General features: G+C 71.2%; 49 protein-coding genes. 16 read left to right on the top strand and 33 right to left on the bottom strand.

Annotation, left to right across the window (positions count from 1 at the left end; translation table 11 throughout):
• Positions 1 to 97 precede the first annotated feature (97 nt).
• The 7 genes from ACFWY9_RS21040 to ACFWY9_RS21070 form a co-directional block, all read right to left on the bottom strand.
• The gene (locus ACFWY9_RS21040; RefSeq protein ID WP_378339648.1) at positions 98 to 751 is read right to left on the bottom strand and encodes an N-acetylmuramoyl-L-alanine amidase; all 654 of its coding nucleotides are present in this window, start codon (positions 749 to 751) and stop codon (positions 98 to 100) included.
• A gap of 48 nt (positions 752 to 799) precedes the next feature.
• Positions 800 to 1,369: a Uma2 family endonuclease gene (locus tag ACFWY9_RS21045; protein WP_378339650.1), complete on the bottom strand. Its 570-nt coding sequence runs from the start codon at positions 1,367 to 1,369 to the stop codon at positions 800 to 802.
• 123 nt (positions 1,370 to 1,492) lie between these two features.
• Positions 1,493 to 2,284, bottom strand: coding sequence for a tryptophan synthase subunit alpha (gene trpA / locus ACFWY9_RS21050; RefSeq protein ID WP_378339652.1), 792 nt, complete (start codon positions 2,282 to 2,284; stop codon positions 1,493 to 1,495).
• Complete coding sequence (gene trpB / locus ACFWY9_RS21055) at positions 2,281 to 3,513, bottom strand: tryptophan synthase subunit beta (protein WP_378339712.1); 1,233 nt, start codon at positions 3,511 to 3,513, stop codon at positions 2,281 to 2,283. Before trpB ends, trpA begins: the two co-directional genes overlap by 4 nt.
• Positions 3,492 to 4,301, bottom strand: coding sequence for an indole-3-glycerol phosphate synthase TrpC (trpC, locus tag ACFWY9_RS21060; RefSeq protein WP_378331240.1), 810 nt, complete (start codon positions 4,299 to 4,301; stop codon positions 3,492 to 3,494). The genes trpB and trpC overlap by 22 nt, the downstream gene beginning before the upstream one ends.
• Before the next feature lie 150 nt (positions 4,302 to 4,451).
• The gene (locus ACFWY9_RS21065; protein ID WP_378331241.1) at positions 4,452 to 4,958 is read right to left on the bottom strand and encodes a Trp biosynthesis-associated membrane protein; all 507 of its coding nucleotides are present in this window, start codon (positions 4,956 to 4,958) and stop codon (positions 4,452 to 4,454) included.
• A 124-nt stretch (positions 4,959 to 5,082) separates the two neighbouring features.
• Positions 5,083 to 6,633: an anthranilate synthase component I gene (locus tag ACFWY9_RS21070; RefSeq protein ID WP_378331242.1), complete on the bottom strand. Its 1,551-nt coding sequence runs from the start codon at positions 6,631 to 6,633 to the stop codon at positions 5,083 to 5,085.
• A gap of 95 nt (positions 6,634 to 6,728) precedes the next feature.
• On the opposite strand from ACFWY9_RS21070, the gene ACFWY9_RS21075 reads away from it, so the two are divergent.
• A complete protein-coding gene (locus ACFWY9_RS21075) occupies positions 6,729 to 7,355 on the top strand; it encodes a TetR family transcriptional regulator (RefSeq protein ID WP_378339654.1) in 627 nt (208 codons plus the stop codon).
• Here the strand turns inward: ACFWY9_RS21075 and ACFWY9_RS21080 are convergent.
• The 4 genes from ACFWY9_RS21080 to hisF form a co-directional block, all read right to left on the bottom strand.
• Positions 7,352 to 8,437 carry a DUF3592 domain-containing protein gene (locus tag ACFWY9_RS21080; protein WP_378339655.1) on the bottom strand — a complete coding sequence of 362 codons (1,086 nt, stop codon included), beginning with the start codon at positions 8,435 to 8,437 and terminating at the stop codon, positions 7,352 to 7,354. The genes ACFWY9_RS21075 and ACFWY9_RS21080 overlap by 4 nt on opposite strands.
• Positions 8,438 to 8,534: 97 nt before the next feature.
• Entirely contained in the window at positions 8,535 to 8,885 is a 351-nt protein-coding gene (gene hisI / locus ACFWY9_RS21085; RefSeq protein WP_378339657.1) for a phosphoribosyl-AMP cyclohydrolase, read from the bottom strand.
• A complete protein-coding gene (locus ACFWY9_RS21090) occupies positions 8,882 to 9,265 on the bottom strand; it encodes a hypothetical protein (RefSeq protein ID WP_378331246.1) in 384 nt (127 codons plus the stop codon). The genes hisI and ACFWY9_RS21090 overlap by 4 nt, the downstream gene beginning before the upstream one ends.
• The gene (gene hisF, locus ACFWY9_RS21095; protein ID WP_378331247.1) at positions 9,262 to 10,035 is read right to left on the bottom strand and encodes an imidazole glycerol phosphate synthase subunit HisF; all 774 of its coding nucleotides are present in this window, start codon (positions 10,033 to 10,035) and stop codon (positions 9,262 to 9,264) included. Before hisF ends, ACFWY9_RS21090 begins: the two co-directional genes overlap by 4 nt.
• Positions 10,036 to 10,124: 89 nt before the next feature.
• Here hisF and ACFWY9_RS21100 point away from each other — a divergent pair, with 89 nt between their 5' ends.
• Together ACFWY9_RS21100 and ACFWY9_RS21105 are read left to right on the top strand one after the other, a co-directional pair.
• Positions 10,125 to 10,652, top strand: coding sequence for an RNA polymerase sigma factor (locus ACFWY9_RS21100; protein ID WP_378331248.1), 528 nt, complete (start codon positions 10,125 to 10,127; stop codon positions 10,650 to 10,652).
• Complete coding sequence (locus tag ACFWY9_RS21105) at positions 10,649 to 11,662, top strand: hypothetical protein (RefSeq protein ID WP_378339659.1); 1,014 nt, start codon at positions 10,649 to 10,651, stop codon at positions 11,660 to 11,662. Before ACFWY9_RS21100 ends, ACFWY9_RS21105 begins: the two co-directional genes overlap by 4 nt.
• A gap of 15 nt (positions 11,663 to 11,677) precedes the next feature.
• Here the strand turns inward: ACFWY9_RS21105 and ACFWY9_RS21110 are convergent, their stop codons facing one another.
• Entirely contained in the window at positions 11,678 to 12,628 is a 951-nt protein-coding gene (locus tag ACFWY9_RS21110; RefSeq protein ID WP_378339660.1) for a hypothetical protein, read from the bottom strand.
• Between the two features lie 231 nt (positions 12,629 to 12,859).
• Positions 12,860 to 14,416, bottom strand: coding sequence for a family 20 glycosylhydrolase (locus ACFWY9_RS21115; RefSeq protein ID WP_378339662.1), 1,557 nt, complete (start codon positions 14,414 to 14,416; stop codon positions 12,860 to 12,862).
• 146 nt (positions 14,417 to 14,562) lie between these two features.
• On the opposite strand from ACFWY9_RS21115, the gene ACFWY9_RS21120 reads away from it, so the two are divergent.
• Entirely contained in the window at positions 14,563 to 14,958 is a 396-nt protein-coding gene (locus ACFWY9_RS21120; RefSeq protein WP_378331379.1) for a PPOX class F420-dependent oxidoreductase, read from the top strand.
• 8 nt (positions 14,959 to 14,966) lie between these two features.
• On the opposite strand, the gene priA is transcribed toward ACFWY9_RS21120, so the two are convergent.
• Together priA and hisH are read right to left on the bottom strand one after the other, a co-directional pair.
• Entirely contained in the window at positions 14,967 to 15,704 is a 738-nt protein-coding gene (gene priA, locus ACFWY9_RS21125; protein WP_378331378.1) for a bifunctional 1-(5-phosphoribosyl)-5-((5-phosphoribosylamino)methylideneamino)imidazole-4-carboxamide isomerase/phosphoribosylanthranilate isomerase PriA, read from the bottom strand.
• 52 nt (positions 15,705 to 15,756) lie between these two features.
• On the bottom strand, positions 15,757 to 16,386 hold the full coding sequence (gene hisH, locus ACFWY9_RS21130; RefSeq protein ID WP_378331377.1) for an imidazole glycerol phosphate synthase subunit HisH: 630 nt from the start codon (positions 16,384 to 16,386) through the stop codon (positions 15,757 to 15,759).
• 139 nt (positions 16,387 to 16,525) lie between these two features.
• Between hisH and ACFWY9_RS21135 the strand changes: the two genes are divergently transcribed.
• The 3 genes from ACFWY9_RS21135 to ACFWY9_RS21145 are packed head-to-tail and all read left to right on the top strand — an operon-like array spanning position 16,526 to position 18,698.
• Positions 16,526 to 16,714, top strand: a complete 189-nt coding sequence (locus ACFWY9_RS21135; protein ID WP_378331376.1) for a hypothetical protein — start codon at positions 16,526 to 16,528, stop codon at positions 16,712 to 16,714.
• 48 nt (positions 16,715 to 16,762) lie between these two features.
• Complete coding sequence (locus ACFWY9_RS21140; protein ID WP_378331375.1) at positions 16,763 to 17,935, top strand: acyl-CoA dehydrogenase family protein; 1,173 nt, start codon at positions 16,763 to 16,765, stop codon at positions 17,933 to 17,935.
• A gap of 37 nt (positions 17,936 to 17,972) precedes the next feature.
• The gene (locus ACFWY9_RS21145; protein WP_378339664.1) at positions 17,973 to 18,698 is read left to right on the top strand and encodes an NIPSNAP family protein; all 726 of its coding nucleotides are present in this window, start codon (positions 17,973 to 17,975) and stop codon (positions 18,696 to 18,698) included.
• Between the two features lie 12 nt (positions 18,699 to 18,710).
• On the opposite strand, the gene ACFWY9_RS21150 is transcribed toward ACFWY9_RS21145, so the two are convergent.
• Genes ACFWY9_RS21150 through ACFWY9_RS21160 form a run of 3 tightly spaced genes read right to left on the bottom strand, consistent with a single transcriptional unit; the run spans position 18,711 to position 20,838 of the window.
• Positions 18,711 to 19,172, bottom strand: coding sequence for a GNAT family N-acetyltransferase (locus ACFWY9_RS21150; protein ID WP_378339666.1), 462 nt, complete (start codon positions 19,170 to 19,172; stop codon positions 18,711 to 18,713).
• 55 nt (positions 19,173 to 19,227) lie between these two features.
• Positions 19,228 to 20,124 carry a transketolase family protein gene (locus ACFWY9_RS21155; protein ID WP_378331372.1) on the bottom strand — a complete coding sequence of 299 codons (897 nt, stop codon included), beginning with the start codon at positions 20,122 to 20,124 and terminating at the stop codon, positions 19,228 to 19,230.
• 3 nt (positions 20,125 to 20,127) lie between these two features.
• Complete coding sequence (locus ACFWY9_RS21160; RefSeq protein ID WP_378331371.1) at positions 20,128 to 20,838, bottom strand: transketolase; 711 nt, start codon at positions 20,836 to 20,838, stop codon at positions 20,128 to 20,130.
• Positions 20,839 to 20,891: 53 nt separating this feature from the next.
• Here ACFWY9_RS21160 and soxR point away from each other — a divergent pair, with 53 nt between their 5' ends.
• The 3 genes from soxR (at position 20,892) to ACFWY9_RS21175 (ending at position 23,446) form a co-directional block, all read left to right on the top strand.
• The gene (soxR, locus tag ACFWY9_RS21165; RefSeq protein ID WP_378331370.1) at positions 20,892 to 21,353 is read left to right on the top strand and encodes a redox-sensitive transcriptional activator SoxR; all 462 of its coding nucleotides are present in this window, start codon (positions 20,892 to 20,894) and stop codon (positions 21,351 to 21,353) included.
• 45 nt (positions 21,354 to 21,398) lie between these two features.
• Complete coding sequence (locus ACFWY9_RS21170; protein WP_378339667.1) at positions 21,399 to 21,953, top strand: RNA 2'-phosphotransferase; 555 nt, start codon at positions 21,399 to 21,401, stop codon at positions 21,951 to 21,953.
• Between the two features lie 80 nt (positions 21,954 to 22,033).
• A complete protein-coding gene (locus tag ACFWY9_RS21175; RefSeq protein WP_378331368.1) occupies positions 22,034 to 23,446 on the top strand; it encodes a S1C family serine protease in 1,413 nt (470 codons plus the stop codon).
• 144 nt (positions 23,447 to 23,590) lie between these two features.
• Here ACFWY9_RS21175 and ACFWY9_RS21180 read toward each other — a convergent pair whose 3' ends face one another.
• Entirely contained in the window at positions 23,591 to 24,154 is a 564-nt protein-coding gene (locus ACFWY9_RS21180) for a TetR/AcrR family transcriptional regulator (protein WP_378331367.1), read from the bottom strand.
• A 193-nt stretch (positions 24,155 to 24,347) separates the two neighbouring features.
• On the opposite strand from ACFWY9_RS21180, the gene ACFWY9_RS21185 reads away from it, so the two are divergent.
• Together ACFWY9_RS21185 and ACFWY9_RS21190 are read left to right on the top strand one after the other, a co-directional pair.
• The gene (locus ACFWY9_RS21185) at positions 24,348 to 26,549 is read left to right on the top strand and encodes an MMPL family transporter (protein WP_378339669.1); all 2,202 of its coding nucleotides are present in this window, start codon (positions 24,348 to 24,350) and stop codon (positions 26,547 to 26,549) included.
• Positions 26,550 to 26,581: 32 nt separating this feature from the next.
• Positions 26,582 to 27,286: a hypothetical protein gene (locus ACFWY9_RS21190; protein ID WP_378339670.1), complete on the top strand. Its 705-nt coding sequence runs from the start codon at positions 26,582 to 26,584 to the stop codon at positions 27,284 to 27,286.
• 6 nt (positions 27,287 to 27,292) lie between these two features.
• On the opposite strand, the gene ACFWY9_RS21195 is transcribed toward ACFWY9_RS21190, so the two are convergent.
• Genes ACFWY9_RS21195 through hisD form a run of 5 tightly spaced genes read right to left on the bottom strand, consistent with a single transcriptional unit; the run spans position 27,293 to position 31,817 of the window.
• Complete coding sequence (locus ACFWY9_RS21195) at positions 27,293 to 28,642, bottom strand: cryptochrome/photolyase family protein (RefSeq protein WP_378339672.1); 1,350 nt, start codon at positions 28,640 to 28,642, stop codon at positions 27,293 to 27,295.
• A gap of 4 nt (positions 28,643 to 28,646) precedes the next feature.
• Positions 28,647 to 28,805, bottom strand: a complete 159-nt coding sequence (locus ACFWY9_RS21200) for a hypothetical protein (RefSeq protein ID WP_378339674.1) — start codon at positions 28,803 to 28,805, stop codon at positions 28,647 to 28,649.
• Positions 28,802 to 29,401, bottom strand: coding sequence for an imidazoleglycerol-phosphate dehydratase HisB (gene hisB, locus ACFWY9_RS21205; protein ID WP_378339675.1), 600 nt, complete (start codon positions 29,399 to 29,401; stop codon positions 28,802 to 28,804). Before hisB ends, ACFWY9_RS21200 begins: the two co-directional genes overlap by 4 nt.
• The gene (locus ACFWY9_RS21210) at positions 29,398 to 30,498 is read right to left on the bottom strand and encodes a histidinol-phosphate transaminase (RefSeq protein WP_378339677.1); all 1,101 of its coding nucleotides are present in this window, start codon (positions 30,496 to 30,498) and stop codon (positions 29,398 to 29,400) included. Before ACFWY9_RS21210 ends, hisB begins: the two co-directional genes overlap by 4 nt.
• Positions 30,495 to 31,817 (bottom strand): histidinol dehydrogenase, encoded by a 1,323-nt coding sequence (hisD, locus tag ACFWY9_RS21215; RefSeq protein ID WP_378339679.1) that lies wholly within the window; start codon positions 31,815 to 31,817, stop codon positions 30,495 to 30,497. Before hisD ends, ACFWY9_RS21210 begins: the two co-directional genes overlap by 4 nt.
• Before the next feature lie 85 nt (positions 31,818 to 31,902).
• On the opposite strand from hisD, the gene ACFWY9_RS21220 reads away from it, so the two are divergent.
• Positions 31,903 to 32,697, top strand: coding sequence for a carbon-nitrogen hydrolase family protein (locus ACFWY9_RS21220; RefSeq protein WP_378339681.1), 795 nt, complete (start codon positions 31,903 to 31,905; stop codon positions 32,695 to 32,697).
• Positions 32,698 to 32,769: 72 nt separating this feature from the next.
• Here ACFWY9_RS21220 and ACFWY9_RS21225 read toward each other — a convergent pair whose 3' ends face one another.
• From ACFWY9_RS21225 to eccB, 3 genes are read right to left on the bottom strand one after another with little or no spacing between them, the layout of a single operon-like run.
• A complete protein-coding gene (locus ACFWY9_RS21225; RefSeq protein WP_378331357.1) occupies positions 32,770 to 33,408 on the bottom strand; it encodes a response regulator in 639 nt (212 codons plus the stop codon).
• 5 nt (positions 33,409 to 33,413) lie between these two features.
• The gene (locus ACFWY9_RS21230; protein WP_378331356.1) at positions 33,414 to 34,121 is read right to left on the bottom strand and encodes a response regulator; all 708 of its coding nucleotides are present in this window, start codon (positions 34,119 to 34,121) and stop codon (positions 33,414 to 33,416) included.
• 13 nt (positions 34,122 to 34,134) lie between these two features.
• Positions 34,135 to 35,556, bottom strand: a complete 1,422-nt coding sequence (gene eccB / locus ACFWY9_RS21235; protein WP_378339714.1) for a type VII secretion protein EccB — start codon at positions 35,554 to 35,556, stop codon at positions 34,135 to 34,137.
• 158 nt (positions 35,557 to 35,714) lie between these two features.
• Here eccB and ACFWY9_RS21240 point away from each other — a divergent pair, with 158 nt between their 5' ends.
• The gene (locus ACFWY9_RS21240; protein ID WP_378339682.1) at positions 35,715 to 36,845 is read left to right on the top strand and encodes a type VII secretion protein EccE; all 1,131 of its coding nucleotides are present in this window, start codon (positions 35,715 to 35,717) and stop codon (positions 36,843 to 36,845) included.
• 86 nt (positions 36,846 to 36,931) lie between these two features.
• Here the strand turns inward: ACFWY9_RS21240 and eccD are convergent, their stop codons facing one another.
• The 6 genes from eccD to ACFWY9_RS21270 form a co-directional block, all read right to left on the bottom strand.
• Positions 36,932 to 38,305: a type VII secretion integral membrane protein EccD gene (gene eccD, locus ACFWY9_RS21245; protein WP_378339684.1), complete on the bottom strand. Its 1,374-nt coding sequence runs from the start codon at positions 38,303 to 38,305 to the stop codon at positions 36,932 to 36,934.
• 145 nt (positions 38,306 to 38,450) lie between these two features.
• The gene (locus ACFWY9_RS21250) at positions 38,451 to 38,774 is read right to left on the bottom strand and encodes a YbaB/EbfC family nucleoid-associated protein (protein WP_378330814.1); all 324 of its coding nucleotides are present in this window, start codon (positions 38,772 to 38,774) and stop codon (positions 38,451 to 38,453) included.
• Positions 38,771 to 39,256, bottom strand: coding sequence for a hypothetical protein (locus ACFWY9_RS21255; protein WP_378339716.1), 486 nt, complete (start codon positions 39,254 to 39,256; stop codon positions 38,771 to 38,773). Before ACFWY9_RS21255 ends, ACFWY9_RS21250 begins: the two co-directional genes overlap by 4 nt.
• Positions 39,253 to 40,620: a WXG100 family type VII secretion target gene (locus tag ACFWY9_RS21260; RefSeq protein WP_378339686.1), complete on the bottom strand. Its 1,368-nt coding sequence runs from the start codon at positions 40,618 to 40,620 to the stop codon at positions 39,253 to 39,255. Before ACFWY9_RS21260 ends, ACFWY9_RS21255 begins: the two co-directional genes overlap by 4 nt.
• Positions 40,621 to 40,622: 2 nt before the next feature.
• Entirely contained in the window at positions 40,623 to 41,687 is a 1,065-nt protein-coding gene (locus ACFWY9_RS21265; RefSeq protein WP_378339688.1) for a hypothetical protein, read from the bottom strand.
• A gap of 34 nt (positions 41,688 to 41,721) precedes the next feature.
• A complete protein-coding gene (locus ACFWY9_RS21270) occupies positions 41,722 to 42,501 on the bottom strand; it encodes a WXG100 family type VII secretion target (protein WP_378339689.1) in 780 nt (259 codons plus the stop codon).
• 149 nt (positions 42,502 to 42,650) lie between these two features.
• Here ACFWY9_RS21270 and eccCa point away from each other — a divergent pair, with 149 nt between their 5' ends.
• Together eccCa and ACFWY9_RS21280 are read left to right on the top strand one after the other, a co-directional pair.
• Positions 42,651 to 46,604, top strand: a complete 3,954-nt coding sequence (gene eccCa, locus ACFWY9_RS21275; protein WP_378339691.1) for a type VII secretion protein EccCa — start codon at positions 42,651 to 42,653, stop codon at positions 46,602 to 46,604.
• 248 nt (positions 46,605 to 46,852) lie between these two features.
• Complete coding sequence (locus ACFWY9_RS21280) at positions 46,853 to 47,557, top strand: S1 family peptidase (protein WP_378330809.1); 705 nt, start codon at positions 46,853 to 46,855, stop codon at positions 47,555 to 47,557.
• The last annotated feature ends 144 nt before the right edge of the window (positions 47,558 to 47,701 follow it).

Below are 47,701 nucleotides of genomic sequence, written 5' to 3' on the forward strand. Positions count from 1 at the left end.
GCGGGGGGGCGGCTAACCCCCCCCCGCGGGGGCGTGGCCCCCCCTCTTGTCGGGGCTATTTCCCCCCCCCGTCTTCTCTCTACACCCCCCCTTCTGCTCACGCGGCGAGGGCGGCGGCGACTTCCTTGCGCAGCTGCGGGAGTTTGGCGTAGAGGCGGTCGCCGGGGCAGTCGGTGTTGTAGAAGTCGCGGTGGCCCTTGATCTCCGTCACCGGGATGCCGTACTGGCGGCAGATGTACGCGCAGAACACGACCAGCGATTTCCATTGCGCCGCAGGGGGTTCGACGGTCATGTAGGTGCCCTCGTTCTCGATCCCGATCGCGTTGTCGTTCTGCCCGGGACAGTGCGCGGCGCGGATCATCCGGTCACCCGCCCGCAACGCGTCGAGACTGCCGTGCCGCCCCTCCAGCCGGTACCCGCCGCGGCTGACGGTGAAGTGCTGGCCGGTGTCGGACCAGTGGTTGTTGTCCATGTGGTCGTGCTGGTCGTCCCTGGCGACCTGGAATGCGTGCGCCAGCGAGTAGTCGGTGCTGTTGGGACTGTCGATGTGATGGATCAGGATGCGGTTCGCGCGATGGGCGAGGGTGACGAGCGGGTCGGAGGGCGGGCGCGCGCCCCACTCCGCGCAGCTGTAGACACGCGGGGCCACAGCGGCGCCCGCCATCCCGGGCAGCAGCAACCCCGCGGCACTCGCGACGGTGAACCCGGCGGCGCCGCGGAGAACAGTGCGCCGGGAGAGGTCGAAGGTCATGCCGCACAGGCTGCGCGCGCGGCGTACACCTTTCGTACAAACGCCGGATCAGGCCAGATCGATACCCGCGGTGAACGGCCTGGTCAGCTCCAGCCGCCCGCCCTCGCTCTTCGCGATCGGCTCGTAGTCCTCACCGGACAACGCGAACATCGTGGCCGCCGCCGGTTCCTCGGCCGGATCGACCAGCAGGTAGTACGGAATCCGCCCCTCGGCGTACAACGCGCGTTTGAGCGTCCGGTCCTTGAGCTTCGTCGACCGTGACTCGATCTCGCACACCAGGAACACCTGGTCCTCGGTCAGGTAAACGCCGTCGAAACCGGGGTCCCTGCTGATCACCAGATCCGGCGCGACCAGCCGATCACCCCGGTGGCCGAGGACGATGTTCACCCCGGGAAGCATTTCCAGCACCGAGGGCACGACCGGGTGGAGCTGACGCTGCAGCGTCGAGAGCATCCGCTGGTGCCCGACGCGGGGCCAAGGGCTCACGAGCAAGGCCCCGTCGACCAGCTCGACACGCTGGCCCGTCGTCTGGTCCTCGGGCAGCGCGAGTACGTCGTCAAGCGTCCAGCTGTTGTCCAGGCCGACCATTTCGCGCCCCCTGTGCATGGAGACTGCCATGGTAGTTCACCTCCGCCCGTATTCGCCGTAACCGTCGTCGTCGTGTGTGACATTTCGGTCCTCTCCCCCTCTGGAAACAACCACACGGGGAGTATGCCGATGGGCACCGACAGTTTCGGAGGCTCAGGCGGAGGCGGGTGCCTTCCGGACGCCTTCGACCAGCTCGGCCGACAACGCGCGCACGCTTTCCGCGCCCGAAGACGCGGCCGTGACCAGCGCGGAGCCGACGATCACCGCGTCGGCGAACCCGGCCACCTGCGCGGCCTGCTCGCCGGAGCGGACGCCGAGACCGACGCCGATCGGCAGCTCCGTGTGCGCGCGGGTGCGGCGGACGAGGTCCTCGGCGTGGGCGCCGACCTGGGCACGGGCACCGGTCACGCCCATCACCGCGGTGGCGTAGACGAAGCCGGACGCCGCGGCGACGGTCTTCGCGATGCGCTCCTCCGAAGACGACGGCGCGACCAGGAAGATCCGGTCCAGGCCGTGTGCCTGCGAGGCGGCCATCCACTCGCCGGCCTCGTCGGGGATGAGGTCCGGGGTGATCATGCCCAGCCCGCCCGCGGCCGCGAGATCCCGCGCGAAGGCGTCGACACCGTAGCGGTGCACGGGGTTCCAGTACGTCATCACGACGGCCTTGCCACCACGCGAGGACACCGCCTCGACGACGTCGAAGAGGTGCTTGAGCCGGAATCCGCCGGACAACGCCGTCTCGGCCGCGGCCTGGATCGTCGGGCCGTCCATCACCGGGTCCGTGTACGGGACGCCGACCTCGACGAGGTCCGCGCCGCCGTCGATGGTCGCGGCGAGCAGGTCCTTCGAGCCGTCGACCGTCGGGAACCCGGCGGGCAGGTAGCCGACCAGCGCCGCACGGTTCTCCGACCGCGTCCGCGCGAAAAGCTCGTCCAGCCCGCTCACTGTCCCACCAGCCCGAAGTACTTGGCCGCGGTGTCCATGTCCTTGTCACCACGACCGGAGAGGTTGACCACGATCAGCCCGTCCGGGCCCAGTTCCCTGCCCAGCTCGATCGCACCGGCCAGTGCGTGCGCCGACTCGATCGCCGGGATGATTCCCTCGGTCCGCGACAGCAGCCGGAACGCGTCCATCGCCTCCGCGTCGGTGACCGGCCGGTATTCGGCACGGCCGCTGTCCTTCAGCCACGCGTGCTCGGGACCGACGCCCGGGTAGTCCAGGCCCGCCGAGATCGAGTGCGACTCGATGGTCTGGCCGTCCTCGTCCTGCAGCAGGTACGACATCGCGCCGTGCAGGTTGCCCGGGCTGCCCTTGGTCAGGGTCGCGCCGTGCCGCCCTGTCTCGACGCCCTCGCCGCCGGGCTCCAGCCCCACCAGCCGCACATCGGGGTCGTCGTAGAACCCGGAGAAGATCCCGATGGCGTTGGACCCGCCGCCGACGCACGCGGCGACGACGTCGGGCAGCCGTCCGGCCTGCTCGAGGATCTGCGCCCGGGCTTCCTGGCCGATGACGTGGTGGAAGTTCCGGACCATCGTCGGGAACGGGGCGGGGCCCGCGGCGGTGCCGAACAGGTAGTGCGTGGTGTCGGCGTTGGTGACCCAGTCGCGGAGGGCCTCGTTGATCGCGTCCTTCAGCGTGCGCGAACCGGTCTTCACCGCGACGACCTCGGCGCCGAGCAGCTTCATCCGCGCCACGTTCAGCGCCTGCCGCTCGGTGTCGACCTCGCCCATGTAGACCACGCAGTCCAGGTCGAGCAGCGCGCAGGCGGTGGCGGTGGCCACCCCGTGCTGCCCGGCCCCGGTCTCGGCGATGACCCGCTTCTTGCCCATCCGCTTGGTGAGCAGCGCCTGGCCGAGCACGTTGTTGATCTTGTGGGACCCGGTGTGGTTCAGGTCCTCGCGCTTGAGAAAGATCCGCGCGCCCCCGGCGTGCTCGGCGAAGCGCTTGGCCTCGGTGAGCAGCGACGGGCGGCCCGCGTAGTCCTTGAGCAGGCGCTTGAACTCGTCGACGAACTCCGGGTCGTTCCTGGCCTTGTCGTACTCGGCGGCCACCTCGTCGACGACGCCGATGAGCGCCTCCGGCATGAAGCGGCCGCCGTACGGGCCGTAGTACCCGCGTTCGTCCGGATCGTGCTTCCCGTGCTGCTCGTCGGTCACCGGGAGGGCCTCGGGCAGGCGGGGTGCGAACCGGCGGTGACCAGCTTGACCAGCGAACCCTTCGGATCACCGGAGGCGACCAGGCCCTCGCCGACGAGGACGGCGTCCGCGCCGTGCCCGGCGTAGGACATCAGGTCACCCGGGCCGCGGACCCCGGATTCGGCGATCTTGTACACGTCCATCGGCAGGCCGGGAGCGAGCCGGGAGAACACGTCCCGGTCGACCTCGAGGGTGTGCAGATTGCGCGCGTTGACGCCGATGACCTTGGCACCCGCCTCCAGCGCGCGGTCGGCCTCCTCGGCGTTGTGGATCTCCACCAGCGCCGTCATCCCGAGGGATTCGACGCGGTCGAGCAGCGCCAGCAGCGCGTTCTGCTCCAGCGCGGCCACGATCAGCAGCACCATGTCCGCGCCGTGCAGCCTGGCCTCGTGCACCTGGTACGGGCTGACGATGAAGTCCTTGCGCAGCACGGGAATGTCGACCGCGGCTCGCACCGCGTCGAGGTCGGCGAGCGAGCCGCCGAACCGGCGCTGCTCGGTGAGCACGCTGATCACCCGCGCGCCGCCGTCCTCGTAGTCCTTGGCCAGCGACGCGGGGTCGGGAATGTCCGCGAGCGCGCCCTTGGAGGGGCTGCGCCGCTTCACCTCGGCGATGACGCCGATGCCGGACTCACGCAGTGCGCCCAGCACGTCCCGTGGCGCCGGGGCCTGCGCCGCACGGGCCTTCAGTTCGTCGAACGGCAGCGCGGCCTCGCGCTGGGCGAGGTCCTCCCGCACTCCGGCGACAATGTCCTCGAGCACGCTCACTGGCCACCCCCGGCCACTACCGCACTCACCGGTGTATTCGCAAGGTCGCTCACAAAAACCTTCCCCTTCCCGCCGAAAAGATGCTAACCCCCGCACATCGGCCGACTTATCCCGGGTACGCGCGTTGCTCCGAATGCCACACCATGAAGATCACCTGTTCGCGGTGGGGTCCTCACCCTCCGAAAGCGCCTCCCACAGCTCCGTGTCCGGATCGGGCGCCTTCCGCTTGGCGCCGGGAGCCGAGTACCGGGCGCCGAGCCGGGCAGCGCTTCCCGCGCCCTTGATGGCTGCCAACCCGCCGACGGCGACGAGAATTCCGCCGAGCGCGGCCAGTCCCCTGCCGATCAGCATCTGGGACACCGGGAGCCCGTCGGCGTACCCGCCGAACCGGACGCCGTCGACCGCGGCCCACACCCCGGCGGCGCCCGCCAGCACCAGCAGCACGCCGAGCACACGCCGGGCCCAGCCGCCGGTGGCCACCACGCCCGCGACCCCGGCCAGCGCGAGGATCGCCAGCGGCACCAGCGAGACGGCGCGCTGATCGCCTTTTTCGGTGTACAGGACGGTGCCGCGCACGCCGCCGTCACGGAACTCGGCGAACCAGACCAGCCGTGACGCGCCCCACAACGCCAAGGCGCCCAGCAGGAGCGCCACCACGATCGTCCACAGTGGACGACGTGAGGGAGCGGAGGGCGGGAGAGACTCGGGGGGTGGGCCCGAAGGGCAGGGGGGCGGGGATGACACGGGGGGTGGGCCCGAAGGGCAGGGGGGCGGGGATGACTCAGACACGGGCGGAGTCCTCGGCCGGGTCCAGCTCGCCCGCGGGCACCATCGTCTGCGCCGCGGCGACCGCCGAGAGCACCGTGCGGGCCTTGTTGAGCGATTCGGTGTCCTCGTAGTCGGGCACCGAATCGGCGACCACTCCGCCCCCGGCCTGCACGTACGCGACGCCGTCCCGCATCAGCGCGGTGCGGATGGCGATCGCGGTGTCCGCGTCGCCCGCGAAGTCGAGATAGCCGACGACACCGCCGTACAGCGCGCGACGGGTCGGCTCCAGCTCCTCGATCAGTTCCATCGCCCGCACCTTCGGCGCCCCGGACAACGTTCCCGCCGGGAAGCAGGCGGTGACGGCGTCGAAGGCGGTCTTGCCCTCGGCCAGCTCGCCGGTGACCGTGGACACGATGTGCATGACGTGGCTGTAGCGCTCGATCTGGAAGAAATCGACCACCCGCACGGTGCCGGGCTTGCAGACCTTGCCGAGGTCGTTGCGGCCGAGGTCGACGAGCATCAGGTGCTCGGCGCGTTCCTTCTCGTCGGCGAGCAGGTCCTTGGCCAGCTGGGCGTCCTCTTCGGGATCGGCGCCGCGCCAGCGTGTGCCCGCGATCGGGTGCGTGGTCGCACGGCCGTCGCGCACGGTCACCAGCGACTCCGGGCTGGAACCGACGATGTCGAAGCCCTCCAGGCGCAGCAGGTACATGTACGGGCTGGGGTTGGACGTCCGCAGCACGCGGTAGACGTCCAGCGCGTCGGCGCCGGTCTCGATCTCGAACCGTTGCGACGGCACGATCTGGAACGCTTCGCCCGCCTTGATCGCCTCGACGGCCTTGTCCACCGCGGCGTGGAAGTCCTCCTTGGAGCGGCGGCGGACGAATTCCGGCGCGGGCCGGTCGAAGGTGGCCACGGTCGGCGGCGCCGGCACGCGCAGCTGTTCGGTCATGGCCGACAGCCGCGCCAGCGCGTCGTCGTACGCGGCGTCGACGCGCTCCGGCGAGTTGTCCCAGTTGACCGCGTTCGCGATCAGCGTGACCGTGCCCTCGTGGTGGTCGAACGCCGCGAGGTCGGTGGCCAGCAGCATGGTCAGCTCGGGGATGTCGATGTCGCGCTCGGCCAGCTCGGGCAGCTTCTCCAGCCAGCGCACCGCGTCGTAGCCGATGTAACCGACCATGCCGCCGGTCAGCGGCGGCAGGCCGGGCAGCGGCTCGGTGTGCAGCGCCTCGACGGTCTCGCGCAGCACGGTCAGCGGGTCGCCCTCGCTGGGCAGGCCGACCGGCGGGGTGCCGGTCCAGACGGCTTCACCGTCACGCACGGTCAGCGCGGCCGGGCTGCGGACGCCGATGAACGACCAGCGGGTCCAGGACGCGCCGTTCTCCGCGGATTCGAACAGGAACGTGCCCGGCCGGTCGGCGGCGAGCTTGCGGTACACCCCGAGCGGGGTCTCGCCGTCCGCGAGCACCCGGCGGACGACGGGGATGACCCTGCGGTCCTGGGCGAGGTCCCGGAACTGTGTGCGGCTGAGGCTGACCGAGCCGAGCCCGGCTTGTGCGGCGACCATGCGGTTCATTGTGCTGCACCGTGTCCGCGGCGCCTGCGGCGGGGAGTAATTCAGCGAACGTTGAATTCGGTGTCCGCTCCGGTCATGATGGAGGGGTGAGCACCGAGGACAGCACAGTCAACCCGGACACTACCGCGCGGCGGCGCGGCCGCAGGCCCGCCGGACAGGACACGCGCACCGCACTGATCGAGGCGGCGCGCGCGGTGTTCGCCGAGAACGGCTACGACGGTTCGACCGTGCGTGCCATCGCCACCCGCGCCGGGGTCGACGCGGCCATGGTCAACCACTGGTTCGGCAGCAAGGAAGGCCTGTTCGCCGACGCCGTGCTCAAACTGCCCTTCTCCCCGCACGAACTGCTCGAACGCCTCCGCGACGGACCGGACGGCGAACTCGGCGAGCGCATCGTCCGCACCTTCCTCACCCGCTGGGACGGGGCGGGCGGTGACACCTTCCAGGCGCTGATCCGCAGCGTCGCCGGGCACGAGCAGGCGGGCCACGTGCTGCGTGACTTCTTCCAGAAGTTCTTCACGAAGCTGATCGCCTCGGCCGGCTCGGACCGTGTCGAACTGCGCACCGCGCTCGCCGCGTCCCAGATGGTCGGGATGGGCATGATCCGCTACATCGCGAAGTTCGAGCCGCTCGCGTCGGCGGAGATCGACACGCTGGTCACCGCGGTGGCGCCGAACGTCCAGCGCTACCTCACCGGCGACCTCGGCCTCTAGTCCGCTCGTTTCCCCCGGGACCGGGTATACGCGGGGACGGCATACGGCGTCTTCCGCCTCCTGCCGTGCGGAAACACCACGACCATGCGCTGGTCCGCGCCACCGACCAGCACCCGGCGACTCCCACCGCCCTCCAGCCAGGAGGCACCGTGGGTGGAGAACACCGTGCCCAGCAGGAGACGGCCGCCGTCGCGGAACTCGACATGGATGTCGGCCGGTGTCCAGTTCCTGCTTCCCCTCCTGTTTTCGTAACCCGGGCGTACCACTGCGGACGCGGCCCGCCAGCCGGTCCGCCGCACGGCCCGGTACCGGCGCCGCCAGCCGCTCGCGGCGACCACGGACCACGGGACGGCCACGAGCGCCGCGATCGCGGAGACGACAAGGCCGCCGAGCACGAGCTGGTCGTCGTTGCCCTCCCGGAGGGTCCGGACGCGCCCGGGGTCCGCGGGGTCGTAGACCACGGTCAGTGCCTGCCCGGCGACGTAGGCGTCCGTCCCGTCCCGGACGATGGTGGCGGTGCGCACGGTCCCGCCCGCCAGGTAACTCACCTCCATCGTCGGAGTCCCTTTCCGGGGGTTGTGGACGCTCAGCACGGAGCCGGAGACGCGGGTGCCCGTCGCGAGCAGCCGCTCCGCCGCGTCGATTTGTGCGTTCATCCCCCAGACAGCTCCCGCCAGCACGGCGATCCAGAGCAGCACGACGGCCATCGCGCGCCACGACAGCGCCCTCAGCCGGCGGGTCTCCACGTCCGGGTCGATCCCGTCCGTGGTGAGGTGATCCGGTGGCGGCGGCGGAACGCGTGCCGCGGAGCCGGACGGCCTGCTCGCGACCTCGCCGCCGTCGCCGTATCTCCAGGCTTGGACACCAGTGAAGACCGCCGAGAACAGGGCGGTGAAGGCCAGCAGGAGCTCGACCGGCGCGGCGCTCGGCTCCCACGGCTGGTCGTGCGTGGCGAGCGTCCACGTCGCCGTGGTGGCAAGCACGACGAACACCAGCGACGACACACCGCAGGCGACGGCGTGGACCAATCCGTTACGCCGATTGCCCCGCGGCCCGGCCTGCTCGTCGAACCCCAGCCCCATCGCCCCAGCGTACGGCCGTGTTTTCCTTGATCACCAACAAAAAGGCGTAACGAAGAGCACGGGGCGGTGAGGCAACCGGACGCCGCGTTCGCGCGTGTCAGTCGTCGGCGAGCAGCAGGCGGTCGTCGGTATCGAAGCAGGTGCGAGTGCCGGTGTGGCAGGCCGGGCCGGTCTGGTCGACACGGAGCAGGACGGTGTCGCCGTCGCAGTCGATCCGCACCTCGCGCACGTGCTGGACGTGCCCCGAGGTCTCGCCCTTGACCCACAGCTCCTGCCTGCTGCGCGACCAGTAGGTGCCGCGGCGCGTGGTCAGCGTGGCTTCCAGCGCCTCGTCGTTCATCCACGCCATCATCAGCACGTCGGACGTCGAGTGCTCGACGACGACCGCGGCGATCAGGCCGTCGGCGTTGCGTTTCAGGCGCGCGGACAACGCGGGATCGAGACTCACGCGTCCGCTCCGAGCAAATACCGCCGCAAGGGCATCGAGTTCAGCAGGACCCCGGCATAGACGTACCCGGCGAAGAGCACCCCGGAGACGAGCTTGATCCAGACGAGTTCGGCGGCGAGCAGGACAAGTGCGTGCACCAGCGCGAAGATCACGACGACGGCGAACCCGCCGTAGCGGGCCGTCGGCATCTTCAGCGCGAGACCGGTCACGACGACACCGCCGAGGATCAGCCCGGTGACCGGGAGCAGGAAACTGCGCAGCGACGAGCTCGGAGCGAACATGAGGACGAGCACCTCGGCGCCATAGGCCAGCGCGAGCCCGAGCAGCAGCGCGGCGGCGACCTTGACCTCGACCGGCGCCTTCCAGGACTTCGGGATCACCGGACCACGACCCCGCCGGTCCGCAGCGCGTCCTTGACCTCGCCGATCTTCAACTGTCCGAAGTGGAACACGCTGGCGGCGAGCACGGCGTCCGCCCCGGCCCGCACGGCGGGCAGGAAGTGCTCGACCGCGCCGGCGCCGCCGCTGGCGATCACCGGCACCCGGACCGCCTTGCGCACCAGCTCGACGAGTTCGAGATCGAAGCCGTTCTTGGTGCCGTCGGCGTCCATCGAGTTGAGCAGGATCTCCCCGACGCCGAGTTCCTCGCCGCGCGCGGCCCACTCGACGGCGTCGATGCCGGTGCCGCGGCGGCCACCGTGCGTGGTGACCTCGAAGCCGGACGCGGTCGGCTCGCCGCCCTCGGGCACGCGCCGCGCGTCCACCGACAGCACGATGCACTGCGCGCCGAACCGCCGCGAGGCTTCGCGGAGCATCTCCGGGCGCGCGATCGCGGCTGTGTTGATGCTCACTTTGTCGGCGCCGGTCCGCAGCAGCCGGTTGACGTCGTCGTTGGTCCGCACCCCGCCGCCGACGGTGAGCGGGATGAACACCTGCTCGGCGGTGCGGCGGACCACGTCGAAGGTGGTCTCGCGATCCCCCGAGGACGCCGTGACGTCGAGAAACGTGAGTTCGTCGGCCCCTTCCTCGTCGTAGCGACGGGCCAGTTCGACCGGGTCGCCGGCGTCGCGGAGGCCGGCGAAGTTGACGCCCTTCACCACGCGTCCCGCGTCGACGTCGAGACACGGGATGACCCTCACCGCCACAGACATACCCGCCAGCGTAGTCATCGGCGGCCGGACGAATCGCGGGCGGGAGGCATCAGAACGGGGTGCTCGCGCGTCTGTAGGTCGGACACCCCATGGCGGAGAGGAAAACCGTGCCCGCGAGCTTCGACGAGTTCGTCGCGGACCGCCTGGACGGGCTCCTGCGCTACGCGACCGTGCTGACCGACGATCCGGACCTCGCGCAGGACATCGTGCAGGAGGTGCTGCTGCGTGCCCAGCAGCGCTGGTCCACGATCGACTCGCCGCCGACGTACGTGCGGCGCATGGTCACCAACGAATACCTGTCGTGGCGGCGCCGGGCGGTGCGCCGGAGCGTCCCGTCCTCGCCCGAGGTGCTCGACGCGATCAGCCCGCCGGTCTCGGACCACACCGACGCCTACGACGAGCGGGACGAGATGCTGGCGCGGCTGGCCGAACTGCCCCGCAAACAGCGGGCCGCGCTCGTCCTGCGGTACTACGAGAACTACTCCGACGCCGAGATCGCGAAGGTGCTGCGCTGCCGCGCTTCGACCGTGCGCAGCCAGATCTCCCGCGCACTGGCCACGCTCCGCGCGTCCGTTTCCCCGCGCCCCGCCGCACTCACCACCGGAGCCAGCGAATGACCCCGCCCCGCGAGCTCAGCGAGCACGAGATCGAAACCCTGCTGCGGGAGAGCCTCGATCACCTGGCCGCCCGCGCGCCGGACAGCAACGAGGTCCGCAACGCGCTGGCCAGAGCCGCCCAGGAACGGCCGCGGCGCCGGTCGCGCCTGGCACTCGCCGGGGCGATCGCCGCGGCGATCGCCATCGTCGCCGGGATCCCGCTGGCCACGAAGTCCATGATCGGCTCCGGGGAGCAGGCGGCGACCCCCGCGTCCGCCGTGTCCACTTCGGACAAACCACTGCTCCAGTACGCCCCCGGCTGGCTGCCGGACGGGTTCGCCGAGCAGTACCGCGCCGCGGGGCCCGGCATCGTCCCGCAGGTGCGCCGGTGGGCCGCGGGGCCCAGCGAGATCGTGCTCTCCGCGTACTCGACCGACGATCCGGAGTGGTCGCAAACGGCGCTGCGCATCGCGGCGCTGCGCGACCAGGTCATCGTGCACGGCCGCGTCGGCATGGTCACCGGCGACACCGGGGCCGCCGCGCTGCTGACCTGGATGGCCGACGACCACCACGTGCTGACCGCGAAGATCGCCGGTGTTCCCGAGGCGCGCCGGGTCGCGCAGCGGTTCGCGGACTCGGTGAGCGGCGGCAGGTCCGTGCTCGTCCGCGGCGAGGCCCGCCTCGGGCCGCTGCCCGCCGGGCTGCGTGAACAGGCCACTGTGGTCCAGGGCACCGCACCGGCGACAGGCAGCACGGAACTCACCGCCGCCGGACCGGCCGGGGCCGTGCTGCGGGTCGGCGTCGGCCCCGGCTCCCCCGGGCTCGGCGGCAGCACGCCGGTGCCGGTGCGGGGCACCGAGGGGCGCTACGTGCCCCAGCGGGAACGGGACGACGCGCTGGTCGCCGTCCGGCTCCCGTCCGGACGGTGGCTGACCGTGTCCGGCAGGCAGTCCCGGGAGACGCTGACCGCGGTGGCGGACGCCGTGGTGCTCGACCCGGCGCCCGACTACCGCTGGCTCGGCTCCTCCTGAGTCCTTTGTGGACCGCTACCAGCTCATCGACGGGAACCAGATCACCCCGAGCCGCCCGAGCATGCGCAGATCCCAGTAGAGCAGCGTGAACGTGCCCGCGACGAGCAGCGCCGCACCGGTGACCGTCGCGACGCGGGCGGGTTTCGCGGTCAGCCAGCGCTGTACGCGGCCGCGGGTGGCGTGGGTGAGCAGCAGGAACAGGACCGCCATGAGCACGATGTTGCCGATCGACTGCAGCGCGAACGCGGCGGCGCCGTAGAGCACGTTGTGGCTTTCGGCGGCGTCGCGGAACATGATCCGGAACAACGGATACGGCCGTCCGATCAGGAATCCGCCGATCAGCGCGCCCATGAGGACCAGCGGCGCCGCGGGGAAACGGCGGCCGAGCGCGCCGAGCGGGTTGCCGACGACACCGAGCGAGGTGAGGCCGAGCACGATGAACACGAGCCCGATCACCCCGAACACGATCATCGACTGGAGGCTCCGGCCGGACAGGCCGCCGGTCTGCGTGGTGGAGAACTGCGGCATCCGGGTGCCTACCAGCGCGACGACGACGCCGTAGACCACCGACACGGTGAGCATCCCGGCGGCGATCCAGCCCAGCGGTTTCAGCGTGGCGCGGAATCGGCGTTTCCCGCTGTCCGCCTGGCCGCCCACCAGCGGTGCGACGGCGCCGAACGCGGCGATGTTGCACGCGGTGAACGAACCGGCCAGCCCGGAAACGAACGCGAAGAGCGTCCCGGCCAGCACTCCGCCGATCGGCGTCGCCTTCGCGTCGTGCCCGAGGAGCGTGTTGGCGACGTTGTCGCCGATCACCTTGTCGACGAACGGTGCCGACCACACCATCGTCAGGACGAGCCCCGCCAGCAGGGCCGGGACGACGATCCGCGCCCGCCGCACCGGATAGGGCCCACCGGCGAAGCCTGCCGCGCGAGGATGCGACGGAACGTGTTCGGTGACGGACATGGATCCTCCCAGCGTCACAGGGACACAACAGGAGAAATCCTCACGCGCGCAGCCGCGCCCCGCGCCCTCCGACCGGCCTATGCTTTCGTCACCCGCACTGCTCCGACCGCCCAAGCACGCGAGTTCTCCATCCCATCACGCGAGTTCCGCCCTCGATCACGCGAGTTCCGCGTTCGATCACGCGAGTTCCCCGTGCAGAAGTGTGCTGAAAGACGCCGTGCCGCTGGGAGATCACTCCGGCGCGGCACCGACGGCGGCGATCCGCGGCAGGAACAGCACGTAGAGCGCGGCGGGTTTCGCCGATCCCCAGGTCTGCTGGGCGAGCACGGCGAGCCGGTCGTGCAGGATCTCGCCGAGTTGCTCCTCGGTGTAGGCCTTCGGGTCGTCGCACCACAGGTGGACCTTCGCCCCCAGGTTCGCGGGCCCGGAAAGCGTTGCGCCGTCGACGAACTTGTCCGGGGTCCACCGGTCGTACATCGCCGCGGGGCCGGCGTTGAACAGCGATCCGGCGCCACCCGTGGTGAAGTAGGTCGGGGTGAACGCTGCGTTCGCCACGCGATGTCCGGCGTCGGCCAGCTGCCGCGCGGTGAACGCGGGTCCCGTCCACGGGAGCCCGAAGGCGCCACTCGCGGACCAGTGCTCGACCACGACGTCCGGGTGGACGGTGACAGTCGCCCCACCCGGTTTGAGCCCGTCGTTCCACATGCGCGTGGTCTTCCCGGCGGCACGCACGAGATCGTCGGCCCAGTTGACGAAGCCGTGGTAGGCGTCCTTGCCGGTGGCGTCCAGGCCGTAGTGTGCCCGCGCGTATGCGGCCAGCTGGGGGTAGGCGTCGTAGTCGGTGACGTACTCGTCGGCACCGATGTGCCAGTAACGGCTGGGAAACAGCGGCAGGTACTCGGTGAGCAGATCCCGCATCAGATCGTAGGACGCGGGTTTGGCGAGGTCGATGAGCCCGTCCCGCGTCTTCCCGTCCGATGTGGACAGCCGGAGGCCGGGATGCGCGGCGAGGATCGCGGTCATGTGCCCCGGCATGTCGATCTCCGGCACCACCTGCACGTGATACCGCGCGGCGTAGGCGATCAGGCCGGTGATCTCGGCCTTCGTGTAGTGCTGCGGCGAGACGATCTCCGGATGTGACGTGCTTTCCAGCCGGAAACCCTCCACATCGGACAGATGGAGGTGCAGATGGTTCAGCTTGAAGTACGCCATCGTGCGGATCCGCGCACGCAGCCACGGCAGCGAGAGATACCGGCGGCCCGTGTCGACCATCAGCCCGCGTTCGGGGTACTCCGGCCAGTCCGCCACCGTGCCCGCGGGCAGGGTGTGACGCCGGCGCAGCCACTGCAGCACCGTCCGGGTCCCGGCGAACACGCCGTCCCCGGAGGCGGCCTCGATCCGCACAGCCCTGCCGACGGTCAGCCGGTACCCCTCGGGCGGCGCCGGGACGTCGCCGTGGAGTAGTTCCAGATCGCCGGGCCGCACCTCGCCACCGGTCACGGCTTCGACGGGAATCCCGGTGAGGGAACGAAGATCGGCCGCGAACGTCGCCGCCACACCGGCCAGCGACGGCACGGCCACCACCCGCGAGCCCGGGGCGAAGATGTAGCTTCCCGTCCCGGCCGTCCACTGCCGGATCGCGGGGACCGTGACCGGCGCCTGCTCCGCGAACGCCGTCACGGGGCTCACCATGGCGCCGACGGTGGTGAGGACCGCGACGAGCGCGCCCCTCCTCGCGACCTTGGCGCGCCACAACGCGCCCCGCGCGAACCGAACCGCATCGCCCATGCCGAGCCCTCACGCCGGCGCGCGGCCCACCGTTCCGCGCGCGAATCGACCACGCAAGCTGAACGAAACTGACAGCAGATGGCCAGTATCGTGCACGATCACGCAGACCACAAGAGGTGCACCCGCCCTGCGGCTACGGTGTCCACATGGGATCGGAACTCGCCCGCCTCGCCGCGGAGAAATACGTGGTCGTCACGACCTTCCGCCGCACCGGGGACGCCGTGCCGACACCGGTCTGGGCCGCCGAACTCGACGGCGAGCTGGTGCTGTGGTCCGCGCGCGAGGCGGGCAAGGTCAAGCGCATCCGGCGTAACGGCCGCGTCACCGTGCAGGCCTGTGACGTCCGCGGGTCGCGCACCCACGGCACGGTCGTGGCGGGCCAGGCGCGGGTGCTCGGCGACGCGGGCAGCGACCGGACCCGCACGGCGATCGCCCGCAAGTACGGGGTCGTCGGGCGGGCCACGATGTTCTTCAGCCGCCTGCGCGGCGGGACGCGCCGCACGGTCGGCATCGCGATCGCACTCGACGAGCCGGACGCCTGAAACCGGGGTCAGAGCTCGGCGACGGCGGCCAGCGCCTCCGGCAGCGTGAACGCGCCCGCGTACAGCGCCTTGCCCACGATCGAGCCCTCGACGCCGTCGCGCGACAGCGCGGCGAGCGCCCGCAGATCGTCCACACTGGACACTCCGCCGGACGCGATCACCGGCGCGTCGGTGCGCGCGGTCACCTCGCGCAGCAGGTCGAGGTTCGGCCCGCGCAGCGTGCCGTCCTTGCTGACGTCGGTGACGACGTAGCGCGAGGCGCCGTCGCGGTCGAGGCGCTCGAGCACCTCCCACAGGTCGCCGCCGTCCGACGTCCAGCCGCGCGCCGAAAGCCGGTGCCCGGCCTCGGTGATCCGCACGTCGAGCCCGATCGCGACGCGGTCGCCGTACTCGCCGATGACCCGCGTGGTCCAGCCGGGGTCCTCCAGCGCCGCGGTCCCGAGGTTGACGCGCCGGGCGCCGGTGGCCAGCGCGGCCTTGATCGACTCGTCGTCGCGGATCCCGCCGGACAGCTCGACCTGGACGTCGAGCCTGCCGACGACCTCCGCGAGCAGCTCACGGTTGCTACCCTTGCCGAACGCGGCGTCGAGGTCGACCAGATGGATCCACTCGGCACCGTCGCGCTGCCAGGCCAGCGCGGCCTCCAGCGGGCTGCCGTAGGAGGTCTCGGTACCGGCCTCGCCCTGGACGAGTCGCACGGCCTGGCCATCGGCCACATCAACAGCGGGAAGCAGCGTGAAAGTCACGCGGTCACTCTAGAGCCGTGGCGTGCGGCACGCGTCCCGGGGCCGGTGCTCGCTAGAGCGTCCCGAGCCAGTTCCGCAGCAGGTGGGCCCCGGCGTCGCCGGACTTCTCCGGGTGGAACTGGGTGGCCCACAGCGGCCCGTTCTCGACCGCGGCCACGAAGTCCTCGCCGTGGTGCGCCCAGGTGACCTTCGGCTGCTGGCCGGGGAGCCCGGAATCCAGTTCCCACTCCCGCACCCCGTAGGAGTGAACGAAGTAGAACCGCTCGTCCGGGTCGAGCCCGGCGAACAGCTTCGAGTCCGCCGGCGCGCGGACGGTGTTCCAGCCCATGTGCGGCAGGACGTCCGCGTGCAGCCGCTCGACCGTGCCCGGCCATTCGCCGGTGCCCTCGGCCTCCTCGCCGTGCTCCACGCCGCGGGCGAACAGGATCTGCATGCCGACGCAGATGCCCAGCACCGGGCGGCCGCCGGCGAGGCGCTTGCCGATGATCCGGTGCCCGGCCACCTCCAGGAGGCCCTTCATGCACGCGGAGAAGGCACCGACCCCCGGCACCACCAGGCCGTCGGCCTCGACCGCGGCATGCGGGTCCGCGGTGACCTCGACGTCGGCGCCCGCGCGCCGCACGGCGCGTTCGGCGGAACGGAGGTTGCCGGAACCGTAGTCCAGAATCACGACAGAAGGCACGGGCCCAGCGTAGACGGGGAGTCCGCGGCGGGCGGAAAAGGATGTTCGCGGACGGCGTTTGAAGGCCACGCGAAGCGGGTATTCACCCATTCGTGTGTGGCGCCTGGACCCCGCGCCCCCTGAGCCGCCGGGAGAGGCGATGTCCGAAACCGACTTGCTGGACCAGTTGTTCCAGGCCTGGCGCGACGACATCGAGAGCGTCCCGTTCCCGCAGTTCACCGAGCTGCTGATCCCGCCGCAGCAGACCAGGGCGGAGATGGACGCGCGGCGCGGCCCCCGTTTTCGAGAACGACGAGTGACGAACGCCACGCGGGGGCCCGCGGCCTGACTGTGGTTTCCTGCGAGGATCGCACCCCCGCGCACCCCAGGAGCACCGATGGCCGCCAGTCCGGACCCGCACGACTTCCTCGACCTCGACGCGGGACTCACCGGGGAAGAGCGCGCCATCCGGGACGCGGTCCGCGCCTACGCCCGTGACCAGCTGCTCGGCGAGATCGCGAACTGGTACGAAACGGGCGCGCTGCCCGCCGCCGAGCTGGCGAAGGGCTTCGGCGAACTCGGCCTGCTCGGCATGCACCTGGAGGGCTACGGCTGCGCGGGCACCAGCGCCGTCGCCTACGGCATCGCCTGCCGCGAACTGGAAGCCGTCGACTCCGGGCTGCGCAGCTTCGTCTCGGTGCAGGGTTCGCTCGCGATGTACGCGATCCACCACTGGGGCAGCGAAGACCACCGCGCCGAATGGCTGCCGCGAATGGCGTCGGGCGAGGCGCTCGGCTGTTTCGGGCTCACCGAGCCGGACGCCGGGAGCGATCCGGGCAGCATGCGCACCCGCGCGGTGCGCGACGGCGCGGACTGGGTGCTCACCGGCACGAAGATGTGGATCACCAACGGCACGGTGGCCGACGTCGCGGTCGTGTGGGCGCAGACCGAGGAAGGAATCCGCGGCTTCGTCGTCCCGACGGACACGCCCGGCTTCACCGCGAACGAGGTCAAGCACAAGCTCTCGCTGCGGGCATCGCTGACCGCCGAACTCGTGCTCGACGGTGTGCGGCTGCCGGATTCCGCGGCGTTCCCGGAGGTCCGGGGGCTGCGTGGCCCGCTGTCGTGCCTCAACGAAGCGCGCTACGGCATCCTCTACGGCGTCGTCGGCGCGGCGCGCGCGTGCTACGAAGCCGCGTTGGAGTACACGCTCTCGCGCGAACAGTTCGGCAAACCACTGGCGGGATTCCAGCTGACCCAGCGCAAGCTCGCCGACCTGCTCGTCGAGGTCAACCGGGCGGGACTGGTGGCGGCGCAGATCGGCCGTCTCAAGGACGCCGGGACCTTGCACCACAACCACGTCAGCTTCGGGAAAATGGCCAACGTCCGGTCCGCGCTGGAAGTCGCCCGCACCGCGCGCTCGATGCTGGGCGCGAACGGGATTTCCCTGGAGTACCCGGTGATGCGGCACATGGCGAACCTCGAGACCGTGCTCACCTACGAGGGCACCGAGGAGATGCACGCGCTTTCGCTGGGGCAGGCCGTGACCGGGATCGCCGCCTTCCGCTGACCCGGAATTGTCGGTGCCCGCCGCTAGCGTCGCGGGCATGGACGATTTCCTCGCCTTCCAGACGGTCCTGGAGCTGCGCCGGTACACCACCGTGCCCGGCCGCCGGGACGACCTCGTCGCGCTCTTCGAACGCGAATTCGTCGAGTCGCAGGAGGCCGTGGGCGCGCGGCTGTACGGCCAGTTCACCGAACCGGCGGAGCCCGGGAAGTTCTTGTGGCTCAGGGGTTTCCGCGATATGGAGTCCCGGCGGGCGGCGCTGGGGGCGTTCTACACCGGCCCGGTGTGGAGGCGGCACAGTGCGGCCGCGAACGCCACGATGACCGACTCGTCGGACGTCCTGCTGCTGCGCCCGGCGGGTCCCGGTTTCCCGGCCCCCGCCGAGCCACGGCCACCGGTGGATGCGGACGACGTCCCGTCGTCGCGGCTGGCAGTCACGATCTGCCATCCCGTGGGGCCCGGGTTCGCCGAGTTCTTCGCCGAAACGGTGCGCCCGGTGCTGGCCGAGGCGGGTGCTCCGCCGCCGGCGTGTTTCGAGACCGAGCCCGCGGAAAACACCTTTCCCCGGCTTCCCGTACGGGAGGGCGAGACGGTGTTCGTGTGGTTCACCCGGTTCGCGGGCGAGGGCGCCGTCGGCAGGTTCGACACGATGTTGGAGTCCTTGCCCGCTTGGGGAAAGGAGGTTCTGCCACAACTGAATACGCGGCTTTCGCGGCCCTTCCAGCGCCTCGTGCTCGCGCCGACTCCGCGCTCCCTGCTGCGCTGAGTTGCCGGGGTTTCAGGTCCCCGGCCGCCAGACGTACCGGATGTCCGGCTCGTGTTCCTCGTTGCCGCTGCCATCGGTTCGCTCGGCGGCGAAGAACCCGTGCCGTTCGTAGAACCGCCGGGCCGGGCCGTTGACCTGGAACGTCCACAGCTCCAGCCCGGAGGGACGGCGTTCCTTCGCCAGCGCGACGAACCGGTCGCCGATCCCTCGGCCTCGCCACCCTGGTTCCAGGTACAGCTGGCTGAGCAGGTTTTCGTCGAGCACCAGCAGTCCGATCACGCGTCCGGCCACGACCGCGACCCAGGTCTCCCGCAGCGGGACGACGACGTCGCGGAAGTAGGTATGGACCTCGTCGCCGGGGTGCGGACGGCGGACCGTCGGCAGCGCCGCGGCGAACGAACGGAGCCAGACGTCGGCCGCGGCACGGGCGTCGGATCCGGTCGCGCGCCGGAGGGTGGGTTCGTACGGAGGCACGGCACGAACGGTGGCAGAACGGCGGCCCCGGCGCAGCCGAGTTTCGCCGTATCCGCTACCGAGCCAGGAATTCCTTGACGGACAAGGCGATCGAGTCCGCGTCGAGGCCGTGCGCGAGGTCGTGGTCGGCCACTTCGCCGTAGATCCGGACCTCCGTGTCCCGCAGTACACCCAGCGCCAGGATCCGGTGCGGTGTCGCGGAAAGCGCGTCGGCGACCTGGTGCGTGGACGTCCCGGCGAGGTACGGCTCGACGAGGACGACGTCGGCGACGCCGGTGGCTTTCACGGCCTCGCGCAGTCCCTCCGCGTCGAAGGGGCGCACGGTGGACGTGTAGAGCACCGTGAGATCGAGGCCTTCGGTGGCCGCGAGGACGCGGTCGAGCATCGGGCCGACAGCGAGGACGACCCCGCGTGTTCCCCGGCGCAGCGTCTGGAATCCCACGCCGAGATGGGGTTCGGCATTCTCCTGCGCGGAAAGCCGGAGGTACACCCGGCAGTCGCCCGGCACGGATTCCAGCAGCAGCCGCCGGGCCTCGTCGGGATGCCCCGGTACGTGCACGGTCCAGCCGGGCAGCGAGTCGATCAGCGCGACGTCGCCGGGCGCCTGGTGCGTGCGGCCTTCGGAGGCCATGTCGTAGGACCCGCCGTAGGACACGAGCACGGCACCGACGTCCTGGTGCCCGAGGTCGAGCTTGATCTGTTCGAAGGCGCGTTCCACCAGGAACGGCGAGAACGTGTGCACGATCGGCCGGACACCGGCGAGCGCGAGCCCGGCGCCCGCGCTCACCAGCAGTTGCTCGCGGATGCCGACGTTCAGCACGCGGCCGGGGTACCGCCGGGCCGCCGAGCCCAGCTGGGCTGCGGTGATGTCGGCGAGCACGACCGCGACGTCCGGATCGGTTTCGAGGATGTCCTCCGTGGTGGTCACGAAGGTATCGCGCATGGTGGGCATCGGTCAGCCTTTCGGTTCTCCGGTCGTTTTCTGTTCGACGGTCGCGACCACGGCGAGCGGCCGGTCCGGATGCGGAGCGGTGAAGGCCTCGTACAGCGCGTCGTGGTCCCGGCCGGAAACCGTGCGGGTTTCCCAGCCTTCGACCTCGAAGCGCCGCGCGATGCCGCCCGGCCAGCCGTGGGTGGCCGAGGAGTTGTCGACGACGACGGTGGTCAGCTGCTCGAGCCCGAGGCGCCCGGCGAGCGCGATGGCCTCGTGGTTCGAGCCCTCGTCGAGTTCGGCGTCCCCCACCAGCGTCACCACCTTCGCCAGGCCGAACCGGCGGATCCGCAGGCCGAGCACGGTGCCGACGGCGATGGGGAGCCCGTGCCCGAGCGATCCGCTGGAGATCTCCACCCCTGGCGCGCGGCGGCGGTCGGGGTGGTGCCCCAGGCGGGACCGGGCCGAGGACCAGTCGGCGAGTTCGTCCTCGTCGAGGAAGCCCTTCGTGGAGAGCACGGCGTAGTACGCCATCGGCCCGTGTCCCTTGGACAGCAGGAACCGATCGCGGCCCGGCTCGCGGAAGTTCTCCGGGGTGATGTCGAGAACACGGTCGTAGAGCACCCACAGTACGTCCACTGTGGACTCGGCGGCGGCGTGATGTTTGTCGTCTCCGGTCATCAGCGCGATCAGCCTCGGCAGATCGGCGTATCCCGGCAGTGTCGCGGTGGTCATGTCAGCCACGATGCAACCTCGACTAAACTCGAAGTCAAGGATAGCCTGACCTCGTGACGAGGTTAGCCGAACATCTGAGCATCGGGCAGGTGGCCGAACGCAGCGGCGTTCCGCACACCGCATTGCGGTTCTACGAGGAGAAGGGGCTGATCAGTTCCGAGCGGTCCGCGGGCAACCAGCGCCGCTACGCGCGTTCGGTGCTGCGGCGCATCGCGTTCATCCGCGCCGCGCAACGGGTCGGGCTGAGCCTGGAGGACATCAGCGCGGCGCTGGCCACGCTGCCCACCGATCACGCGCCGACCAAAGCGGACTGGGCCCGGCTTTCCCGGGAATGGCAGCACGAGCTCGACGCGCGGATCGACGCGCTGCAGCGGCTGCGGGACCGGCTCACCGGCTGCGTCGGCTGCGGCTGCCTTTCCCTGCGCAGCTGCGGGCTCTACAACGCCGACGACCAGCTCGCCCGGTTCGGCCCCGGCTCCAGCAAACTGCGTCCCGCGACCGAGGGCGGCATCTGAATCCGGTTGCCCGGCACCGGCGTCCTGTGCGTCACTAGGCACAGCATGAACGAACAACGCAAGATCCGGGTCTCGAAGAAGCTCGCGCGTCATCTCCGGCACGAGCCCGCACGCATCGGCCTCACCCTGGACCCCGGTGGCTGGGTACCGGTCGAAACCCTGCTCGCCGCGCTGGCCGCGCACGGTTTCCGGCTCAGCCGGGCCGAACTCGACGAGGTCGTCCGTACCAATGACAAGCGCCGCTTCGCCTTCGACGAAACCGGCACGCGGATCCGGGCCAGCCAGGGCCACAGCGTCGAGGTCGATCTGGCGCTGCCCACCGCCGAACCGCCCGACGCGCTCTACCACGGCACCGTGGCCCGCTTCCTTCCCGCGATCCTCGCCGAGGGCCTGCGCCCGATGAACCGGCACGCGGTGCACCTGTCGGCCACCATCGAGACCGCGCTGAAGGTCGGCGCGCGGCGGGGCGCCTCCGTACTGCTGCGGATAGACGCGCGGGCCATGGCCGCCGCGGGTCACGAGTTCCAGGTGAGCGCGAACGGCGTCTGGCTCACCGCCGCCGTCCCGCCCGGATTCCTCCAGCAGGCGGAGCCAACCTGAGAACACTTCCTCAGGAAGTCCACCGCCGCTTCTCAGCCGGTTCTGCGGGAATTCTCAGGTTCTGCCCCGATCTTGGGACCATGGCCGAAAACACGCCACCCCAGGGCGAGCACTCCCAGCCGCAGCAGCCGCACGAGCAGCCGTCGCCGGAGACACCGCAGACGCCGCCGGCCCCGCAGCAGCAGCAGACCCCGCAGGGGCAAGCCGCGCAGGGGCACGCGTGGTGGCAGCAGACCGTGCCGCCGGCCCAGCCGCCGCACGAGCAGGGCACTCCCCCGCAGGGCATGGGCCCCTCGCCGTACACGGTCCCGCTCGGCGCACCGGCACCCACGCAGCCGAAGGCGAAGCGCAAGGTGTCGATGCCCATCGTCGCGACGGCGGTCATCGCCGGGCTGATCGGCGGCGGCGTCGCACTGGGCGGCAACGCCTTGTTCTCCGACCCCACCCCGCCGTTGCTCACCTCGCAGGGCCCGTCGGCGGCGAACGTCAGCTCGAAGCCGGGTTCGGTCGAGTACGCCGCGGAAGTCGCCATGAAGTCCACAGTGGACATCAAGGTCGCGACCGGGCAGGGCACCGCGACCGGCACCGGGATCATCCTGACCCAGGACGGCTACGTGCTGACCAACAACCACGTCGTGTCCGGCGCCGGCTCCGGCGGCCAGATCCAGGTCAGCACCCCGGACGGCAAGAAGCTGCCCGCGAAGGTCAAGGGCACCGCGCCCTCCTACGACCTCGCGGTGATCAAGCTGGACGGCGCGAGCGGGCTCACCCCGGCGACACTCGGCCAGTCGAGCACGCTGAAGGTCGGCCAGCCGGTCGCCGCCATCGGCAGTCCCGAGCAGCTGTCCAACACCGTGACGTCCGGGATCGTCAGCGCGCTGTCCCGCACGGTGACCGCGAGCGACGAGAACGGCGGGCAGGTGATCGTCTACAACGGACTGCAGACCGACGCGCCGATCAACCCCGGCAACTCGGGCGGCCCGCTGGTGAACATGGACGGCCAGGTCGTCGGCGTGAACTCCGCCGTGGACACCGGGCAGAAGTCCCAGGGCGGACTGCAGTCCTTCGGGCTCGGCTTCTCGATTCCCATCGACACCGCCAAGCGCATCGCGAACGAGCTGATGCAGACCGGCAAGGCCACCAAACCGGTCCTCGGCGTCACCGGCACCCTCGGCTCGCAGCGCCAGTCGGTGAGCGGCGCGCCGATCGCCGACGTCCAGCAGGGCGGCGCCGCCGCTGCCGCGGGTATCAAGCAGGGTGACACCGTCACGAAGCTCGACAACACCCCGCTCAACTCGTACGCGGATCTTCAGGCCGAGGTGCTCAAGCACACGCCGGGCCAGCAGGTCCCGGTGACCGTGAAGCACGCCGACGGCTCCGAGCAGACCATGAACGTCACGCTCGGCAGCGCGACCGACACGAAACAGACCACGATCTCCCCGCAGCAGCAGAACCCGTTCGGCAACGGCTTCCCCGGCTTCGGCGGCAACTGACCCCCTGAGTACGCGAACCGACCCCCTGGGTACACGAGCCGACCCGCTGCGTACGTGAGTAACCGTTCCGATCCCGGTGACTGCCGTACACGGAGGGTCAGTTCGCGTACCTGGAGGGTCGGCTCATGTACCGGGAGGGCCGGATCAGCGGCGGGGGCGGCGGTGCAGGCGGCGGCCGACGTCGAGCAGGGCCGCGCGCAGCGTTTCGTCGTCGACCCCGGCCAGATCGGGGGCGCCGCCCGCCATCGCTATCCCGGCCAGCGTGACCACCGCGGTGACGTGTGCGGCGAGGTCCGGTTCCGGACCGGCGAAGATGGCCAGCAGGGCGTCCTTGGCCCCGTCCCCGCCGAAGAAGGATTTCTCGACGGCGCGGGCGATGCCGGGGTCGCTGGAGAACAACGCGACGAGCGCGCGGTGCCGGACGACGAGGTCGACGAACCCGTCGAGCAGGTAGTCGATCTGCGCGCCGCGGCGCCGGAGCCGTGCCGCCTCGGTGACGATGCGGTTGAACTCCTTCAGCGCGGGCTCCGCGACCGCCTCGGTGATCTCGTCCTTCGCCTTGAAGTGGTAGTACACCGCCGCCTTCGTGACGCCGAGCGCGTCCGCGATCATCTGCAGCGAAGTGCCCTCGACACCGTGTTCGGTGAACAGCTTCAGCGCCGTCTGCAGCAATCGCGCCCGGGTGTCCCCGGCCGGGCCTGCGGTCATCTTCGCCCTCCTCCTCGAACCGGCTGACCTTATTCCAGCACTTGCCGATCGGCAAACCGCGCACTAGCCGTGCGGCTAGTCACACACTTGCCGATCGGCTTGTCGCCTCCTAGCCGTTCGGCTAGCGTCGAAGTCACCACTTCGGGTGACTGCCACCTCGAATGACAAGCGCGACTGGAATGGAGTTCGGCCCGTGGCGACCTTCCTCTACCGGCTCGGCAGGCTGTCGTTCCGGCGACGTGTCCTTGTCTCCGCCGTCTGGGCATTGGTGCTGGTCGCGCTCGGTATCGGCGCCCTGACGCTGTCCGGCAGCCTGTCGAACTCGGTGACCATCCCCGGCACCGAATCGCAGCGCGCGGCCGATCAGCTGGCCGAGCGGTTCCCGCAGGCCGCGGCGGGTGGCGGCACCGCGCGCGTGGTCATCGCCGCGCCGGAGGGCCACACGGTCGTCGACGACGCGGGCAAGGCCGCCGTCGAAGCCGTCGTCGCGAAGCTCAAGACCGCACCGAAGGTCGCGGCGGTCGCCGACCCATACCAGATGGGATCGATCGCCCCGCAGCACCACGACGTCGCCCTGGTGCAGGTCAGCTACGCGGTCAAGGGCTTCGAGCTGACCGACGCCGAACGCCAGGCGCTGCTCGACTCGGCCGGGCCGGCACGGCAGGCCGGGTTCCAGGTCGAGTTCGGCGGCGACGCCGTGCAGGGCATCCCCGCGACCGACGCGACCGAAGGCATCGGGGTCGCGATCGCCGCCGTCGTCCTGATCATCACCTTCGGCTCGCTGGTCGCGGCCGGGATCCCGCTGCTGACCGCGCTCATCGGCGTCGGGATCGGCATGGCGGGCATCATGCTCGCCTCGGGTTTCCTCGAACTGAACTCCAACACCCCGGTGCTCGCGCTGATGATCGGGCTCGCCGTCGGCATCGACTACGCGCTGTTCATCGTGTCGCGCTACCGGCACGAACTGAGCGAGGGCAGAGAGCCGGAGGAAGCCGCCGGACGCGCCGCCGGAACGGCCGGGTCCGCGGTGGTGTTCGCCGGGCTGACGGTGATCATCGCGCTGGCAGGGCTGACCGTGGTCGGCATCCCGTTCCTCGGCGAGATGGGCATCGCGGCGGCGATCACCGTCGCGATCGCGGTCCTCATCGCACTGACGCTGCTGCCCGCCGTGCTCGGCTTCGCCGGACGCCGCGTGCAGGGTGGCCGGATCCGGCTGCGCCGCGCGCCGTCCGCGCAGACGCACGGCGAGCGCTGGGCCCGGTTCGTCGCCCGGTATCGCGTCCCGGTCCTGGTCCTCGCCCTCGCGGGCCTGGCCGTGGTCGCGCTGCCCGCGGCGTCGATGCAGCTCGGCCTGCCCAACGACAGCACCGCCGCGCCGGATTCCACCCAGCGCAAGGCGTATGACCTGGTGAGCCGCAGCTTCGGCGAGGGCGCCAACGGGCCGCTGCTGGTCGTGGTGGACACCAGCGCCAGCCGCGATCCGGGTCAGGCGGTCAACCAGGCCGTCGCGGACCTCAAGCTGCCCGACGTCGCCGCCACCACCCCGCCCCACACGAACCCCGTCACCGGCATCACGCTGCTGACGGTGATCCCGAAGAGCGGCCCCGGCAGCACCCAGACCGAGGACCTGGTCTCCTCGATCCGCGACCGGGGCGCGACCCTGCACGACCGCACCGGGGCGAGCCTCATGGTGACCGGCCAGACGGCCGCGAACATCGACGTCTCGGCGAAGCTGTCCGACGCGATGCTGCCCTACCTCGCGCTGATCGTCGGGCTCGCGTTCATCCTGCTGATGCTGGTGTTCCGCTCGGTCGTCGTGCCGCTCAAGGCGACGCTGGGCTTCCTCGGCTCGGTCGTCGCGACGTTCGGCGCCGTCGTCGCGGTGTTCCAGTGGGGCTGGCTCGCCGATCTGCTCGGCGTGCAGACGACCGGGCCGATCATGAGCATGCTGCCGATCCTGCTCATCGGTGTCCTTTTCGGACTCGCGATGGACTACCAGGTGTTCCTGGTGACGCGGATGCGGGAGGAACACGTGCACGGCGCGGATCCGGCCGAGGCGATGGTCACCGGGTTCCGGCACGGCTCGCGCGTGGTGGTCGCGGCCGCGCTGATCATGATCAGCGTGTTCGCCGGGTTCGTGCTCGCGGAGTCCTCGCTGATCCAGTCGATCGGGTTCGCGCTGGCCTTCGGGGTGCTGGTGGACGCGTTCGTGGTGCGGATGACGATCGTGCCCGCGGTGATGTCGCTGCTCGGGCGCGGTGCGTGGTGGCTGCCGAAGTGGCTGAACCGGATCCTGCCGAACGTCGACGTCGAGGGCGAGAAGCTCACGAAGCAGCTCGACAGCTCCAGCGAAGGCGGCGACGGACGCGAACTGGTCGGCGCCGGCGGCCGGTGACAAGTCGCCGTGCCATGGCGCAGACTTGATCCGTGGACCACGACGACCCGATACCGCCGCAGGGCATGAGCGGCGGCGCGCCCCTCTCCGGCGACGAGGAGTACCACAGGCCCTCTTACCTGGTGGCGGCCGACGACGAGATCTTCGGGAACGACGTCATCACGGCGCCCCTGGTGATCGGCGACGCGGACCACGTGCCGCGCACCCGCACGATGCCCGTCTCGATCTACCTGGACGAAAACAGGGACACCGAGCGAGTGCAGGACGCGGTCGAGGCGTTCGTCCGCTCGGCGGGCGGCGAGGTCGTGGAACGGGACGAGCCGGTCATCGGATCGTGGTTCCGGCGGCTGCGCGCCCGGTTCCGGGGCGCGGCCGCCTCACCGCTGGGAGCCGAGGCCAGGATGTTCGGCGTGCACGCGCTGGAGTCCCGGCTGGTGCACAGCACCGACGCGACGGTGACCGCGACCATGATGCAGAACCTCGCTCCCGTGCTGAGTTCGCTCCAGCCGTTCGCCAACGCCGTGATCCGGGTCGGCGCGCTGCTGATCGTCAAGGCCGAGGGCGAGCTGATGGTGCACCAGCTGACCACTGCCCAGCAGCTCGCGCTCGACCACCAGCCCGAACTGCTGAAGTCCCCGGCGGACATCCTGCGGGCACTCGGCCTCGCCGAAGAACCCGCCACGGCGCCGCTCCCGGCGGCCGCGCCACAGGCGCTGCTGCGGTCCGAAATGGACTGACGCGGCTCAGCGGGCGGTGACGGCGCCGTAGCGGTCGAGCGCCACTTGCCGCTCGACCGCGTGGTCGACCATCGGCTCCGGGTAGTCCTCGGGGCGGTCGCGGAGCTTGTGCACGGCCTTGCCCGGTACGTCCCGCAGTTCCGGAACGTACCGGCGGACGTAGTCACCGGACGGGTCGAACTTCTCCCCCTGTGTGATCGGGTTGAAGATCCGGAAGTACGGCGCCGCGTCGGTTCCGCATCCGGCGACCCACTGCCAGTTGAGCTGGTTCGAGGCGAGGTCGCCGTCGACCAGGTGGCGCATGAAGTGCCGCGCGCCCCACCGCCACGGCAAATGCAGGTCCTTGACCAGGAAGCTCGCCACAACCATGCGGACGCGGTTGTGCATCCAGCCTTCGGCGAGCAGCTGACGCATCCCGGCGTCGACGATCGGGTACCCGGTCCGTCCCTCGCACCACTGCTCGAACGCCGCATTCCCGGTGTCACAAGGCATCGCGTCGAAGCGCCGGTCGTAGTTGCGCCGCGCGGTCTCGGGCCGGTGCCACAGGACGTCGGCGTGGAACTCGCGCCAGCACAGCTCGCCACGCAGCGCGTCGGCACCCGGCCCCTCGTCCCCGTCGAGATCGGCCAGCAAGGTCCTCGGATGGACGCAGCCCCAGCGCAGATACGGCGAAAGCCGGGTCGTACCGGGAAGATCCGGGCGATCGCGGTCCTCGTGGTAGGTCTCGACACCGTCGCGGAGGAACTCCTCCCACAGCCGGAGCGCGGCCTCCTCCCCCGGCTCGGGCAGCGTCATCTCCCGCAGCGGCGGTGTTTCCGGCAGCGGTACCGAGGCACCCGGCTCGATCCAGTCCACAAGGGACGGTCCGGTGTCCGCTGGACGCGGCCGGCCATGACGGCCCCACGCGCGACGGAAGGGGGTGAACACGCGATACGGGTCACCGTCCGGTTTGGACACCCGGCCTGGTGTCACGGCGTAGGGCGAGCCGGTCTCGACCCAATCGATTCCCTGTTCCGCCAACGCTTTCGCGACTTCGGCGTCCCGCCGGCGCCCGTACGGCGCGGTGTCCGCGCTGACGTGCACCGCGCTCGCGCCGATCTTCTGGGCCGCCTTGACGACCTCGACGACGGGATCGCCCGCGACGACCTTGAGCCTGCCGCCGAGCTGCTCGTCCAGCGCCCGCAGGCAGCCCAGCAGGAACGCCAGGCGCGGCGCGCCGGAAGGCTCGATGAGCGCCTTGTCGAGCACGTACAGCGCGAGCACCCGGTCGCTGTGCTCCGCCGCCGTCAGCAGCGCGGCGTGGTCGCCGAGCCGCAGATCACGGCGGAACCACAGGACGACCGGTGTTTGAGCCATTCCCCTAGCTTGCCAGCCAGGCCACGGCTCCGCCGATCGCCAGCAGCGCGGCGACGCCGAGGACCCCGGCGAGGAACTTCGCGTTCTTCCACGTCGAGTAGACCCCGCCGATCAGGAACCCGCCCAGCGCGAGCAGCAGAACCGCGACGATTTCCTTGCTCACAGGACACCCTTCGTGGACGGGATGCCACCGGCACGCGGATCCGGCTCGGTCGCGGCACGCAGGGCGCGGGCGACGGCCTTGTACTGCGCCTCGGCGATGTGGTGCGGATCGCGACCGTGGATCACCCGGACGTGCAGCGCGATCTGCGCGTGGAACGCCAATGAGTCGAACACGTGGCGGGTCAGCACGAACGGGTAGTTCCCGCCGATCGTGAAGGTGGTGAACTGCTCGGGCTCACCGACGTGCACGCAGTACGGGCGGCCGGAGACGTCGACCGCCGCGTGCGCGAGGGTTTCGTCCATCGGGATCCACGCGTCGCCGAAACGCCGGATGCCGCTCTTGTCGCCGAGTGCCTGGCGCAGCGCCTGGCCGAGCACGATCGCGGTGTCCTCGACCGTGTGGTGGGCGTCGATGTGCACGTCGCCGGTGGCCTCGACCTTGAGGTCCATGCTGCTGTGCGCGCCCAGCGCGGTCAGCATGTGGTCGTAGAACGGCACGCCGGTCGAGATCTCGACCTCGCCCGTGCCGTCGAGGTCCAGCTGGACGAGGATCGAGGACTCCTTGGTGGTGCGCTCGACCTTGCCGATGCGGGTCATCGGGAAACTTCCTTACTCGCCTCGAGGAAGGCGTCGTTCTCCTCCGGGGTGCCGATGCTCACGCGCAGGTGCCCCTCGATACCGGGCTCGCGGATCAGCACCCCTTTGTCCAAATAGGACTGCCAGGCCACGTGCGGGTCGGCGAACCGTCCGAAGAGGACGAAGTTCGAGTCGCTCGGCACCGGATCGAAACCCAGGCCCGCCAAGGCTTCCACGACGCGATCGCGTTCGGCGGCCAGCTTGTGGACGGTGCTCAGCGTCGCGTCCGCGTGGCGCAGCGCGGCGCGCGCGGCCGCCTGGGTCAGCCGCGAGAGGTGGTACGGCAGGCGCACCAGCTGCAGCGCGTCGACCACCGCGGGAGCGGCGGCCAGATAGCCGAGCCGCCCGCCCGCGAAGGCGAAGGCCTTGCTCATCGTGCGCGACACGATGAGCCGGCCCGGGTAGTCGGCCAGCAGGTGCACCGCGCTGGCCTGCGACGAAAACTCCGCGTACGCCTCGTCGACCACCACGATCCCGGTGGCCGCGTCGAGCACCGCGCGCAGCTCTTCCAGCGGGATCGAGCCGCCGGTCGGGTTGTTCGGGCTGGTGACGAACACCAGGTCCGGACGCCGTTCGCGGATCACCTCGGCGGCCTTCGCGGTGTCGAGCGTGAAGTCGGCGCGGCGCGGCGCCGGAACCCACTCGGTGCGCGTGCCGGACGCGATGATCGGGTGCATCGAGTACGACGGCTCGAAGCCCAGCGCGCTGCGCCCGGGACCACCGAACGCCTGCAGGATCTGCTGCAGCACCTCGTTGGAGCCGTTGGCGGCCCAGACGTTCGCCTCCGACAGCACTACCCGCGTCGACACGCTCAGGTAGTCGGCCAGATCCTGGCGCAGGGCCACCGCGTCGCGGTCGGGATAGCGGTGCAGTTCGGCGGCCTCCGCGCGGACCGCCTCGGCCACGTCCGCGACCAGCTCGGGCGACGGCGGATACGGGTTTTCGTTGGTGTTGAGCCGAACCGGGACCTCCAGCTGCGGCGCGCCGTATGGCGACCTGCCGCGCAGATCCTCGCGCAGCGGCAGCTGGTCCAGGGTGATCTCCTCGCCGATGCTCACGCTTCACCCCCGAACCGCGCCGTGACGGCTTCGCCGTGCGCGGGCAGGTCCTCGGCGTTCGCCAGCGCGACCACCCGCAGGGCGATCTCGCGCAGCGCCTGCTCGGAGTAGTCGACGACGTGGATGCCCTTGAGGAAGCTCTGCACCGACAGACCCGAGGAGTGGCGGGCGAACCCGCCGGTGGGCAGCACGTGGTTCGACCCGGCGCAGTAGTCGCCCAGCGACACCGGGGCGTACGCGCCGACGAAGATCGCGCCCGCGTTGCGGACCCGCGCGGCGTCCTCGCGCGCGTTCGCGGTCTGGATCTCCAGGTGCTCGGCGGCGTAGGCGTCGACCACGCGCAGCCCGTCGTCCACAGTGGACACCAGGATGACGCCGGACTGCTTGCCGCCCAGCGCTTCGGCGACCCGCTCGGTGTGTTTGGTCGCCGCCACGCGGCCGGCGAGCTCCTTCTCGACGGCGTCGGCCAGTTCCTCCGACGTCGTGACGAGCACGCTCGCCGCGAGGGGATCGTGCTCGGCCTGGCTGATCAGGTCGGCCGCGACGTGCACCGGGTCGGCGGTCTCGTCGGCGAGGATGGCGATCTCGGTCGGCCCGGCCTCCGAGTCGATGCCGATGATGCCGCGCAGCAGCCGCTTCGCGGCGGTGAGGTAGATGTTGCCCGGGCCGGTCACGATGTCCACCGGCGCCAGCTCGGCACCGTCGGTGTCGGTGCCGCCGTAGGCCAGCAGCGCGACGGCCTGCGCCCCGCCGACCGCCCACACCTCGTCGACGCCCAGCAGCCGGGCCGCGGCGAGGATGGTCGGGTGCGGCAGCCCGCCGAACGCGGCCTGCGGCGGCGAGCACAGCACGAGCGAGCCGACGCCCGCGAGCTGCGCCGGGACGACGTTCATCACGACCGTCGAGGGGTACACGGCGAGCCCGCCCGGCGCGTACAGGCCGACGCGCTCGACGGGGACCCAGCGTTCGGTGACCGTGCCGCCCTCGACCACCGTGGTGGTGACGTCCTGGCGGCGCTGCTCGGCGTGCACCTTGCGGGCACGGGTGATGGACTCCTCCAGCGCGGCGCGCACCGCCGGGTCCAGCTCGTCGAGGGCCTTGGCCAGCTCGGCGGCCGGGACCCGCACAGCGGACGGGCGGACCTTGTCGAACCGCTCGGTGTATTCGAGCACGGCCTCGACCCCGCGGTCACGAACGGCCTCGACCACCGGGCGCACGTGATGCAGCGCCGCGTCCACGTCGTATTCGGCGCGAGGCAGCGTGGCGCGCAGTTCGGCGGCGGTCGGGACCTGCCCGCGCAGGTCGGTGCGGTTCAACATGGACTCAAGGGTACGAGGTGGCCGCGAGGCGCCGGGCAGGGATACTCGGTGGTGACCCGCGAGCCCTTGTGACGGAGGAGGCGCCGTGCCGCGTATCGGGTTGTGCCAGCTCAGCTCGGGCGACGATCCGGGGGCGAACCTGAAACTCGTTCGCGCCGGGGTCGAAGGCGCGAAGGCGGGAAACGCCCAGGTCGTCGTGTTCCCGGAAGCGACGATGGCCCGGTTCGGGCGGCCGCTGGGCCCGATCGCCGAGCCGCTGGACGGGCCGTGGGCGACCGCCGTCGCGGAGCTGGCGGCCGAGCACGACGTGGTCGTCGCCGCCGGGATGTTCACCCCGGCCGAGGACGGGCGCGTCCGCAACACCGTGCTCGTCACCGGCGGCGGGCATCATCTCGGCTACCACAAGATCCACCTGTACGACGCGTTCGGCTTCGCCGAGTCCGACACCGTCGCCGCCGGCACCAAACCGGTCACCTTCGACGTCGACGGCACCGTGCTCGGCGTCGCCACCTGCTACGACATCCGTTTTCCCGAACTGTTCCGCGCGCTCGCCGACGACGGCGCGGACATCGTCGTCGTGCCGACGTCCTGGGGCGCGGGCGAAGGCAAACGCGACCAGTGGGAGGTCCTGGTGCGGGCCCGCGCGCTGGACTCGGGCTGCTGGGTGCTCGGCTGCGGGCAGGCCGACCCGGCCGCGAGCGGTCTCGAAGTGAACCCGAAGGCTCCCACCGGCATTGGCTACTCGACGGTGTCGGACGGTTTCGGCCGCGTCCACACCCAGCTCGGCGCCGGCCCGGAGACGGTGGTCGTCGACCTCGACCCGGCGATCGCGGCGAAGGCCCGCACCGCCACCGGCGCACTGGCCAACCGACGCCTCTGACCACTCGATCACGCGAGATCTCCGGCTGATCACATGAGATCTCCGGCTGATCACGCGAGATCTCCGGAGGGGCTAGCGGAGGAGGCCTTCGCGGATGGCGACGCGGACGAAACCGGCGCGCCGGCGTTCGCCGGTCTTGTCCCTTATTCTGTCCAAATAGGACCGGACGGTGCGAACGCTGATGTTGAGGATCTCGGCGACGTCGACGTCCCGCTCCCCCGCCGCGACCAGCCGCAGCACCTGTTTTTCCCGCTCCGACAAGACGATCTTCGGCCCGGCGTGCCGGTCGTCGCTGTCCTGGATGATCATTCCGGCGAGCGTCGGCGACACGTAGGCGTTGTCCTCGGCAATGGTGCGGATCGCGCGCAGCAGCTCGTCGCCGTCGACGTCCTTGGACAGGAAGCCCTTCGCGCCCGCCTGCATCGCGCCGAGCACCTCGGGTTGTTCCGCGTGCGCGGACACCACGAGCACCTTGTGCCCCATGTGTCCCACCTCCAGCACGGCCGCCGCGTCCGCGACGCCGCGCAGCTTGAGGTCGAGCACGACGACGCTGCCCGGCGGCTGCTGCTGAACCGCGAACCGCGCCACCGAATCGGCGACCGCGCCGAGTTCGATGTCGGGCGCCTCGGTGAGCACTCGCGCGACGGCGTCGCGGTAGAGGGGGTGGTCCTCGATCACCGCGACCTGGATGCGGTCGCCCGCCGAAGGCACGCCGGTCACCGCCCGCCCGGACGCCGCGGCGTGCCGGACGGTCCGACGAGCCCGCGCCGGATCGCCTCCTTCACCAGATCGGGCCGCCTGCGGTACCCGGTCTTGTCGCGCACGCGGTCGAGATACCCGCGGACGGTCCGCACGCCGATGCGGAGGATTGTCGCGATGTCGACGTCCCGCTCGCCCGCCGCGACCAGTCGCAGGACCTGCTCCTCGCGCGGGGAGAGTTCCGTGTCGGGGCCTGCCGCCGGGCGGTCGGTGTTGTCCTTGATGATCATCCCGGCCACCACGGCGGAGACGTACGCGCCGCCCTCGGCGACCGTCCTGATCGCGATCAGCAGCTCGTCGACGTCGACGTCCTTGGACAGGAACCCCTTGGCCCCGGCCGCGATCGCGCCGAGCACCTGTTCGGACTCCGCCTGCGCCGACACGACGAGCACGTGATGCCCGAGTTCGCACACCTCGAGCACCGCCGCGGCGCCCGCGACGCCGGGCAGCCCGAGGTCGAGCAGGACCACGCTGCCCGGCGGCTGCCGGTGCACGTGGAAGCGGGCGACCGAGTCCACCACGGCGCCCAGTTCGATGCCCTCGGCTTCGGCGAGCACCCGCTCCACCGACCGCCGGTACAGCGGATGGTCCTCGATCACCGCGACCCGGATCCCCGTGGTCCCGCCGGTATCCGGTGTCGTCTCGCCCGGTCGTTCGTCCGTCATCTGCACGACTCGCTCACCCCGTTCCACCCGAGGGCACCGCCTGCCCGGCCGCGGCCGGGTCCAGCGCGGGGCCCGTCGGCATCAGTGCCAGCAAACCACTGGAGACCGGTTGGCGGGCTACGGAACCGTAGCCGAGTGAAGCCAACGCCTTGGCGTCCGCCACCGGATACTTCTGTCCCATGTCGGTGACCACGTAGACCGTTCCCGAACCGGCCTCGGTGACCACCGCGCCGCCCGAAGGCGGCACGAAAACCTGATCCGCCACGCGCGCGTCGGCACGGGCGGGCACGGCGATCGCCCGCGCGCCATGCGGCAGCGGGACGTCGCCGGAGACCAGGACGCGACCGTCCTGCGCGCACAGGGTCACCGAGGTGCCGCTGATCGCCGCCTTCCCCGGAATGCGGTCCGGGTACCCTGCGGGGTCGGCGCCGCCCGCGCGGGGTTCGCCCGCCTTCCGCACCGCGGCGACGTCGGCGGCCTTCATCGGGACGGGCGCCGGACGTCCGGGATAGGCGCGCGCGTTCTCCGGGGTGGTGACCACCAGGCTCGCCTGGGTCTGGCCGATCGGTTCGAGGCCCTCGCGGCGGACGAGGTAGTACGACGTGGCGTCCGCCGCCGAGGCCATGGTGTCGACGACGGCGAGGACTTCGCCGACGCGTGTCGGGGCGCCGCCGACCCGCGGGCCGGACGCGCCGGCGTCGGCGATCGGGATCGCGCCGAGGTCGCGTCCGGCGGGGACGGTGTCGATCCACCGCGCCGAGACCGCGATCGTCGGGTAGCTGTCGAACTGCAGCGCGGTGGCGGCCTCGGGGCTGAGCTTGAACCGCCGTCCCCCGGTGATCAGGTACTGCTCGCCCGCCGGGATCCGGACGATGATCCCCTGATCGCGAGGCAGCTCGACGCCCGAACCGGACGTGCCGAGCACGACCGCGGTGAGTGGCTCGGCGGACGCGGGCGCGTCGGTGGTGGTCCGGCTGCAGCTGATCCACGGCGTCGTGACCAGCGCGGCCGCCGCGGGCAGCGAGTCGGGGGCGCCCGGGATGCCGATCTGCGTGCCGCGCGCGGCCGTCCCGAGTTTCTTCGACGGCACCGAAACGGTGGCGTCCCCGTTGCCGCCCGCCAGCAGCCGCGCGGAGGCGTAGTTGAGGACCGGGTGCAGGGCGCCGTCCTGGCCGAGGACGTACCGCGCGCCGGTGCCCTCCTCGACGATCACCTTCCCGCCGGCGAGCCAGTCCTTGCCACCGGACGGGTTGAGCAGGCCGATCACGCCGTACACCGCGGTGATCAGCAGTGCGGCGGCGAGCCCGAGGATCGTGCCCAGCACGAGGCGGCGGCTCGGCGACACCGGGTGGTTGGCGTCGGCGGCGACGAGCGCGGACACCAGCCTGCGGCGCAGGAACTGATACGCCTGGATCTGGTCCCGCTGCGTCCACACGCTTCCCAAGACCCCCGGTCGTCCTCGATCCGCCCCATGCCGAGGCGCCGATGCTAAGAGCGGACGCGTCCGGACGGCGAGGGTAATTTTTACGCCCATGCGCGTGCGCGGAAAGCGCTAGCGTCGCCTCACCGGTCCGGGGTAAGGGAGGCGACGCCGTGTCCGCCAACACCGCAGCTGCTGAACCCACCGAAGCGGCGCCCGCGGCTTCGGGAGCGCATCGCCCGCCGCCTCGCCCCGGGACCGCTGGAGCCGCGCCGCTGCCGTGGCTGCTGCCGATCCGCCCGCTGCAGGCCGCCGTGTGGGAGATCGCCGGGATCGCGGTGCTCGTCGCCTTCGCGATCCCCGGTGTCGCCCAGCCGGCGCGGATCACGATCGCGGCGGTCGCGGCGGCGCTGGTGCTCTCGACGTCGGCGCGGTTCGCGGGCAAGCACGCCGCGGGCTGGGCGCTCACCTGGCTCGGCTACCGGCTGCGGCGGCACGACGACCGCCACGACAGCCCCGACCCGCTGCACCTCGTCGCCGGTCCGGTGCGAGTGCGCCAGCACGTCGACCGGGCCGGGAACCGCTTCGGCGTGGCGGAGATCGACGACGGCTGGAGCGCGATAGTGCGGCTCACGCCGGGGCCCGGCGAGCCGTCGCCGGACACGCTCGTGGAGGTCCTGCGGGAGCGCTTCCGTGACCCCGCGATCCCGCTGTCCAGCGCGCAATTGCTGACCTGGGCGGTGCCGCGCGAGGCGGGCGGACAGGTTTTCCGGGTGCGCTGGCTGACCGTGCGATACCGGCCCGAGGAGGCGCCGATCGCGGCGCTGGCGCGCGGCGGCGGCGAGCTGGGTGCGTTGCGCAGTACGGCATGTGCGGCGCTGGGGTTGATGGGCGCGCTGGCCGAAGCCGGGTACGTCAGCACGGTGCTCGAAGCCGGGGAGCTGGCGAAGGAACTGCGTGTCGCGCTGGGTGTCCCGGAGGAGAGCCCTCGCGAAGAGGCGTCGCTGCCGGACGGCTGGAGTTCGTGGAAGTGGGGCGAGTCGACACAGGCCTGCTTCTCGCCGCGTTCGGAGCGGGATTTGGCGCGGATACTGGATTTCTCGGCGTCGAAGGCGGCGTTCACCGCGACGTCGTACACGCTGCGGCGGACGCCGAGCGGCAAGGAACGCGCCGACGTCACGATCCGTGTCGGTGCCCGTCCCGGTGCTTCGGTGCCTTCGCCGACCGGGGTGTCGGCGGTCCCGCTGCACGGGCGGCACGCCTCCGCCGTCCGCCGCACCCTGCCCCTGGCGCTGGAACACTGACTCTCCACAGTGGACGGAAATGCCGTTAAGGCCACCTTACGGGCGTCAGACGCCCGTAAGGTGGCCTTAACGGAGCCGCCGGGGACTCAGCTGACGAGGTCGTAGATCCCGGCGATCATGCCGGCAAAGGGCACGAGGGCGAGCAGTGTCAGGAACTCCGTGACGTCGAGCAGCCGTGACCAGTACGGCGAACGCACTCCGCGCGCGACCCGCGTCGCGTAGACGAGACAGACGATCGCCGCGACGACGACCGCGAACCCGGCGGCGAACACCGCGGTCCGCTGGCCGCTCGCGGCGAGCCACACGCCCGCCGTGACGAGTGTGAGCCCGCCGAAACCGACGAGCACGAACCGCTGCGCGCGTCCGGCGTAGGACCGCGAGCGCAGGAGCCACGCCAACCCGAGCAGCCCGGCCAGCCCCGCCTCCCACGGACCGCCCGCTCCGGCGAGCACTGTGCAGGCGGCCAGGACGACCAGGCCCAGCGCGATCAGCAATCCGGTCAGCAACGCCTGCGCGCGCGAGGTCCGGCCGACCATGTCCGCGCCGAGCGACGGCTGTTCGTTGGCACGGAAGGAATCCATGTCGTCCGGCACCCGCGGCAGCGGCAGCCTGCCGAGCCGCAGAGCGAGCATCGGCGCCACCGAAGCGAGCGCGGTCGCGATCACCGCGACGACGGAAGCGGCGGCGACCGGGCGGACGTTGCCGACCAGGACGACCCCGGTCGTCACCGCGCCGAACCCCGCCGCGCCGGTGACCGCCACGAACCACGGCAGCCGGTCGGCGACCGAGACCGCGGCGAGCACGCCGTACACCGTCACCGCGGCGAGCCCGGCGGCGAGCGGACCCGCCGACAGCGAGAACAGCGGATGTGGCGGCAGGATCGACATCCCGGCCAGCAGCGCCACGCCGGCCCCGGCGAGCGCGCCCGCCGCCCCGGCCTCGGCGTCGCCGTAGGCCCGGCTGAGCGCGCCGCCACCGAGCAGCAGCACCAGGGCGAGCAGGCCGGACCCGATCGGCGCGAGCACACTGCCCGCGGCCGCCGACTGCACCAGCAGCCCGCCCGCCAGCAGCAGCACGAACGCGGCCACGATGCCGGACCGCCGGGCCACCGCGGGCCCCCAGCCGCCCCGCGTCTCGGCCACGCTGGCGATGGAGTCCACGACGTCGTCGAACAGCAGCGGGCCGCGAGGACGTTCCCGCGGGGTCAGGTGCAGCACCTCGCCGTCGCGGACCTGGGCGGCTGCGACGGTCAGGCCGAGCGCGAGCGGCGCCCCGCCGAGGCGGGACAGCACCCAGCCCGGATGCTCGGCCGACGCCTGTCCCGACGCGCCCGCGAGCCGCACCAGCTGCGGGACCAGCTCGGCGAAGGTGCTCTGCTGCGGCAGGGCGACGTCGACGCGCGCCCGCGGCGTCACCACCGTGACGCGCCGCGTCGTCCCCGCGATCGCCGGTGCGCTCATGCCCGGACCTCCGGCTGCTGAAGGGAACCGGGGGTGCGCCGGGCAAGCTGGAACCGAGGGACGCCCTGGGTGCGTTCAGCGCACCGAGGGACGCCCTTGTCGCACCCAACGCACCGAAGGCGTCCCTCGGTGCATCCGCCGACGCTCATCCGACCGCCTTGGCTGCCTCGATCACCGGCGCGAACTTGGCGCTGGACGCCTCGGCCAGCTTCTGCAGCCCCGCGTTCACCGCCTCCAGCACGATCTCCGACAGGTTGCGCGCGTCGTACTCGCGGATCGCGCGCGGGTCGATGTCGACCGAGGTGAACCGGCCGTCCCCGCGCAGCACGACGGTGACCTCGTTCTGCCGCGAGTGCGCCTTGACCTCCATCGCCTCGACGGTGCGCTGGATGCGCTGGACCTCCTCGGTCTGCTTGCGCACCTGCGCCAGCAATTCGTCCATGTCCGGCGCCGCATAGGGGTCGGTCACTGCTCTTCTCCTCCTGTGTGTCGCACGTGGACACTGCCCACGAACCGCTGGAAATCCCCGGTGAGCGCCCGCGCGTCCGCGGGCGCCGCCGTGCAGGCCAGCTCCAGCACGAGCCGGCCGGACGGCCCCGGCACTGTCAGATGCACCTGGCTTTGCACGAGTTCGAAACCTTCGCCGGTCCGCAGCCGCAGCACCTGGGTCATCCCCGGCGCGGCCGGGCCGCCGACCGCACGGCGGCTGAGCACGTCCAGCCCGGCCATGGCGCGGCCCAGCCGTTCGACGGCTTCCCCGGCGATTTCGGCGATCGACGCCGGATCCGGTCGCTGCTGCACGCCGAGGGTGATGTTCGGCGTGAACTCCCCGCCCGGCGTGGGCCGCACCGCGACGAACGCCGCCCCTGCCGCGCCCGCCCGCTCGGGATCCACCGGCGTCCAGCCGTCCGGGACGTCGAAACCGAGCGGCAGCGTGGTCACGGCGGTCACCACGAACTCACCGCGGAAACCGCGTCGTCCCAAACGGATCCGACGGCATCGGCGGCCTCGCCCGCCGCGGACTCGACAGCGTCCACGGCCGCGCCGCCGTATTCACCGATGGTGTCGGCCACCTTCGGCAGGTCGATGTCGATCTTCGCGCCGATCCCGGCGCCGAGGCCGAGCGCGACCCCGGCCTTGAAGTTCACCTTGATGTGCCCGGACTCGTACACGGCCTGGCCGTCCAGCTGCGCGCCGAGTCCATATTGGAGGGTCCCGTTCGCGCCGACCCCGACGCCGGCGACGTCGGCCGCCACCTCGCCTTCGACCTTGCCACCGACGAAGGCGTTGGCGTGCAGGCCGACGCCGTGCTCACCACCCTGGAGCGAGCCGCTGACCTCGCCGCCCGCGAACACCGTGCCCTTCGCGTGTGCGCCGGCGACGCCCCACTCGCCCTTCAGTTCACCCTCTTCGTGCAGCGCCGCGAGTTCGGCGTGTCCGGACGCCTTCACCTCCCAGCCCTGCGACGACACCTTCGCGTCCCAGCCTGGCGTGAGCCCGTCCTGCTCGTGCGCCCACTTGTAGTACGTGATCTCGGTGTTGCGGAAAGCCTTGTCCCGCAAGCCTTCCGGCTCAGGCCGTCCGAACGGCGTATCGGCCTTCTTCGGTGCGCGCGTGCCTTGGAGCCCGTCCCAGGTGAGTTTCTTCCACCCGGAGTTGCCGAACCAGGAATACGCCGCATTCCGCGGGCGCTTGCGGCCGTCCAGCGGTTCGCCGTTGAGCCAGTGCAACGCACCGCCGCCCCACTTACCGAGTTCGTGCTCGAGCCTGCCCGGCCACTCGGGCGGGAACAGCCGGGCCAGCGCGTCACCGAGTTCGTCGGCGATCTGCCGCGCCGCCGCCGCGGCCTGTTCCCCGAAGTCTCGCGCGGCGGTGAGGAACGCGTCGACCGCGCCAGGGCTCACCGAACGGGACTGGTTGGTGAGCAGCGAGGCGTACTGGTCGAACTGCGCGAGGATCGCGTCCACCGCCGCAGCCGCCGACTGGAACAGCTGCGCGGCAAGGGAAAGCCGCTTCGCCTGATCGTCCAATTTGGACGCCACAGCGGCCAGGCCGGTGCTCAGCTCCCGCGAGGCGGAAGCGAACGCGCTGTAGGCTGCACCTTCCCAGTCCGCGTTGAGTGCCCGCGCGGACTCGCCGATGTCGTTCGCCCGCCCCGAAATCGTCGCCGCCCGCGCGGAGCACCGCTGGGCCGAGGCGGTCAGAGCTCCGGGGTCACCGGTCACCCGGCGACGGCATTCCACCAGCACACGCCGGTAGGCCGCCAGCACGGAGCCGACCGCCCCCGACGCGTCGACGACCCCGGAGCCCCACATCGTCAGCGGCCCTTCGCCGTCGAATCGGCCCCTGCTGTGTGATTTCCGGCGATGTCGACATGTTGCTCGAAGTGCTTGCCGTTGTAGGTCATGTCGATATCGATGTCGACGTCTCTGCCGCCCGGCGCCTCGATCACCGACTGGCCGGTGTTCAGATCGGTGCGGATGACGACCTCGTTCGCCCCGCCCGGAGCGGGCGATGGCGCGGGCACGCTCGGCGGCGAGGCCGGGCGGTCGACCGGGATCCAGCTGTTGGAGGCGTCCGCACCGCCGTGTCCCCAAGCCCCGGAGGTCCCGGACAAGGCGGGCGGCTGGTACTGCGTGAACGACGGCTGCGTCGGGATCGCCGCGCCACCACCGGAACCTCCGCCGACACCGCCTCCGGTGCCGCCGATCGCCTGCTGCCCGGCCGCGCTCGCCACCGGCGGGGGCAGCTGCGGGGCGGTGACCGGCGTGCCCGACACCGCGGCGTTGCCCGCGGAACCCGCGCCACCGCTGGAATCGTGGTGGCCGAACAGCTTCTCGATCTCCCCGATGATCTGCGCGAGCTGAGTGACCTGGTTGGCGAGGTCGACGACGCCGAGTGCCTTGAGCAGCGCGCCGATCGCGGTGATGAACGCCCGCAGCGACGCGCTCGTGGCCGTCGAGAGGGCGACCGCGGCGCCGTAGGTCCACCAGTTCGACATCAGCGCGGCGACCGTCGGGTTCACCGCCGAAACCACGGCGCGGTAGGCCTCCTGCGCGGTCTTGATCAGGGTGCCGGACACGCCCAGCAGTTCGGCGCCCTTCTTCACGACGTCGACGATCTTGGTCAGCTGGTCGAGCGAGTCGGTGATCTTCTTGATCGCCGACTCCGACGCCGCGCCGGACCAGATCTTGCCGAGCTGGTCGGCCGCCTTGTGCAGTTCGGTGTACAGGGAAAGGAACTCGTTGGCCTTGCGCAGCAGGTCGAGCACGTGCTTGGCGATCTGCTCCGGCTGGCCGGTGACGATCTGCGGCAGCACGGTGATCGGCCCGCCGGAGGACGCGGTCGCGTCCATCGCGCTGGAATTGGGGAAAGTCAGCATCGGACCTCACTTCGGGAGCGGCCGGGACGGGAAGTCATACGGAGGCGGGCCGGTACACGCTGACCTTCGCCAGACCGTGGATCCCGGCGTCGACCAAACCGTGGTTGTAGAGCTGCCCGCCGTCACCGACGACGCCGATGACCGGGGCTCCGCCGGGAGAACGCAGCGGCTCGACCACGACGACGTCGCCGCTCTGCACCCCGCCGGGAACGTCGCCGAAGCTGCGCGCGGTGCCCGCGTACACCTCGATCAGCCCGGCACGCGCCTGGTTGTCGGCGTCGCCGGCAAGCCAGTCGTTGAAATCGGCGACCCCGTGGAAGCGGGCGTCGGTGATCGGGTGGTGCCCGAGCTGGCCCAGCCGGGCGTCGCCGAGGTACCGCAGCACGTTCCCCACCGAGCCGGGCTCGCCGCCCGCGCCCGCGCTGTCGTTGATGGCGAGCGTGGCCAGCTCCGCGGCGTGCGAGTTGCCCCAGATCGACGTCCCGTGCGCGGTGCCGCCGGGCGCGTGGCCACCGCCGTAGCCGCCCGCGACCGCCTCGTCGGCGGCCTGATAGGCGTCGGCGCTGTCCTTGACCAGGCCGTTGATCTGTTGCAGCAGCTGCAACAAAGTGCGCACGGCGGTGATCTGGCTGCTGTGCAGCGCCGCGTTCGCCGCCGCGACCGCGCTGCCGAACGACGCGAACGACATCGGCTGCACGATCATGCGTTCGAGGTCGGCGACCGCGTTGATGCCATGGGCGATGATGCCGCCGACATTGCCGACAGCCGAGCGCATGGCCTCCGGTTCGGCCCGGTACTCGCCCGTGCTGACCATGGCTCTCCTTCCCGCTGGGGTGGTGCTGACGAGCAGGTTAAGTTCGCCGTCGCGTGCGGGCGGACGGCAAAAGTACCCACCAGCGCGGCGGGAAGAGTGACCAGAATGACTGGCGGATTACCCACAAAGAAGCCAGGAAGCGCCCCTCGATGAACCCGTCCCGCGATCGTCTGGACGTCCTCGGTGACCTGCCCGGCGAGATCGTCCTGCAGTCCCCGCCCCTGCTGCCCAAGAGCGGGTCCGGCGGGCTGATGCAGCTGATGATGTTCCTGCCGATGATGCTGGGCATGGGCGCCATGTCGTTCGTCTACATCGGACGCGACGGCGGGGTGATGACGTGGATCTTCGGCGCCCTGTTCGTCACCGCGATGGGCGGCATGGTGGTGATGTCGCTCGGCCGCGGCGGCATGGCGAAGAAGGCGCAGATCAACGACGAGCGCCGCGACTACCAGCGCTACCTCGCCGGGTTGCGCGGCCAGGTGCGCGACATCGCCGACGCGCAGCGGGCCACGCTGACCGCGGCGCAGCCGGACCCGGCGGATCTGTGGGCCTACGTCGAGACGGGCAAGCTGTGGGACCGGCGGCGCGAGGCCGCGCACTTCGCGCAGGTGCGTGCCGGGACGGGGCCGCAGCGGTTGGCGACACCGCTCAAGGCGCCGCAGACCGTACCACTGGAGGACCTCGACCCGGTGTCCTCGACCAGCCTGAAACACTTCATCCGCACGTATTCCACCGTCGACGGCCTGCCGGTGGCGGTGTCGCTGCGGTCGTTCGCCGCGGTGTCGCTGTCCGGCCGCCGCCCGGACGCGCTCGGCATGGCACGGGCGCTGCTGGCGCAACTCGCGACCTTCCACTCCCCCGCCGACCTGCGGATCGCGCTGTGCGTCGCGGACGACCGGCGGCACGACTGGGAATGGGCGAAGTGGCTGCCGCACGCCGCGGCGCCGACGGCGGCCGACGCGACCGGACCGCGACGGCTGGCGGCCGCCGAGCTGGGACCGCTGGCCGAGCTGCTCGGCCCCGATCTGGGCGAACGGCCGCCGTTCAGCCGTCGTCCGGCGTCGGCGCCCGATCTGCCGCACGTCGTGGTCGTCGTCGACGGCGGCCAGGCGTTCGGGGAACCCCGGCTGGTCAGCGAACACGGCAGGCTCGGGGTCACCGTGCTGGAGATCGGCGCCGAACAGCCGCGGACGACGTCGAGCGAACTCCTGCTGAGCCTGCACGTCGCGCCGGAGCAGCTCGGCATGGTGATCGCCGACGGCACCGAACAGCGCCTCGGCTTCCTCGGTGTCCCGGACCAGCTCGACCGCGGTGCGGCCGAGGCGCTGGCCAGGATGCTGACCCCGCTGTACCAGGGCACCGCCGTGGTGGCCGAGAAACCGATGTCCGCGACGTTCGGGCTGGCCGGGCTGCTCGGCATCGGCGACCCGCGCGACACCGACGTGGCGGTCACCTGGGCGCCGCGCTCGGCACGGGACCGGCTGCGGATCCCGCTGGGCGTCGACCCCGGCGGACGGCCCGTCGAACTGGATCTCAAGGAGTCGGCGGAGGGCGGGATGGGCCCGCACGGGCTCGTCATCGGCGCGACCGGGTCGGGGAAGAGCGAGCTGCTGCGGACGCTGGTCACCGCGCTCGCGGTCACGCATTCCTCGGAAAGGCTGAACCTGGCGCTGATCGACTTCAAGGGCGGTGCGACGTTCGCCGGGATGACCGGGCTGCCGCACACCTGCGCGGTCATCACCAACCTGTCCGACGACCTCGCGCTGGTCGACCGGATGGCGGACGCGCTGAACGGGGAACTGTTGCGGCGTCAGGAACTCCTGCACGCGGCGGGGAACTACGCGTCGGTGCGGGACTACGAGAAGGCCCGCGAGGGCGGGGCGAACCTGAAGCCGCTGCCGTCGCTGCTGGTGATCATCGACGAGTTCAGCGAGCTGCTGTCGTCGCGGCCGGAGTTCATCGACCTGTTCGTCGCGATCGGGCGGCTGGGCCGCAGCCTCGGCATCCACCTGCTGCTGGCGTCGCAGCGGCTGGAGGAGGGCAGGCTGCGCGGGCTGGATTCCCATCTGTCGTACCGGATCGGGCTGCGGACGTTCTCCGCCGCGGAAAGCCGTGCGGTACTGGGCGTGGCCGACGCGTACCAGCTGCCGCCGGTGCCGGGTTCGGCGTACCTGAAGTCGGACAACGACACGCTCACCCGGCTCAAGGCCGCGTACGTCTCCGGCGAACTCCCGCCGCGCAGCACGGTCGTCCGCGAGGATGGCGAACGTCTCGGCGTCCTGCCGTTTTCCCTTTCCCCGGTGGATATTCCGGTCACCGAAGAGTCCACTGTGGACGAATTGTCGACCTCGCCGAGCACCGGCGAGACGATCATCGGCGCCATGCTGTCGCGTGTGGAGGGTCAGGGTCCGGCCGCGCACCAGATCTGGCTGCCGCCGCTGGCCGAACCGCCCACTTTGGACCAGTTGCTGCCCCCGCTCGGCGAGGATCCGGAGCGCGGCCTGTGCCCGCTCGACTGGGGTGGCAACGGGAAGCTGACGATCCCGGTCGCGCTGGTGGACAAGCCGTTCGAGCAGCGGCGCGACATGCTGTGGGCCGACTTCTCCGGCGCGGCGGGGCACGCACTGATCGTCGGCGCCCCGCAGAGCGGCAAGAGCACGCTGATGCGGGACATCGCCGCGATGCTCGCGCTGACGCACACGCCGTCGGAGGTGCAGTTCTTCGTGCTGGACATGGGCGGTGGCGCGCTGGCGCCGATCGCCGGGCTGCCGCACGTCTCCGGCTACGCCACCCGCCGCGACGCGCAACGCTGCCGCCGCGTCGTCGCCGAGCTGACGACGTTGCTGGAGCAGCGCGAGGAGTTCTTTGCCGCACAAGGCATCGAGTCGATGGCGGCGTTCCGCTCCGGCCGCGCGGAATTCACCGAGAGCACCGACGGCCGCGAATTCGGCGACGTGTTCCTGTTCGTGGACAACTGGACCACGATCCGCCAGGAGTACGAACAACTGGAGGAGCAGATCACCGGTCTCGCCGCGCGAGGCCTCGGTTTCGGCATCCACGTCATCGTTTCGCTGAACCAGTGGATCGGTGTCCGCGCGCAACTGCGCGACGCCGTCGGCACGCGGTTCGAACTGCGACTGGGTGATCCCGCCGACTCCTCGATCGACCGCAAGATCGCGCAGAACGTCCCCGCCGACGCGCCGGGCCGCGGCCTGACCGCGGAAAAACTGCACTTCCTGGCCGCACTCCCGCGCATCGACGGCGACCAGCGCCCGGACACCGTCGGGGCGGGCGGCGTCGACCTGGTCCGCCGTGTTTCCGCCGCCTGGCAGGGTTCCCGGGCCCCGCAGGTCCGGCTGCTCCCGCCCGAGGTGCCATTGGACTCGCTGCCGTCAGCGCCACACAAGCACGTCACCCTTGGCATCGCGGAGTCGACACTGCGGCCGGTGCACCTGGATTTCGCCACGGATCCGCACTTCCTGGCCTTCGGCGACGTCGAATCCGGGAAGAGCGCGCTGTTGCGCGCCCTGGCCCGCGGCATCTCGGCGGCCTACACCCCCGACGAGGCCCTGATCCTCGTCGGCGACTACCGCCGCACGCTGCTCGGCGCCGTCGACGAGCCGCACCTGCTGGGCTACGCGGGCGCCGAGAACACGCTGACGGACCTGATCGGCCAATGCCAGACGGCCATGCGCAACCGCCTGCCCGGCCCGGACGTCACCCCCGACCAGCTCCGCAACCGCTCCTGGTGGCGCGGCCCCGACCTGTTCGTCCTCGTCGACGACTACGAACTCGTCGCCGCCGTCGGCCGCAATCCGTTGCTGCCGCTGCTGGAATTCCTTCCCCAGGCCCGCGACATCGGCCTCCACCTGATCATCGCGCGCGGCTCCGGTGGTGCGGGGCGGGCGCTGTACGAGCCCGTGCTGCAACGGCTGCGCGAACTCGGCTCGCCCGGTCTGATCATGTCCGGTGCCAAGGAGGAGGGTCCGCTGCTCGGCGACGTCAAGCCGTCACCCCAGCCCGCCGGCCGCGGCACCCTGGTCTCGCGACGGCACGGCACCGGTCTGATCCAGGTCGCCTGGACCAAACCCGCCGACTCCTGATCCGCCGGCGTTTTCGAGCGCCCCAATGTGGCATTGGTTGCGTCCAACGCACCGAACGCCACATTGGGGCGTTCGGGCCACCTCGGATGCGGAGCCGGAGTCCTGGGGCCTCACCCGGTTGGCCCACTACGTTCCTCCGGCGCGATACCGACTTCGGTAGGTTACGAAGTCCCCAACCGTCCACCTAGGTTGGTGAAATCGTTTCAACCGGAACGAGCTCCCCGAACCCGTTGGCCGGAGGACGTTTCATGCGATTGTCGAGGGCTGTCGCCGTGGCAGCCGGAGCCGCCGCGGCGCTGAGCATCGTCTCAGCCGGTGCCGCGAACGCCCAGGAGGACATCATCGGCGGCGGAACGGTCAGTTCCGCGCCGTGGGGTGCCCAGATCTACTGGAACAACGTCACCGACAACGGTGGCTTCGAGTGCTCCGGGACGATCATCGCCCCGCAGTGGGTACTCACCGCGCAGCACTGCCTGAACAAGCCGGGCATGCACGTCAAGGTCGGCGACGTGAAGCTCCAGCAGGGCACCGAGGCCGCTGTGGACCAGCAGAAGGCCTCGCCGAACGGTGACATCGCGTTGCTGCACCTGACCAAGGCGGTCACCACGACGTTCATGAAGCTCGGCACCGGCAACCCGCCCAACGGTGCGACCAACCAGATCTACGGCTGGGGCCGCACGCAGGGCAGCAGCCCGCCCTCGAGCACCCTCAAGACGGCGAACGTGAAGGTCACCGGGACCAGCACGGACGCCTTCGGCGGTCAGGCCATCGCCAGCAAGGGCATCAACGGCTCGGCCTGGCACGGCGACTCGGGCGGCCCCCAGCTGGCCGACGGCGTGCAGGTCGGGGTCTGCTCGACCGGCGAGAACAGCGGTTCGGACCCGCAGGGCACGCAGAATTACGCGAGTGTCGCGCACAGCCGCGACTGGATCAAGTCGACGGCCGGGGTCTGACCTCACGCCCCGTCCGGCGCACCGAAGGTCCCCTTCACCGCATTGCCCGCGGTGAAGGGGGGCGTCCGGGCGTCTCCCCGCCCCCCACCAGTGTCATTTTAACAACTGTCGGGGGCGGCCACAATCGAAGTGTTGATGACGGGG

The organism is Amycolatopsis sp. NPDC059027 (genome assembly GCF_042739735.1).
Lineage (GTDB): Bacteria > Actinomycetota > Actinomycetes > Mycobacteriales > Pseudonocardiaceae > Amycolatopsis.

Coding starts and splice junctions, on each gene's coding strand:
- ACFWY9_RS21040 (WP_378339648.1), bottom strand. CDS start 751: ATGACCTTCGACCTCTCCCGGCGCACTGTTCTCCGCGGCGCCGCCGGG.
- ACFWY9_RS21045 (WP_378339650.1), bottom strand. CDS start 1,369: ATGGCAGTCTCCATGCACAGGGGGCGCGAAATGGTCGGCCTGGACAAC.
- ACFWY9_RS21070 (WP_378331242.1), bottom strand. CDS start 6,633: ATGGTCGCCGCACAAGCCGGGCTCGGCTCGGTCAGCCTCAGCCGCACA.
- ACFWY9_RS21080 (WP_378339655.1), bottom strand. CDS start 8,437: ATGGGGCTGGGGTTCGACGAGCAGGCCGGGCCGCGGGGCAATCGGCGT.
- hisF (WP_378331247.1), bottom strand. CDS start 10,035: ATGTCTGTGGCGGTGAGGGTCATCCCGTGTCTCGACGTCGACGCGGGA.
- ACFWY9_RS21100 (WP_378331248.1), top strand. CDS start 10,125: ATGGCGGAGAGGAAAACCGTGCCCGCGAGCTTCGACGAGTTCGTCGCG.
- ACFWY9_RS21105 (WP_378339659.1), top strand. CDS start 10,649: ATGACCCCGCCCCGCGAGCTCAGCGAGCACGAGATCGAAACCCTGCTG.
- ACFWY9_RS21110 (WP_378339660.1), bottom strand. CDS start 12,628: ATGTCCGTCACCGAACACGTTCCGTCGCATCCTCGCGCGGCAGGCTTC.
- ACFWY9_RS21115 (WP_378339662.1), bottom strand. CDS start 14,416: ATGGGCGATGCGGTTCGGTTCGCGCGGGGCGCGTTGTGGCGCGCCAAG.
- ACFWY9_RS21120 (WP_378331379.1), top strand. CDS start 14,563: ATGGGATCGGAACTCGCCCGCCTCGCCGCGGAGAAATACGTGGTCGTC.
- ACFWY9_RS21135 (WP_378331376.1), top strand. CDS start 16,526: ATGTCCGAAACCGACTTGCTGGACCAGTTGTTCCAGGCCTGGCGCGAC.
- ACFWY9_RS21140 (WP_378331375.1), top strand. CDS start 16,763: ATGGCCGCCAGTCCGGACCCGCACGACTTCCTCGACCTCGACGCGGGA.
- ACFWY9_RS21145 (WP_378339664.1), top strand. CDS start 17,973: ATGGACGATTTCCTCGCCTTCCAGACGGTCCTGGAGCTGCGCCGGTAC.
- ACFWY9_RS21155 (WP_378331372.1), bottom strand. CDS start 20,124: ATGCCCACCATGCGCGATACCTTCGTGACCACCACGGAGGACATCCTC.
- ACFWY9_RS21160 (WP_378331371.1), bottom strand. CDS start 20,838: ATGACCACCGCGACACTGCCGGGATACGCCGATCTGCCGAGGCTGATC.
- ACFWY9_RS21170 (WP_378339667.1), top strand. CDS start 21,399: ATGAACGAACAACGCAAGATCCGGGTCTCGAAGAAGCTCGCGCGTCAT.
- ACFWY9_RS21175 (WP_378331368.1), top strand. CDS start 22,034: ATGGCCGAAAACACGCCACCCCAGGGCGAGCACTCCCAGCCGCAGCAG.
- ACFWY9_RS21180 (WP_378331367.1), bottom strand. CDS start 24,154: ATGACCGCAGGCCCGGCCGGGGACACCCGGGCGCGATTGCTGCAGACG.
- ACFWY9_RS21195 (WP_378339672.1), bottom strand. CDS start 28,642: ATGGCTCAAACACCGGTCGTCCTGTGGTTCCGCCGTGATCTGCGGCTC.
- hisB (WP_378339675.1), bottom strand. CDS start 29,401: ATGACCCGCATCGGCAAGGTCGAGCGCACCACCAAGGAGTCCTCGATC.
- hisD (WP_378339679.1), bottom strand. CDS start 31,817: ATGTTGAACCGCACCGACCTGCGCGGGCAGGTCCCGACCGCCGCCGAA.
- ACFWY9_RS21230 (WP_378331356.1), bottom strand. CDS start 34,121: ATGACGGACGAACGACCGGGCGAGACGACACCGGATACCGGCGGGACC.
- eccD (WP_378339684.1), bottom strand. CDS start 38,305: ATGAGCGCACCGGCGATCGCGGGGACGACGCGGCGCGTCACGGTGGTG.
- ACFWY9_RS21260 (WP_378339686.1), bottom strand. CDS start 40,620: ATGTGGGGCTCCGGGGTCGTCGACGCGTCGGGGGCGGTCGGCTCCGTG.
- ACFWY9_RS21265 (WP_378339688.1), bottom strand. CDS start 41,687: ATGCTGACTTTCCCCAATTCCAGCGCGATGGACGCGACCGCGTCCTCC.
- ACFWY9_RS21270 (WP_378339689.1), bottom strand. CDS start 42,501: ATGGTCAGCACGGGCGAGTACCGGGCCGAACCGGAGGCCATGCGCTCG.
- eccCa (WP_378339691.1), top strand. CDS start 42,651: ATGAACCCGTCCCGCGATCGTCTGGACGTCCTCGGTGACCTGCCCGGC.
- ACFWY9_RS21280 (WP_378330809.1), top strand. CDS start 46,853: ATGCGATTGTCGAGGGCTGTCGCCGTGGCAGCCGGAGCCGCCGCGGCG.